Source organism: Mycobacterium sp. E2327, assembly GCF_001672675.1.
Taxonomy (GTDB): Bacteria; Actinomycetota; Actinomycetes; order Mycobacteriales; family Mycobacteriaceae; genus Mycobacterium.
This window is the reverse complement of the sequence record NZ_LZKE01000219.1, coordinates 1-46,971: the sequence shown is the minus strand read 5'-3', so window position 1 is coordinate 46,971 and position 46,971 is coordinate 1. Positions and strand designations below refer to the sequence as shown.

The window sequence follows — 46,971 nt, the reverse complement described above, 5'->3', positions numbered from 1 at the left end:
AAGTCCTCCTGGGCCGCCAGCTCGGCGATCCGCTCCTCCAGCCGGTCGTAGCTGGCCTGCAAGCGGGCGGCGCGGCGCTTGTTGCGGGTCGTGCAATCGGCGCGAACCAGCTTGTGCAGCCGCGGCAGCAGCGGCCCCGCGTCGGTGACATAGCGGCGCACCGCCGAGTCGGTCCACTTGCCCTCGCCGTAGCCGTGGAACCGCAGGTGCAGAAACACCAGCTGTGAAACGTCGTCGACCATCTGCTTGGAATACTTCAACGCGCGCAACCGCTTTCGGGCCATCTTGGCGCCCACCACCTCGTGGTGGTGAAAACTCACTCCGCCGTTGGGCTCGTGCCGCCGCGTCGCCGGCTTGCCGATGTCGTGCAGCAGCGCGGCCCAGCGCAGCACCAGGTCCGGTCCCTCGTCTTCTAGCGCGATGGCCTGGCGCAGCACCGTCAGCGAATGCTGGTAGACGTCCTTGTGCTGGTGGTGTTCGTCGATGGCCATCCGCATGCCGCCCACCTCGGGCAGCACCACTTCACCCATCCCGGTCTCGACCAGCAGGTCGATGCCGGCCACCGGGTCGTCGCCGAGCAGCATCTTGTCCAGCTCGGCGGCCACCCGCTCGGCGCTGATCCGCGCCAGCTGCGGCGCCATCTCGTCGATCGCCTCCCGCACCCGCGGCGCGACGGTGAAACCGAGTTGCGAGACGAACCGCGCGGCGCGCAGCATCCGCAGCGGGTCGTCGCCGAAGGACACCGAGGGCGCGGCCGGGGTGTCCAGCACGCGCTGGCGCAGCGCCGCCAAACCACCTAGGGGATCAAGGAATTCACCCGGGCCGGTCGGCAGCACCCGCACGGCCATCGCGTTCACCGTGAAATCGCGGCGCACCAGATCGTCCTCGAGGCGATCGCCGAAGCGCACCTCGGGTTTGCGCGACACCTGGTCGTAGGCGTCGGCGCGGAACGTGGTGATCTCCAGGCGGTAGTCGCCCTTGCCGACGCCGACGGTGCCGAACTGGATGCCCGTCTCCCACACCGCGTCGGCCCAGCGCCGCACTAATTCCTGGACCTGCTCGGGGCGGGCGTCGGTGGTGAAATCCAAGTCGGGACTGAGCCTGCCCAGCAACGCGTCTCGCACCGAACCGCCGACGAGGTACAGCTCGTGACCGCCGGCTTCGAAGAGCGCGCCCAACTCACCCAGCACGGAGGCGTGCTTGTTCAGGGCGACCGCGGCAGCGGTCAGCAGGTTGGCATCCTGGGCGGCGTCAGGCACGTTCGATCAGCGTAGTCGGGTGACGCGGCCGACACTGACCCGCGCCGCCGGACGGTGACTAGCGGCGAGTATCTCGGGAAGACCAGCCCGTCCCAGCTACTATCGCTTGGGTGTCGGACGCCGAACAAGCCAAACCACGTCGACGCCGGGGGCGGCGTCGGCGTCGTGGCGCGGCTGCCGCGGCCGAAACCCCCAAGGATCCCCAGACGAACGGCGACTCGCCGCCCTCTAATTCCCGGCGGTCCCGGCCATCCCGCGGCGTCCCCGATCGACTCAAGACCGTCCACGAAACCTCCGCCGGCGGTCTCGTCATCGACGGAATCGACGGGCCGCGCGACGAGCAGGTCGCGGCGCTGATCGGCCGCGTCGATCGGCGCGGACGGATGCTGTGGTCGCTGCCCAAAGGACATATAGAGATGGGCGAGACCGCGGAACAGACCGCCATCCGCGAGGTCGCCGAGGAAACGGGTATTCGCGGCAGCGTGCTCGCCGCGCTGGGACGCATCGACTACTGGTTCGTCACCGACGGCCGCCGGGTGCACAAGACCGTGCACCATTATTTGATGCGCTTCTCCGGCGGAGAGCTCTCCGACGAGGACCTTGAAGTCGCCGAGGTGGCATGGGTGCCGATCGGCGAGCTGCCGTCCCGGTTGGCCTATGCCGACGAGCGCCGCCTGGCCCAGGTCGCCGACGAGCTGATCGACAAGCTGCAGAGCGACGGCCCGTCCGCGCTTCCGCCGCTGCCGCCGAGCTCGCCGCGGCGACGCCCGCAAACGCATTCACGGACCCGGCATTCCGACAAGCCCGTGGCGGGCCGGAAGAACGGTCACGGGCCAGGGCCGTGACGGCTCCGCGACTCTGCTGGGCCGGCTTCGTTCGCCTCGCCGCAGTGGTTGGCATCGTGGCCGGTTTTGCGGTGCTCGCCGGGCCCACCCCGCGCGCGGCCGCGGGCGAACCCGGGGAGACGCCCTTCGTCCGGGTCCGCATCGACCAGGTGACCCCGGACGTGGTCACCACGACCAGCCCACCCGTCGTCACCGTCAGCGGAATGGTGACCAATATCGGTGACCGCCCGGTCCGCGACGTCATGGTTCGGCTGGAGCACGCGCCGGCGGTCAACGACTCCGCGGCGTTGCGCACCTCGCTGGACGGCAGCACCGACCAGTACCAGCCGGCCGCCGATTTCCTCACGGTGGCCCCCGAGCTGCAGCGCGGCCAGGAAGTGAGCTTCACCCTGGCGGCCCCCCTGCGCGCATTGACCAAGCCGTCTTTGGGGATGGAGAAGCCCGGGATCTACCCCGTCCTGGTCAACGTCAACGGGACACCCGACTACGGCGCCCCGGCCCGCCTCGACAACGCCCGGTTCCTGCTGCCCGTGGTCGGCGTGCCGCCCGATCACGCCGACGACGTTAATTCCGCCGTCGCGCCCGACACCTCCAAACCCGTGTGGATCACCATGCTCTGGCCGCTGGCCGATCGGCCGCGGCTGTCCCCTGGCGTGCCCGGCGGCACGATTCCCGTCCGGTTGGTCGACGACGACTTGGCCACCTCCCTGGCCACCGGCGGGCGGCTGGACATCCTGCTCGCCGCCGCGGAGGTCGCCACCAGCCACGATGTCGACCCGGACGGCGCCGTCAGCCATGCGCTGTGCCTGGCCGTCGACCCGGACCTGCTGGTCACCGTCAACGCGATGACGGCGGGCTACGTGGTGTCCAATTCGCCTGACGGGCCCGCCCAGCTGCCGGGCACTCCGACCCACCCGGGAACCGGCCAGGCCGCCGCGACCGAGTGGCTGAACCGGCTGCGCGCCCTATCCCACCGCACCTGCGTGGCGCCGCTGCCCTACGCCCAGGCCGACCTCGACGCCCTGCAACGCGTCAACGACCCCGGGCTGAGCGCAGCCGCCACCAACAGCGTCGGCGGCATCGTCGACCGCATCCTCGACGTCCAGTCCACCCGCGGGGCCACGCTGCTGCCCGACGGCCCGTTGACCGGCCGAACCGTCAGCCTGCTCAGCGCCGATGACAGCACGGTCGCGATCGCGGCCGGCGAGTTGTCCGCTCAGGACTCGACAACCGACAACCCGGCCGGCGTCGACACCGCGCCCCGGCGGTTGTCGCCGCAGGTGGTGGTCGCGCCGTTCGACCCGGCCGTCGGCGCCGCGCTCGCCGGCGCGGGCAACAACCCGGTCGCCCCCACCTACCTGGACTCCTCGCTGACCGTCCGCCTTTCGCACGACTCCAACACCGCCCGGCGCCAGGACGCGTTGGGTTCGATCTTCTGGCACGCGCTGCAGCGCGATGCGGTGCCGCGCACCCAGCTGCTGGTGCCGCCGGCGACGTGGAACGTGCAGGCCGACGACGCGCAGGTCATCTTGACGGCGCTGGCCACCAGCATCCGGTCCGGCCTGGCGGTGCCGAGGCCGCTGCCCGCCGTCATCGCCGAGGCCGCGGCCCGTACCGAGCCGCCCGAGCAGGCAGCCAACGACGGCTCGGCGCGTGGCCGGTTCACCGACGACGTCACCGCCAACATCGCCGCCCAGGTCGGCCGGCTGTGGGGCCTCACCTCCGCGCTGACCACCGACGAGCGCACCGGTCTGACCGGCGTCCAGTACACCGCGCCGCTGCGCGAGGACATGCTGCGCGCGTTGAGCCAATCCGAACCGCCCGACACCCGAAACGGGCTCGCCCAACAGCGCCTGGTGGTGGTCGGCAAGACGATCAGCGACTTGTTCGGTGCGGTCACGATCGTCAACCCGGGCGGCTCCTACACCCTGGCCACCGAGCACAGCCCGCTGCCGCTGGCGCTGCACAACGGCCTCGCGGTCCCCATCCGGGTGCGGCTGCAGGTCGATGCCCCGCCGGGCATGACGGTCACCGACGTCGGCCAGATCGAATTGCCGCCGGGCTACCTGCCGCTCCGGGTGCCGATCGAGGTGAACTTCACCCAGCGCGTCGCGGTCGATGTCACGCTGCGGACCCCCGACGGTATGCGGCTCGGCGAACCGGTGCGGTTGTCGGTGCATTCCAACGCGTACGGCAAGGTGCTGTTCGCGATCACGCTCAGCGCGGCGGCGGTCCTGGTGCTGCTAGCCGGTCGCCGGCTGTGGCACCGGTTCCGCGGCCAGCCCGACCGCGCCGACCTGGACCGCCCCGACCCGCCGCATCCCAGATCCGCCGACCTGCACGACGAGATCGACGATCGGGTCAAACAAAAACCGCGCGTATGAACCCCGCCTCCCGGCGGATGCACCCACAGCCGCCACCACAACGCCTGCCGGCGGGGCCGCGCCACGCCCGCCCGGGCCCACCGACCGGTCCCCTGCCGCCGGTGCCCGAGCTCGCCCGGCGCCGACCCGAGCTGTCCGACGCCGCGCTGGTTTCGCGGTCGTGGGCGATGGCGTTCGCGACGCTGATCAGCCGCCTCACCGGCTTCGCGCGCATCGTCGTGCTGGCCGCCATCCTGGGTGCGGCGCTGTCGAGCGCCTTCTCGGTGGCCAATCAGCTGCCGAACCTGGTCGCGGCGCTCGTGCTGGAGGCGACGTTCACCGCGATCTTCGTGCCGGTGCTGGCCCGCGCCGAGCAAGGCGACGCCGACGGCGGCGCGGCGTTCGTGCGGCGCCTGGTCACGTTGACGACGGCGCTGCTGCTGGTCGCCACCGCGCTGTCGGTGGTGGCCGCGCCGCTGTTGGTGCGCCTGATGCTGGGCCGCACCCCGCAGGTCAACGAGCCACTGACCACCGCCTTCGCCTACCTGCTGCTGCCGCAGGTGCTCGCCTACGGGCTGACGTCGGTGTTCATGGCAATTCTCAACACCCGCAACGTATTTGGGCCGACGGCATGGGCCCCGGTCGTCAACAACGTGGTCGCGCTGGCCACCCTCGGCGTGTACCTGGCGGTGCCCGGCGAGCTGTCGGTCGACCCCGTTCGGATGGGCAACGCCAAGCTGCTGGTGCTCGGCATCGGCACCACGCTCGGGGTGTTCGCGCAGACGGCCGTGCTGCTGGTGGCGTTGAAACGCCAGCGCGTGAGCCTGCGCCCGCTGTGGGGAATCGACGAGCGCCTCAAGCGCTTCGGTGCGATGGCCGGGGCGATGGTGCTCTACGTGGTGATCAGCCAGCTCGGCCTGGTGGTCGGCAACCAGATCGCCAGCACCGCGGCGGCGTCGGGTCCGGCGATCTACAACTACACCTGGCTGGTGCTGCAGCTGCCCTACGGGATGATCGGCGTGACCGTGCTGACAGTGGTGATGCCGCGGTTGAGCCGCAACGCCGCCGCCGATGACACCCAGGCGGTGCTGGCCGACCTGTCGCTGGCGACCCGGCTGACGCTCGTCACGCTGATCCCGATCGTGGCGTTTATGACCGTCGGCGGCCCGGCGATCGGCAGCGCGCTGTTCGCCTACGGCCATTTCGGGGAGGTCGACGCCGGCTACCTGGGCGCCGCGATCGCGTTGTCGGCGTTCACGTTGATCCCCTACGGCCTGGTCCTGCTGCAGCTGCGCGTCTTCTACGCGCGCGAACAACCCTGGACACCGATCGTGCTCATCCTGGTCATCACCGCCGTCAAGATCGTCGGCTCGGTGCTGGCCCCGCACCTGACCCACGACCCGAAGCTGGTGGCCGGCTTCCTCGGCCTGGCCAACGGCATCGGGTTCCTGGCCGGCGCGATCGTCGGCTACTACCTGCTGCGGCGGGCGCTGCTGCCCAAGGGTGGCCACCTGATCGACGTCGGGGCGGTGCGGACAATCCTGGTGACGATCGTCGCGTCGATGCTGGCCGGCCTCGTCGCGCATGTGGCCGATCGGCTGCTCGGGCTCGCCCGGCTGACGGCCCACGGTGGCGCGGGCTCGCTGCTGCGGCTGTTGATCCTGGCGATCATCATGTTGCCGATCATGGCCGCGGTCATGGTCCGCGCGCGGGTGCCCGAAGCGCAGGCGGCGATTGACGCGCTCAGGCGCCGCTTTTCGCGCCGCGGCCCGCGCGTCGCGGTAGCTTCGCGCAAATCGGCCGGGCAACAGGGATCGTCTCGGCCGGGCCACGTCACGTACCCTGAGCAGAGGAATTCGTCCCCGCCGGGGGGAAGTGCGGTCCAGGAGCCGATCCGGCGCAGGCCTCCGGAGCGGGTAGCCAGCGCCCGAGTAGCGAAAGGACCGGAGGTGACCGACCGCCCATTGGAGAGCGCATCCAGCGCTGGATCCGATTTGGGGTCAGGCGCCGAGACTCCGCGCCCCGTCGCCGACGACTTCCAGCCCGACATTCCGCCCGGGCCGGCCCATGAACGTCCGGCGCCGCGCCCGACCGACCGCCTCAACGGCGACCTTTCGGTCGACACCGCCGGCGGGGCCGGGGACGACGTGCACCTCGTCCCCGGCGCCCGCATCGCCGGCGGCCGGTATCGGCTGCTGGTCTTCCACGGCGGCGCACCCCCGCTGCAGTTCTGGCAGGCGCTGGACACCAAGCTGGACCGGCAGGTGGCGCTGACCTTCGTCGATCCCGACGGAGCCCTGCCCCGCGAGGTGCTGCAGGACATCTTGTCCCGAACCCTGCGGCTGAGCCGGATCGACAAGCCCGGTATCGCCCGCGTGCTCGACGTGGTCCACACCGGCTCCGGCGGGCTGGTCGTCTCGGAGTGGATCCGCGGCGGTTCGCTGCAGGAGGTGGCCGACACCGCACCGTCGCCCATCGGCGCCGTCCGCGCGATGCAATCGCTGGCCGCCGCCGCCGACGCCGCCCACCGCGCCGGGGTCGCCCTGTCGATCGACCACCCCAGCCGGGTGCGCGTCAGCATCGAGGGCGACGTGGTGCTGGCCTATCCCGCGACCATGCCCGACGGCAACCCGCAACAGGACATCCGCGGAATCGGCGCCGCCCTGTATGCGCTGTTGGTCAATCGGTGGCCGCTGCCGGAATCCGGGGTGCGCAGCGGGCTGGCGCCGGCCGAGCGTGATTCATCGGGAAATCCCGTCGAACCCATGGTGATCGACCGCGAGATCCCGTTCCAGGTGTCCGCGGTCGCGGTGCGGGCGGTTCAAGAAGACGGCGGAATCCGCAGCGCCTCAACCCTTTTGAACTTGCTGCAGCAGGCGACGGCGGTGGCCGATCGCACCGAGGTGCTCGGCCCGATCGACGATTCGCCCGCGCTGCCTCCCACCACCCGGTTGTCCCCCGGCCGCGAGTACGCGACCTTCGCACGCCGGCGCCGCAACGTGTTGATCGGCGTCGGGGCCGCCGTCGCCGTCATCGTGGTGGCCTTGCTGGTGCTGGCCTCGGTGGTGAGCAAGATCTTCGGCAACGTCGGCGGCGGCCTGAACAAGGACGAGCTCGGGCTCAACGGCCCGTCGTCGTCGGCGTCGTCGTCTGCTCCCAATTCCGCGGCCGCCGGCAGCGTCGTCAAACCCACTAAGGCGACGGTCTACTCCCCCGACGGAGACGCCGACAACCCCGGCCAGGCCGGGCAGGCGATCGACGGCGACCCCTCGACCGCCTGGTCCACCGAGGTCTACACCGACGCCGTCCCGTTCCCCTCCTTCAAGCAGGGCGAAGGGCTGATGTTGCAGCTGCCCAACCCCACCGTGATCGGTCAGGTCACCATCGACACCCCGAGCAGCGGCACCAAGGTTGAGATTCGCTCGGCCTCGACCGCGGCGCCGTCCAAGCTCGAAGACACCACCGTGCTGGCGCCGGCGTTCGCGCTCAAGCCCGGTCACAACGTCATCCCCGTCCGGGGCGGCTCGGCGACGTCGAACGTGTTGGTGTGGATCTCCACGCTGGGAAGCACCAACGGCAAGAGCCAGGCCAGCTTCTCGGAAGTCACGGTCCAGGCGGCCTCCTGACGCAGATCGCGGGCGCCCACAGCCCCCGCGTTGGTGAAGTGCCGCGCGACCACCGATTAGTTAGTGTCCGGCCGTGGGTCTCGGGGGGAACAGCGGGGGCGAACGAAGCGACGCCGAACTGCTCGCGGCCCACGTAGCCGGCGACCGCTACGCGTTCGCCGAGTTGTTCCATCGTCATCAACGCCAGCTGCATCGGCTGGCCCGGCTGACCACCCGCACCCGCGAGGACGCCGAGGACGCGCTGCAGGACGCGATGCTCTCGGCGCATCGCGGGGCGGGATCGTTCCGGCACGACGCCGCCGTCGGCAGTTGGCTGCACCGCATCGTGGTCAACGCGTGCCTGGACCGGCTGCGCCGCACCAAGGCCCATCCGACGGCCCCCCTCGAGGACGTGCACCCCGTCGCCGATCGCACCGCGCAGGTCGAGACGGCGATCGTGGTGCAACGGGCCCTGATGCGACTTCCCGTCGAGCAGCGGGCGGCGGTGGTGGCCGTCGACATGCAGGGCTATTCCGTCGCCGACACCGCCGCGCTGCTGGGCGTCGCCGAGGGCACCGTCAAGAGCCGGTGTTCCCGCGCCCGGGTCCGCCTCGCCCAGCTGCTGGGTTACCTCGACACCGGTCCCGACGCGGGCCCACCGATGGCCGTCGAGCGGCGCATGACGGACACTGGGGCGGATGGGTGAACCCGACGACGAAGCCGCCGAGCCGCCCCTGACCGTCGAGCTGCTGGCCGACCTTCAGGCCGGTCTGCTCGACGACGATTCCGCGGCCCGCGTGCGTAAACGCGTCCGCGAAGACCCGGCGGCGCAGGGCATGCTGCGCGCGCTGAACCAGGTGCGCTGCGACGTCGCGACCTTGGGGGCCGACCCGGCGTCCGCGCCCGAGGTCCCCCCCGAGGTCACCGCGCGGATCTCGGCGGCGCTGCGGTCGGCCGATCAAACCGGTGTCGCGCACGCGGCCCGGCCGCATCTGGGGCCCGCCCGGGTGGTCGCCGGCCTGCTCGGCGTGGGCGCCGTGCTGGCTGCGGTCGGCGTGGGCACGGTGGCGCTGATCAGCGCCCCGGAGCCCGCCCCGAGCACGCCGGCCACCGCCGAGCACATCACGGTGTCGACGCCGCCGCCGACGATTCCGCTGTCACAGCCCGAGATCCTCGGACTGCTCCACAGCAGCCCGGACTACGGCGCGCTCGGCGACCCCGCGCTGCGCGCGTCCTGCCTCAGCGGCCTCGGCTATCCGGCGTCCACGCAGGTGCTGGGCGCGCGACCGGTCGACGTCAACGCCCGCCCCGGCGTGCTGCTGGTGTTGCCCGGCGACACGCCCGAAAATCTGGCGGTCTTCGCGGTGGCGCCGAATTGCAGCGCCGCCGATACCGGGTTGCTGGCCAACACGCAGGTCCCGCGGGCGTAGTCGCTGCCATCACGCCTTGCAACCGCGGCGCAGCCGGGCGAAGTGGGTCGTTGCCGTCACACTTAATGTGGTGCCCGACACCCGGGAACACCTACGCCTACGCTGGCGTTCGTATGCGTAGCTTCCGCACCTGAAAGGCCCGAATGACTGCCGATAACACCGCTCACGACACCATTCACGACGTCATCGTCATCGGCTCCGGCCCGGCCGGGTACACCGCGGCCCTTTACACCGCCCGCGCGCAGCTGGCCCCCCTGGTTTTCGAAGGCACCTCTTTCGGTGGTGCATTGATGACGACGACCGAGGTGGAGAACTACCCGGGCTTTCGTGACGGGATCACCGGCCCGGAGTTGATGGACGAGATGCGCGAGCAGGCGCTGCGGTTCGGCGCGGACCTGCGGATGGAAGACGTCGAATCGGTATCCCTGGACGGGCCCGTGAAGTCCGTCGTCACCGCCGACGGGGAGACCCACCGCGCACGCGCCGTCATCCTGGCCATGGGCGCGGCGGCTCGCTACCTGCAGGTGCCCGGCGAGCAGGAGTTGCTGGGGCGCGGCGTGAGTTCATGTGCCACCTGCGACGGGTTCTTCTTCCGCGACCAGCACATCGCCGTCATCGGCGGCGGCGACTCGGCGATGGAGGAGGCCATCTTCCTGACCCGCTTCGCCAGCAGCGTGACGCTGGTGCACCGGCGCGACGAGTTCCGGGCGTCCAAGATCATGCTCGATCGCGCCCGCAACCACGACAAGATCAAGTTCATCACCAACGCCGCCGTGCTCGCCGTCGAGGGCGACACCACGGTGACCGGATTGCGGTTGCGCGACAACATAACTGGCGAAGAATCGACCCTCGCGGTCACCGGCGTTTTCGTGGCAATCGGCCACGAGCCGCGTTCGGGGCTGGTGCGCGATCTGCTCGACCTCGATCCCGACGGCTACGTACTCGTGCAAGGCCGCACCACCAGCACCTCAGCGGAGGGCGTGTTCGCGGCCGGCGACCTGGTGGACCGCACCTACCGGCAGGCGATCACCGCCGCGGGCAGCGGCTGCGCCGCGGCCATCGACGCCGAGCGTTGGCTGGCCGAACAGGAAGACGAGTCTGCAACCGGAAACGCTGAGGGTACCGACACATTGATTGGAGCACCGCGATGACCGACGCCGAAAAGGCAGGCGCCACAATAGAAGTCTCTGACGCGTCTTTCTCCTCGGAGGTGCTGTCGAGCAATAAGCCTGTGTTGGTTGACTTTTGGGCCACGTGGTGCGGTCCGTGCAAGATGGTCGCCCCAGTTCTGGAGGAAATCGCGAGCGAGCGCGCCGAACAGATCACCATCGCCAAGCTCGACGTGGACGCGAACCCGGAAACGGCCCGGGATTTTCAGGTGGTTTCGATTCCCACCATGATCCTGTTCAAGGACGGCCAACCGGTGAAGCGGATCGTCGGGGCCAAGGGCAAGGCGGCGTTGCTGCGCGAGCTTTCCGACGCGGTTCCCAACCTCGCCTGACGCCGGCCAGTTCGTCACACCACGCCCCGGCGCTTAGCCTGGGGTTTTCCGAAAATTGAGAAGCATCTGCGACAATAGCGCTTAGCCGTTGCCCGTCTTCAGCTTGTCAATTTGTCCCGGAGGGCCTTTGGTATGTCGAGTCAGCGCCGTGAATACGGCGACGCGCTGCGCTGTGGTGACCGCAGCGCTGCCGTGACCGAAATCCGGGCGACGCTGGCCTCGCTGGGGCTGCTGGACAATCCCGACGAAGACATGACCACCGGGCAACACGTGGCCCTCGAGGTCTTCGATGCCCACCTCGATCAGGCGGTGCGCGCCTTCCAGCAGAACCGCGGATTGCTGGTAGACGGCATCGTCGGCGAAGCGACCTACCGTGCGCTGAAGGAGGCCTCGTATCGCCTGGGCGCGCGCACGCTGTATCACCAGTTTGGCGCGCCGCTTTACGGCGACGACGTCGCGACCCTGCAGGCGCGGCTACAGGACCTCGGTTTCTACACCGGCCTGGTCGACGGGCACTTCGGCCTGCAGACCCACAACGCTCTGATGTCATACCAGCGCGAATACGGGCTCGCCGCCGACGGCATCTGCGGCCCGGAAACCTTGCGCTCGTTGTACTTTCTCAGTTCCCGCGTCAGCGGCGGGTCCCCGCATGCCATTCGCGAGGAAGAGCTGGTCCGCCGCTCCGGGCCCAAACTGTCGGGCAAGCGCATCATCATCGATCCGGGCCGCGGCGGCACGGACCACGGCGCCATCATGCAGGGCCCGGCCGGCCCGGTCAGCGAAGCAGATGTGCTGTGGGACTTGGCAAGTCGGCTCGAGGGCCGGATGACCGCCATCGGCATGGAGACGTTCCTGTCGCGGCCGACCAATCGCAGCCCGTCGGACGCCGAACGCGCCGCTACCGCCAACAACGTCGGCGCCGACCTCATGATCAGCCTGCGCTGCGAATCCCAGACCAGCCCGTCGGCCAACGGCGTGGCCTCCTTTCACTTCGGCAACTCGCACGGTTCGGTCTCCACGATCGGACGCAACCTTGCCGACTTCATTCAGCGAGAAGTGGTGGCCCGCACCGGTTTACGGGATTGCCGCACGCATGGCCGGACATGGGATCTGCTGCGGCTCACCCGGATGCCCACGGTTCAGGTCGACGTCGGCTACATCACCAACCCGCGCGACCGCGCGATGCTGATCTCCACGCAGACCCGCGACGCCATCGCCGAGGGCATCCTGGCCGCGGTCAAGCGGCTCTACCTGCTCGGCAAGAACGACCGTCCCACCGGCACGTTCACCTTCGCCGAGCTGCTGGCTCACGAATTGTCGGTGGAACGGGCCTCCCGGCTGGGCGGTTCCTAGCCGCTCTCGTTGGCCCGCAGCGTATTTCCGGCGGCGGAAGAACCCGCACCCACCGGTTCTTCCAGTTGGGCATTGGCCAGCAGGCGCTCCAGCGCCGCCTCGACCTCGGCCTTCCAGCCGAGTCCTTTGTCCAATTCCAGCCGCAGCCGCGGGAAGTACCTGTGCGGCGCCACCACAACGAATCCCACGTCCTTCAAGAATTCGGCGTCGATCATGCAGTGGTCGACCGAACAGTCGCCGAGCGCCTCCAGCACCGGGCGGACATCGGGGTCCACCAACCGCGGATCCTGTAGCTCGGACGCCTCCGACGTACGACCGAAGGCTTCCAGCGCCCGGACACCACGTCGGACGAGCTCGTCGACGACCCGGGCGATGAGCCCATGCGGCAGATCGTCGGCGGCTTGCCCCGGCTCGATGTTCATCGACGTCAGCAACACCGCATCGGCGGACACCGGGGCGGTGGGAAACCGTTGCGCCCGCGGCACCGCGCGCGGCGGGGCGTAGAGGACATACCCCAGGCAAGGCGGCTCGGCGTGGCTGCGTTCGTCGTCGGGGATCGCGGTCGCGACCAGCCCGCACGAACCCCACTCCAGCATCACCATCGACAGCCAGGCCTCTTTTTCGAATTCGGGGTCGGCGAGGTGGTCCTGGTTACCGAGGGTCGCCGGGTCGACCTCCCAGAACACGCAGCGGCGCGCATGCTTGGGAAGCTGCTCGAAAGCCTCGAGCCGAAGCGGCGTGATTCGAGCGGACACTAGCCTCCTGGCTTCCGTACGGTATTGCAGCCAACCAATTCTCGGCCATCAGCAACCCCTCCAGGATAGGAGAGTTCGACCTCATCGGACCAGTGTTTGCCCTGCCACTTCGGCCGGCCCGGCAGAATGGTCCGGACAGCCGGTCGGCGGCCGGGCAAATCGCGAAACATCTTGGGGCACATCGAAACTCCGCTGAACTAGGGCGCACGAGGCCGGCGATTTCGGGCCCGGGAGGGCCTTGTGTCACAGTGACGTAATTACACCGTGTGGACGGTCAGGCCTTGGGCGGGGTCATCACGTCGACGATCCGCTGGAGGTCCTCCACCGAGCCGAACTCGACGACAATCCGGCCCTTGCGTTTGCCCAGGCTGACCGTGACCCGGGTGTCGAACGTGTTGGACAGCCGGTCAGCAACGTCCTGAAGGCCGGGCATCTGGATCGGCTTGCGACGCGGCGCCGCCGGGGCGGCCCCATCGCCCCGGTTGGCCAGGGTGACCGCTTCCTCGGTGGCGCGCACCGACAGGCCCTCGGCCACGATCCGGCTAGCCAGCTCCTCCTGCGCCTCCGGGCCGGCCTCCAGGGCCAGCAGCGCACGGGCATGGCCGGCGGACAGGACCCCCGCGGCGACCCGGCGCTGCACCGCGATCGGCAGCTTCAGCAACCGGATCATGTTCGTGATCAGCGGCCGCGACCGGCCGATCCGCGACGCCAGTTCGTCGTGCGTGACGTCGAACTCGTCGAGCAACTGCTGGTAGGCCGCCGCCTCCTCCAAGGGGTTCAGCTGCACCCGGTGAATGTTCTCGAGCAGGGCGTCGCGCAGCAGGTTGTCGTCGCCGGTCTCGCGCACGATCGCCGGGATGGTCGCCAGGCCCGCCTCCTGTGCGGCGCGCCAACGCCGCTCCCCCATCACGATCTGGTACCGCGCGCCGCTCGGCGCCCCGGTCACCGCGCGGACCACGATCGGCTGCAGGAGCCCGAACTCGCGAATGGAATGCACCAGCTCCGAGAGCGCCTCTTCGTCGAACACCTGCCGAGGCTGCCGCGGGTTGCGCTCGATGTCGCCGGGTGCGATCTCGCGGTAGACCGCGCCTACCGAGGCGGCATCCTGCGCCGGCCCGCCGATCAATACATCGGCCGCCGCGTCGCCCATCCGGGGACCCAGCGTCGCCGGACCCGAGTCGCCCTCCGCCGGGCCGGTGGGGATCAGCGAAGCCAGGCCCCGGCCGAGGCCACCCTTCTTGCGTAACGGCTGCGTCATGGTCGTCCCTTCACGGATAGTGGTCAGTCGCGCTCGGCGAGTTCGCGGCTCGCGTCGAGGTAGCTCATCGCCCCGCGCGAACCGGGGTCGTAGTCGATGATGGTCATGCTGTAGCCGGGCGCCTCGGAAACCTTGACGCTGCGCGGAATCACGGTGCGCAACACCTTGTTTCCGAAGAACCGGCGGACCTCGTCGGCCACCTGGTCGGCCAGCTTGGTCCGTCCGTCGTACATCGTGAGGACCACGGTGGTCACCTCGAGCCGTGGGTTGAGGTGGGCCTTGACCATCTCGATGTTGCGCATCAGCTGGGACACGCCCTCCAGCGCGTAGTACTCGCACTGAATCGGAATCATCACCTCGGGCGCGGCCACGAGCGCATTGATCGTCAGCAGTCCGAGCGAGGGCGGGCAGTCGATGAACACGTAGTCGAAGTCGAACTGGTCGAGCTCGGCCAGCGCCGTGCGGAGCCGGTTCTCACGCGCCACCATGCTGACCAACTCGATCTCGGCGCCGGCCAGATCGATCGTCGCCGGCACGCAGAACAGCCGCGGGCTGTGCGGGCTGGGCCGCAACGCGTCGTGCAACGACACCTCGCCGAGGAGGACCTCGTACGACGAGGGGGTGCCGGCTTGCCGGTCGTGGATGCCCAGCGCGGTGCTCGCGTTGCCCTGGGGATCGAGATCGATGACGAGGGTCTTGAGCCCCTGCACGGCCAGCGCGGCGGCGAGGTTGACGGCGGTGGTCGTCTTGCCGACGCCGCCCTTCTGGTTGGCGACGGTGAACACCCGTCGGTGGGTCGGGCGGCGCAGCGGCGCGTAGGTCGTGTGGAGGACCCGCATCGCGCGCTCGGCGGCGGCGCCGATCGGAGTGTCGTAGTCGGGCGATGTTTCACGTGAAACATCAGCGGGCCCGGCGTCGGCCGCCGATGGTTGCGCCTGCGCGACGGGCGGTGACGGCGCGGGCTCGCCGGACCAATCGTGTGGAGAACTCACCGTGCCCCCCTGTCTGCCGACCGGGCCGGCTTCCGCCGCGCCGACTTTCCGCGTCGCGCTAAAACCACGGTTACGGGCGGACACAAGTAGTTCACGCCACATGCCACCACCCTGACATCAACGGCTCCCGAACCGGCCATCACACGCCGGTGCGCTTCCACTTCCTCGGGAGCACGCTCCCCCTTGATCGCGACCATCCGCCCGTCCTGCCGTAGCAACGGCATGCTCCACTTCGCCAGCTTGTCCAGCGCCGCCACAGCGCGCGACACGGCGACGTCCCGGGCGCCGAACTGATCGCGCACCCAGGGGTCGTCCGCGCGGCCGCGCACCACCTCGACCGCCAACCCTAGTTCGGCAACGGCCTCGGTGAGAAACTCGGTGCGGCGCAACATCGGCTCGAGGAGCGCGATCTCGAGGTCGGGCCGCGCGATCGCCAGCGGGATCCCCGGCAACCCGGCCCCGCTGCCGATGTCGATCACCCGCTCACCCGGATCGAGAAGCTCCCCCACGGCCGCACTATTTAATAGATGGCGCTCCCAGAGCCGGCCGACCTCGCGGGGACCTAAAAGCCCGCGCTCCACGCCGGCGCCGGCGAGCAGATCGGCGTAGCGCTTCGCCATATCTATCCGGTCGCCGAACATTGCGGTCGCGGCGTCGCTCAGGGACCCGGGGCCTTCGGCGCCCGCACCGGTGGCATGTTTCACGTGAAACGTCTCGTGGTCTTGTTTCACGTGAAACATCCTCGATCCTCTGTCGCCCGTTAGGACCCGCGAATTACACGGCTGTGACTCGGTGGGTCAGTCGAGCAGGACGACGACACGGCGCGACGGCTCCTGGCCTTCGCTCTCGCTGTGCACCCCGGGCACCGCCGCCACGGCGTCGTGGACAATCTTGCGCTCGAACGGCGTCATCGGGGAAAGCTCCTCGCGTTCGCCCGTGTTCAGCACGCGCCGCGCCACCTTGTCGCCCAGCGCCGCCAGCTCCTCGCGGCGCCGACGCCGCCAGCTTGCGATGTCGAGCATCAGCCGACTGCGCACCCCCGTCTTCTGGTGCACGGCCAGCCGGGTGAGTTCTTGGAGGGCGTCCAGCACTTCACCGCCGCGGCCGACCAACTTGTTCAAGTCGTCACTGCCGTCGATGCTGACGACCGCGCGGTCGCCCTCGACGTCCAGGTCGATGTCGCCGTCGAAGTCCAACAGGTCCAACAGCTCTTCGAGATAGTCGCCGGCGATCTCCCCCTCGGCGACCAACCGCTCCTCCTGGTCGTCAACTTGGTCGTCGCCACGCTCGGGCGCCGCCGTCTCATCGTCGGACGGCTCCTGCGCTTCGAGTTCCGTGTCCACGTCGCGCTCGGTGGTGTCGGCGTCTGTCATGTTCTTCCCTCTCCCTCATCACGGGTCCCTCTCCAGTCGGGTCGCTCGCCCGGGGGACCCCCTAAAAGCCGTGGCGCCTCGTCAGCGCTTCCGTTTCTTCGGCCGCGCCCCGGGTCGGGGGGTGCGGTTGGTCGGGCCGTCGGTCCGGCCCGCCGCGTTCGGCTTGTCCGGTTGCGCCGTTGCCGTCTTCGCCCCGGGGACACCGTTATCCGATCGATCCGAATCCGAGTCCGAACCGTCGCTCCCGTCGGCTCCCGTCGAGGAACCGTTGCCGCTCGCCGACGTCGCCTTCGGATTGCGCTTGGGCTTGGCCCCCGGCGCCGGCGCGTTCGCGGCTCGCCGCTGAACGGCCTCCTGCCGCTTGGCCTCTTCCTCTTTCTCGATCATGCCGAACACGTAGTGTTGCTGTCCGAACGTCCAGATGTTGTTGGAGAACCAATACAGGATGATCGCCAGCGGCAGGAACGGGCCACCGACGACGACGCCGAGCGGAAACACGTACAACGCAAGCTTGTTCATCATCGCGGTCTGCGGGTTGGCCGCCGCCTCCGCGCTCTGCCGCGCCACCGACGCCCGGCTGTTGAAGTAGGTCGCGACGCCGGCCAGGATCATCACCGGCGCACCGACGGCGATCACCGCGGGCCGGCTGAAGTGAGTGAAGGCGTCCAACCCGGCATGCTGGGTCATGAACGCACCGATCGGGGCGCCGAACAGGTTGGCGTCGAGGAAGTGCCCGACGTCGGCCGGGGTGAAGACGTAGTTGCCGGTCGCCCGGTTCTGGGCCACCGACATGTGCGGCTGGCCGAAGCCGCCGGTCGTCCGGTTGAAGGAACGCAGTACGTGATACAGCCCCAGGAATACCGGGATCTGGGCGAGCATTGGCAGGCAGCCCAGGATCGGATTGAAGCCGTGCTCGCGTTGCAGCTTCTGCATCTCGAGCGCCATGCGCTGGCGGTCCTTGCCGTACTTCTTCTGCAGCGCCTTGATCTGCGGCTGCAGCTCCTGCATCTGGCGGGTGGTGCGGATCTGGCGCACGAAGGGCTTGTACAGGATCGCCCGCAAGGTGAAGACCAGGAACATCACCGACAGGGCCCAGGCGAAGAAGTTCGATGGTCCCAGCGCGGCCGCGAACAGCTTGTACCAGGCCCACATGATCCACGACACCGGGTAGTAGAAGATGTCAAGGCTGAAGAAATCAAACGACAAAAGACTCACTCTCCCGTTGCTGCGGCGCGGGGCGCCCCGCTTGTCTGGGGCCGGCGCCTTCGAAGCTCGCCCGGCATCCGTGTCGATCCGGGATCGGATCCCATCCTCCCGGATGCCACGGTCCACATCTGGCCAGCCTGGCCACGGACAACCAACTCCCCCGAATTACGCCGTACTCGGTGAGGGCGTCCACCGCGTATTGGCTACACGTCGGTACGAAGCGGCAAGTCGCCGGGCGCAGCGGTGACACCATGTGCCGGTAGAGCTGGATCACGAAAATCAGCCCGCGCGCGGTGGCCCGGCCGGCGCCACCGATCACGGCACGCATCCCCGCCGCGCGCGTCACCGGTCGGTTCCCGCCGACTCGAACGCGCGTCGCAGGCAGCGCCGCAGCTGTTGCTCGAGGCGCGCCGACGACGCCAACCGACTGCTCGGCAGCGCGCGGATCACCACGTGATCGGATTGGTTGAGGTCGCCCAGCATCGCCCGGGCCACGTGCCGCAACCGACGCGCGACGCCATGGCGCGACGGCCGGAAGGTTCGAATTACGAGGAGAACGCCGTGGCCAAGGGCAAGCGGACCTTCCAGCCGAATAACCGGCGCCGAGCCCGCGTGCACGGCTTTCGGTTGCGGATGCGCACCCGCGCCGGGCGAGCGATCGTCTCCGGCCGGCGGCGTAAAGGCCGCCGCGCGCTGACTGCCTGATCGCAACGCCAGGTCTTTGGCGGTGCTTTCCGCACGCAACCGCATGAGGCGGTCAACGGAGTTTGACGCCGCGGTGAAGTACGGGATGCGCTCGGCGCAGCCCGACGTTGTCGTGCACGCGGGCTCGGCGCCGGTTATTCGGCTGGAAGGTCCGCTTGCCCTTGGCCACGGCGTTCTCCTCGTAATTCGAACCTTCCGGCCGCTCGCGCCATTCGTCCGCGGGTCGATCGGAGGTGGGTCTTACTACTGGCCGGCGCGGTCCCCTACCTTGATTTGGGTCGCAGCCGTATCGCCGACTTTCGGGCGACTGTTCGAGGGTACTGACGCGTCTTCGCTGGGTCAAACTTGGTCTGCCGCAACGCACCAAACTCACACATCCGCGAAAACCGAAGTTCTCGAAGCCGTCCCTGCGGCACCATAGGAGAACGAGCGACAAGCAGGCCCCAAGACACTCTAGAGAAGCCGATTGGAATGCAGCAGAACTGTTGGCAGCCGAACGGAAAACTGTTAACTTCTCCCAATGCCGTTTCAGAGTGGAACGGCGCTCGACGACGAAGCGAGGATGGCGGATCAAGTAGCTGTCTAGGCGACCGGCGGCGGTTGCCATCAGCACGAAGATCGCGGGCCGTCGCCGGTAGGCTGCGGCTCGTCTACGATTATCCTGTCCACACCTGTGGATAACCATGTGGACAGCTGCTTCGTCGTTAAGCGTTGTTACCCCTCAACCCGGGATCTGCGAGAGCCAGGGAGATTACGTCGTTGACCGATGACCCCGGTTCAGGATTCACCACAGTTTGGAACGCGGTCGTCTCCGAGCTCAACGGCGAGTCCGCCTCGGACGCGATGGGCCCCAACCGCACGACGCTTGTCACCCCCCTGACCCCCCAGCAAAGGGCGTGGCTGAATCTCGTCCGGCCGCTGACGATCGTCGAGGGCTTTGCCCTGTTGTCGGTGCCGAGCAGTTTCGTGCAAAACGAGATCGAGCGTCACCTCCGCGCCCCGATCACCGACGCTCTCAGCCGCCGACTCGGGCAGCAGATCCAACTGGGTGTGCGCATCGCCCCACCCCCCGAGGATTCCGACGCCGGCGCGTTCGGCAACGCCGAGACCTTCAGCCAAGTCTCGGAAACCCACACCCTCGACCAGGCGGACGACGCCGACCTGGACACGTCGATCGACGCCGACGAGACCGACGAGAACGGTGAGGTGCCGGGCGGCGCCGAACACAGCTGGCCGAACTACTTCACCGAACGCCCACACGCGGCCGACCCGGCCGTCGCCGGCGGAACCAGCCTGAACCGGCGCTACACCTTCGACACGTTCGTCATCGGCGCGTCCAACCGCTTCGCCCACGCCGCTGCCCTGGCCATCGCCGAAGCCCCGGCCCGCGCTTACAACCCGCTCTTCATTTGGGGTGAGTCCGGCCTGGGCAAGACGCACCTGTTGCACGCCGCCGGCAACTACGCCCAACGGCTGTTCCCCGGCATGCGGGTGAAGTACGTCTCGACCGAGGAATTCACCAACGACTTCATCAACTCCCTGCGCGACGACCGCAAGGTCGCGTTCAAGCGCAGCTACCGCGACGTCGACGTCCTGCTGGTCGATGACATCCAATTCATCGAGGGCAAGGAAGGTATCCAGGAAGAGTTCTTCCACACCTTCAACACGCTGCACAACGCGAACAAGCAGATCGTCATCTCGTCCGATCGGCCACCAAAACAACTCGCCACGCTCGAGGACCGGCTCCGGACCCGCTTTGAGTGGGGACTGATCACCGACGTGCAGCCCCCCGAGCTCGAAACCCGGATCGCCATTCTGCGCAAGAAGGCACAGATGGAACGCCTCGCGGTGCCCGACGACGTGCTCGAACTGATCGCCAGCAGCATCGAACGCAACATCCGCGAGCTCGAAGGGGCTCTCATCCGGGTGACGGCGTTCGCCTCGCTGAACAAGACTCCCATCGACAAGGCGCTGGCCGAGATCGTGCTTCGCGATCTCATCGCCGACGCGAGCACGATGCAGATCAGCGCGGCCACCATCATGGCCGCCACCGCCGAGTACTTCGACACCACCGTCGAGGAACTGCGCGGCCCGGGCAAGACGCGGGCGCTGGCGCAATCACGACAGATCGCGATGTACCTGTGCCGCGAGCTGACCGACCTGTCCCTGCCCAAGATCGGTCAGGCATTCGGCCGCGATCACACCACGGTCATGTACGCGCAGCGAAAGATCTTGTCCGAAATGGCCGAGCGCCGTGAGGTCTTCGATCACGTCAAAGAGCTCACCACCCGCATCCGGCAGCGGTCCAAGCGCTGACCGAGGCGCTTTCGCCGAACTTTTTTTCAAAAAACTTCTCACTCCCCTGTCACAGCTGTCACTCCAGGACGATGTGCGCAGCCCTGTGCACAAGTCGGTCAAAGATCGGTGCGGGATTGGGGTTTCCGTGCACATCCGTCTTCCATCCCCACCGGCCCAACAACCGACGCCCCGTTGTCAACCGCACCATCCACAACCCCGCCGCTCCCCTAGCTGCGCTAAAGCCAAGCTGTCCCCAGAATGCACAGGCCTTAATACTGTTACTGAGATCTATCCGTTGTTTCTTCTTTGAAGAACGGCGTTGGGGACACCCGTCGAGCGCGCCGCGCCGGGACCCACGTTCACCCCGCTTGTCGGCCGCTGGCATTAGCTTTCAAGATGGCGGCAGAAGATCTACGGTTGTGGTTCGACTGCTAGCGACGGGCGGCTAGCCACCGTGGTTTTTGAAGGTTTTGGACACTCGGCAGGTAAAGGGACGCTATGGACGCGGCGACGACAACAGCTGGCCTCACCGACTTGAAGTTCCGTCTGGTGCGAGAGTCATTCGCCGATGCGGTGTCGTGGGTTGCGAAGAACCTGCCGACCCGGCCCGCGGTGCCGGTGTTGTCCGGGGTCCTGTTGTCCGGCTCGGACGACGGCCTGACGATCTCCGGGTTCGACTACGAGGTGTCCGCCGAAGCCCAGGTTGCCGCCGAAATCGCTTCTCCGGGAAGCGTTTTGGTATCCGGAAGACTGTTGTCAGACATCACCCGGGCGTTGCCGAACAAACCGGTCGACTTCTATGTGGACGGCAATCGGGTCGCGCTGACCTGCGGAAGCGCACGATTCTCCCTGCCGACGATGCCGGTTGAGGATTACCCGACGCTGCCCGCGCTGCCCGAAGGCACCGGCACCTTGCCGGCGGACTTGTTCGCAGAGGCGATCGGCCAGGTCGCCATCGCCGCCGGCCGGGATGACACTTTGCCGATGCTGACCGGGATTCGGGTCGAGATTTCCGGCGACACGGTGGTTTTGGCCGCGACCGACAGGTTCCGTCTGGCGGTTCGCGAGCTGACCTGGACGGCGCTTTCGCCTGACATCGAGGCCGCGGTGCTGGTACCGGCCAAGACGTTGTCGGAGGCGGCCAAGGCCGGCGCCGACGGGTCCGAGGTTCAGCTGTCGCTGGGCGCGGGCGCCGGGGTCGGAAAGGACGGGCTGCTCGGCATCAGCGGGAACGGCAAGCAAAGCACCACCCGGCTTCTGGATGCCGAGTTCCCGAAGTTTCGTCAGCTGCTGCCCGCCGAGCACACCGCGGTCGCCACCATCGACGTGGCGGAGCTGACCGAGGCCATCAAGCTGGTCGCGTTGGTGGCCGACCGTGGTGCCCAGGTGCGGATGGAATTCTCCGACGGGACGTTGCGGCTGTCTGCCGGCGCTGACGACGTGGGGCGGGCCGAAGAAGATCTCCAGGTTGATTTCGTCGGCGAGCCGCTGACGATCGCATTCAATCCGACGTATTTGACCGATGGCCTCGCATCGGTGCATTCGGAACGGGTGTCGTTCGGCTTCACGACGCCCGGCAAGCCCGCCCTGCTGCGCCCCGCGTCGGACGGCGACACCTCCCCCACCGGCACCGGGCCCTTCCCCGCGTTGCCGACGGACTATGTGTACCTGCTGATGCCAGTCCGGTTGCCTGGCTAGGTGTACGTCCGGCATTTAGGTCTGCGTGATTTCAGGTCCTGGGCCCACGCCGACCTCGAATTGCAGCCGGGCCGGACGGTGTTCGTGGGTCCCAACGGCTTTGGAAAGACGAATCTTGTTGAGGCCCTGTGGTATTCGACCACATTGGGATCGCACCGGGTCGGAACCGACGCGCCGTTGATCCGGGCGGGCGCGGACCGCGCGGTAATTTCGACGATCGTCGTCAACGACGGCCGGGAATGCGCGATCGATCTGGAGATCGCCGCGGGCCGCGCCAACAAGGCGCGGCTGAATCGCTCGCCGGTTCGCAGCACGCGTGAGGTGGTCGGTGTATTGCGGGCGGTGCTCTTCGCCCCCGAAGACCTGGCCTTGGTGCGCGGGGATCCGTCGGACCGGCGGCGCTACCTCGATGATTTGGCCACCGTCCGCCGCCCAGGGGTCGCCGGTGTGCGCGCCGATTACGACAAGGTCTTGCGGCAACGGACCGCGCTGTTGAAGTCCCTGTCTGGCGCGCGGTTTCGGGGCGACCGCGGCGCCCTGGACACGCTGGATGTGTGGGACAGCCGGCTGGCCGAGCACGGCGCCCAATTGATGGCCGCCCGCATCGATTTGGTCAACGAACTGGCGCCGGAGGTAGAGAAGGCCTACCAGCTGCTGGCGCCGGGATCACGCCCCGCCTCGATCGCCTACCGCGCCAGCCTCGATGCTTCCGACATCAGCGACCGTCAGTTCCTGGAGGCCGCCTTGTTGGCGGCCCTTTCGGCGCGGCGCGACGCGGAGTTGGAGCGAGGGATGTGTCTGGTCGGCCCGCACCGCGACGACCTGGAGCTGCGACTCGGCGACCAACCCGCCAAAGGCTTTGCCAGCCATGGCGAATCGTGGTCGTTCGCGGTCGCGCTGCGGTTGGCGGCGTATGAGTTGCTGAGGTCGGACGGCGGCGAACCGGTGTTGTTGCTCGACGACGTGTTCGCCGAACTCGACGCTACCCGCCGTCGCGCGTTGGCGACGGTGGCCGAGTCAGCCGAGCAGGTTTTGGTGACCGCGGCGGTGCTGGAAGACATCCCGGCCGACTGGGATGCTAGGCGGGTGCACATCGATCTGCGCGACGACGACGCGGGCCGGGTATCGGCGGTGCGGTCATGACCGACGCCGACGACACAAAGGACGACGTCGAGCGACTGGGTGGCTTGACCGGGATCGACCTGGTGCGCCGGACGCTCGAGGAGGCCCGGGCGGCGGCCCGCGCGCAGGGTAAGGACGCCGGCCGTGGGCGCGCGGTCCCATCGGCTCCGCGCCGCGTCGCGGGTCAGCGCCGGAGCTGGTCGGGGCCGGGGCCCGACGTTCGCGACCCACAACCCCTGGGACGGCTGGCGCGCGACCTCGCGAAGAAACGCGGCTGGACGGCGCACGTCGCCGAAGGCACGGTGCTGGGCCACTGGTCGTCGGTGGTGGGACACCAGATCGCCGATCATGCCACCCCGACCGCGCTCAACGAGGGTGTGCTCAGTGTCACCGCCGAATCGACGGCGTGGGCCACCCAGCTGCGGATGATGCAGGCACAACTGTTGGCCAAGATTGCGGCGGCGGTTGGCAACGGCGTGGTGACCTCGCTCAAGATCACCGGACCCACCGCGCCGTCGTGGCGCAAGGGGCCCCGCCACATCGCCGGTCGCGGGCCGCGGGACACGTACGGCTGAGGTGTTCGGGGGCCAAAACAGTCCCCAGTTGAGCCGGTATCAACAGGCGCCTCAGAGCCGCTAGGACGAAAGAGACCCCTATCAGGCACGTCGGGACGCGGTGAGAATAAAGAAATCGTGTGCACGGCGCAGTTAGCTGGGTAGAAACGCGCCCAGAAAATCGGTGCTAAGCCCCGGTCACGGTAGACTGACGGAGTGCGACTGCTGCGGTGACCGGACCGCCCGCATGAAACCCCAAGGAGAGCATTCCGACCGTGGCTGCCCAGAAGAAGAAGCCTCAAGCCGGATACGGCGCTGAACAGATCACCGTCCTCGAAGGGCTGGAGGCTGTCCGCAAACGTCCGGGCATGTATATCGGCTCCACCGGCGAGCGTGGTTTGCACCACCTCATTTGGGAGGTGGTCGACAACTCGGTGGACGAGGCGATGGCCGGTTACGCGAACCAGGTCGACGTGCGGTTGCTGGAGGACGGCGGCGTCGAGGTCGCCGACAACGGGCGCGGCATCCCGGTGGCGATGCACGCCACCGGCGCGCCGACCGTCGACGTGGTGATGACCCAACTCCACGCCGGCGGCAAGTTCGGCGGTGAGAACAGCGGCTACAACGTCAGCGGCGGCTTGCACGGCGTCGGCGTGTCCGTCGTGAACGCGCTATCAACCCGCCTCGAGGTCGACATCTCCCGCGATGGCTACGAGTGGTCGCAGTTCTACGACCACGCCGTGCCCGGAACCCTGAAGCAGGGCGAGGCCACCAAGAAGACCGGAACCACCATCCGGTTCTGGGCGGACCCGGACATCTTTGAGACCACCCAGTACGACTTCGAGACGGTGGCGCGGCGGCTTCAAGAGATGGCGTTCCTGAACAAGGGTCTGACGATCAATCTCACCGACGAGCGGGTGGAGCAGGACGAGGTCGTTGACGAGGTGGTCAGCGATACGGCCGACGCACCGAAGTCCGCCGAAGAGAAGGCGGCCGAATCGACCGCGCCGCACAAGGTGAAGCACCGCACCTTCCATTACCCCGGCGGTCTGGTCGACTTCGTCAAGCACATCAACCGCACGAAAAGCCCGATCCAGCAGAGCATCATCGATTTCGACGGCAAGGGCCCCGGCCACGAGGTCGAAATCGCGATGCAGTGGAACGGCGGCTATTCGGAGTCGGTTCACACGTTCGCCAACACGATCAACACCCACGAGGGCGGCACCCACGAGGAGGGATTCCGCAGCGCGTTGACGTCGGTGGTGAACAAATACGCCAAAGACAAAAAACTGCTGAAGGACAAGGACCCGAACCTCACCGGTGACGACATCCGGGAAGGCCTGGCGGCGGTTATTTCGGTCAAGGTCGGCGAGCCGCAATTCGAGGGCCAGACCAAGACCAAGCTGGGCAACACCGAGGTCAAGTCGTTCGTCCAGAAGGTCTGCAACGAGCAGCTCACGCACTGGTTCGAAGCCAACCCGGCCGACGCCAAAGTGGTTGTGAACAAGGCGGTTTCGTCGGCGCAGGCCAGGATCGCCGCCCGCAAGGCGCGCGAGTTGGTGCGCCGCAAGAGCGCTACCGATCTGGGTGGGCTGCCGGGCAAGCTCGCCGACTGCCGCTCCACCGACCCCCGGAAGTCCGAACTGTATGTGGTGGAGGGCGATTCGGCCGGTGGCTCGGCCAAGAGCGGCCGCGACTCGATGTTCCAGGCCATCCTTCCGCTGCGCGGCAAGATCATCAATGTCGAAAAGGCGCGCATCGACCGGGTGCTGAAGAACACCGAAGTTCAGGCGATCATCACCGCGCTGGGCACCGGCATCCACGACGAGTTCGACCTCAGCAAGTTGCGCTATCACAAGATCGTGTTGATGGCCGACGCCGACGTTGATGGCCAGCACATCTCGACACTGCTGTTGACGTTGTTGTTCCGTTTCATGCGCCCGCTCATCGAGAACGGCCATGTGTTTTTGGCACAGCCGCCGCTGTACAAGTTGAAGTGGCAGCGCAGCGATCCCGAATTCGCCTACTCCGACCGCGAGCGCGACGGCCTACTCGAGGCCGGGCTGAAGGCCGGCAAGAAGATCAACAAGGAAGACGGCATCCAGCGCTACAAGGGCCTGGGTGAGATGGACGCCAAGGAGTTGTGGGAAACCACGATGGACCCGTCCGTGCGGGTACTGCGCCAAGTAACCCTGGACGACGCGGCGGCCGCCGACGAGCTGTTCTCCATCCTGATGGGTGAGGACGTCGACGCGCGCCGAAGCTTTATCACCCGCAACGCCAAGGACGTTCGCTTCCTGGACGTCTGATCGATCAGGCACGCGTATCCCGACGCAAACGAGGAATAGATGACTGACACCACGCTGCCCCCGGGCGACGAGGCCGGCGACCGCATCGAACCGGTTGACATCCAGCAGGAGATGCAGCGCAGCTACATCGACTACGCGATGAGCGTGATCGTGGGCCGCGCTCTGCCGGAGGTGCGTGACGGCCTCAAGCCCGTGCACCGCCGGGTGCTCTACGCGATGTACGACTCCGGCTTCCGCCCGGACCGCAGCCACGCCAAGTCGGCGCGGTCGGTGGCCGAGACGATGGGTAATTACCACCCGCACGGCGACGCGTCGATCTACGACACGTTGGTGCGCATGGCCCAGCCGTGGTCGCTGCGATACCCGCTCGTCGACGGCCAGGGCAACTTCGGTTCGCCGGGCAACGACCCGCCGGCGGCCATGCGCTACACCGAAGCGCGCCTAACCCCGCTGGCGATGGAGATGCTGCGCGAAATCGACGAGGAGACAGTCGATTTCATCCCCAACTACGACGGCCGCGTGCAGGAACCGACGGTCCTGCCGAGCCGGTTCCCAAACCTGCTCGCCAACGGTTCGGGCGGCATCGCGGTCGGCATGGCGACCAACATCCCGCCGCACAACCTGCGCGAGCTCGCCGAGGCCGTGTTCTGGTGCCTGGAAAACCACGAGGCTGACGAGGAAGCCACCCTGGCCGCCTGCATGGAGCGGGTCAAAGGTCCGGACTTCCCCACCGCCGGTTTGATCGTGGGCAGCCAGGGCATCGCCGACGCCTATAAGACCGGACGCGGTTCGATCCGGATGCGTGGTGTGGTGGAGGTCGAAGAGGCCAGGGGCAGAACGTCTTTGGTGATTACCGAGTTGCCGTATCAGGTCAACCACGACAACTTCATCACCTCCATCGCCGAGCAGGTCCGCGACGGCAGGCTGGCCGGCATCTCCAACGTCGAGGACCAGGGCAGCGACCGGGTCGGGGTGCGCATCGTCGTGGAGATCAAGCGCGACGCGGTGGCCAAGGTGGTGCTCAACAACCTTTACAAGCACACCCAGCTGCAGACCAGCTTCGGCGCCAACATGCTGGCCATCGTCGACGGCGTGCCGCGCACCCTGCGGCTCGACCAGATGATCCGCCATTACGTCGCGCACCAACTTGACGTCATCGTCCGGCGCACCACCTACCGGCTGCGCAAGGCGAACGAGCGGGCCCACATCCTGCGTGGATTGGTTAAGGCGCTCGACGCGCTCGACGAGGTGATCGCGTTGATCCGGGCGTCGGAGACCGTCGACATCGCGAGGGCCGGCCTGATCGAGCTCCTCGACATCGACGAGATCCAGGCCCAAGCGATCCTGGACATGCAGTTGCGGCGCCTGGCCGCCCTGGAGCGGCAGCGCATCATCGATGACCTGGCCAAGATCGAGGCCGAGATCGCTGACCTCGAAGACATCCTGGCCAAGCCCGAGCGGCAGCGCGCGATCGTGCGCGACGAACTCTCTGAGATCGTCGACAAGCACGGCGATGACCGTCGTACCCGGATCGTGGCGGCCGACGGCGAGGTCAGCGACGAGGACCTGATCGCCCGCGAGGACGTCGTCGTCACCATCACCGAAACCGGTTATGCCAAGCGCACCAAGACCGACCTCTACCGCAGCCAGAAACGCGGCGGCAAGGGCGTTCAGGGCGCCGGGCTCAAGCAGGACGACATCGTCGCGCACTTCTTCGTGTCCTCGACGCACGACTGGATCCTGTTCTTCACCACGCAGGGCCGGGTGTATCGGGCCAAGGCCTACGAACTCCCCGAGGCCTCCCGCACGGCGCGTGGTCAGCACGTGGCCAACCTGCTGGCCTTCCAGCCGGAGGAGCGCATCGCCCAGGTCATCCAGATCCGCAGCTACGAGGACGCGCCGTACCTGGTGCTGGCCACTCGCAACGGCCTGGTGAAGAAGACGAAGCTGACCGACTTCGACTCCAACCGTTCGGGCGGGATCGTGGCGATCAACCTGCGCGACAGTGACGAGCTGGTCGGCGCCGTGCTGTGTTCGTCCGACGACGACCTGCTGCTGGTGTCGGCCAACGGGCAGTCCATCCGCTTCTCGGCGACCGACGAGGCGTTGCGCCCGATGGGCCGGGCCACCTCGGGCGTGCAGGGCATGCGGTTCAACGCCGACGATTACCTGTTGTCGCTCAACGTGGTCCGCGAAGGCACGTACCTCCTGGTCGCCACGTCCGGCGGTTACGCCAAGCGCACCGCGATCGAGGAGTACCCGGTGCAGGGCCGCGGCGGCAAGGGCGTGCTGACCGTGATGTACGACCGTCGGCGCGGCCGGCTGGTCGGCGCGTTGATCGTCGACGAGGACAGCGAGCTCTACGCCATCACCTCCGGGGGCGGCGTGATCCGGACGGCCGCGCGCCAGGTCCGCAAGGCGGGACGCCAGACCAAGGGCGTCCGGTTGATGAACCTGGGCGAGGACAACACGCTGCTGGCCATCGCGCGCAACGCCGAGGAAGCCGCGGAGGAGGTCGTCGGAAACGCCGAAGAGGCCGACGACGCGCAGAGCTAGGCAGGTAACGATGCGGGCAAGCGGGGGTCCGCACAAATGCCGGGGCAACTAGACTCGGCCCGACCGGACATATTGTGACTGCCACCGCAGGCGGCCAGCGCAGCAGATCTAAGGAGTCGGGGTGACCTCACCGAACGAGCCGGGCGCCCCCAAACAGGGCGACGGCCTTAATGGGGACGGCGCGGCCGAGCGCGCCGGTGTGCACCGCGCGGCGCCTGCGCAGACCGGCCGGGCACCCGAAGCTGGCGATCCGCCGTCCCGGCAACACGGCCCCGCCCGGGCGGCCGCCCCGACGCATCGGGAGCCCGAACCGCATGGCGAGCCGCGACCGGCCACCGCTCCCACCAGTGCCGATGCCCGGCTCAACCGCTTCGTCTCGGGCACGGCCGCGCCCGGGGCCGGCGCGTCCGCTCGTGCGAAGAACCCCTACGAATACGACCCCGCGCCGCCCCGCGGCGACGGTCCGCCCGCCGAGGCCTACGCCAGCGAGCTGCCCGACCTGTCCGGGCCGCTGCCCCGGTCCCCGCAACGCAAGCCTCCGCCGGAGCGCAGCGCGGAGGCGCCCAGCCCATCGGTTACGGCCAGGTCCACCAATGCCGATACCAACGAAGGCCGCGAAAACCGCGTCCAGGTGTCGCGGCGGACCCGCGGTCCCGTTCGGGCCAGCATGCAGATCCGGCGGATCGATCCCTGGAGCACGCTGAAGGTGTCGCTGCTGCTGTCGGTGGCGCTGTTCTTCGTGTGGATGATCGCGGTGGCCTTCCTGTACCTCGTGCTCGGCGGCATGGGCGTCTGGGCCAAGCTGAACAGCAACGTCGGCGACCTGTTGAACAACACCAGCGGCAGCAGCGGCGAATTGGTGTCCAGCGGCACGATCTTCGGCGGGGCCGTCCTCATCGGCTTGGTCAACATCGTCCTGCTGACCGCGATGGCGACCATCGCCGCGTTCGTCTACAACCTGGCCACCGATCTGATCGGCGGCATCGAAGTCACATTGGCGGACCGCGACTAGTGGGTCGACACCCATCGGACTGGTGGGTCGACACCCATCGGACTGGTGGCGATCACGCGGTTTTGGGGGTCCGGCGACGATTGCGGTAATCTCGTCGCTCGGCCGTACGCGAGTGCGGGCCTGTAGCTCAGGCGGTTAGAGCGCTTCGCTGATAACGAAGAGGTCGGAGGTTCGAGTCCTCCCAGGCCCACAACCATGTGCCCGTCCAGACGTTGCGTGAGGCTTGCATTGCCACTGGCACTGGCCGCGGTGGCGGCGGCGGTGGTGCGGTCACGACGCGGAGTCGAGGTCTGGCACGTGGCGGTGGCCGATCCACCCGATCGTCCACCGAGCCACGATGAGGGGCCTTAGCTCAGTTGGTAGAGCACCGCCTTTGCAAGGCGGGTGTCAGGGGTTCGATTCCCCTAGGCTCCACCGCGGTGAGGCGTCGGCGCTTCCCGAAACCCAGTGCGACGGCTTTATCCCACCTTGATCCACGGCGTGCAGCCGTGGGTAATGAATCTTCCGATCGCGGGTGCCACGATCTGCGCGGTAAGCGAAGCCCCGTCGTCGGAGCCGATGAATTTTCCGGCGCTGGTCCAGGCGCTGAACGAGCAGGCCGCTGAGTAGCCGCCGGGTTCGGCGCGGGCGACATATACGCCGTGGGGAAGTTCGCCCGGCACTGCGTAGGAGCCCGGTCCGTAAGTCGCGTCCGCGCGCGCCGGCGGGTAGCCGACACAGGCGACGATCAACGCCGACGCCACACCCGCTCGGACGGGCGTTGCACACCGCATCTTGGTCACGACGCCTCCAGCCTGCGCGTGATCCGGTCACCCCTTGGTAGACCCGGGACACGACCCTAGAGCACCGGTTCGCTCCACTCCCGGTATAAAGCCGCCGCGATCCAATCTCGGTCGAACGCCCGACCTGACGCGCCCGGCATCAGGCGATTAGGTGTTTTGGTTCGGTCGGACTTACTCTTGCGCGCGGCCCATCTTCAACTCAGGAAAGTAGCCATGCCCGGTCAGACTCTGCACCGTCCCAGCACGCTGCGCAGGAGCCGCACGCAACGCGTCACTCGCCGCGTGACGCGCCCCACCGTCGGCCAGTGCTTCGACATCGAGATCACTCGCGACGCCGACGGATGGCTGATTCGAATTCCCGAGATCGGCGGTGCCACTCGCGCCAGCAGCCGGGCCGCCGTGGAGTTGGCGGCGCGGCAATCGATCGCGAACCGCACCGGCATCCCGCTCGGATATGTCGCAATCTACGTTGCACGCGAGATCGGTTAGAGCCGAACACCTTTCGATCAAGTCGCCCCGGTCACCCGGCCGCCGGCGGCTTTGCCATCACTGACGGCTTGAAACCGTAGGTCGGAAGCATTCTCCCGTAACGGTTTCCGCCGAGTTGCCCCAACGGGGCCATGGGCAGAGCATTCATTCCGTCGGCCTCGACCGGGACGACCGCGGAGTTGAGGGCGGCCGCCCCCGGATTGGTCACGGCGCTTACCGGGGCCCAGCTCGGCGGTACCGACAGGGCGCCCATCGGGAGCGCTCTGCCCAGACCCGCCGCGACGCCCCCGGCGTTCGTGCCGGCGTTGGCCGCCGACTGCGCAGCGCCTTCGGCCGCCTTGACCGCGGGGCCGAGGCCCTTAGCGAAGGTGGTCATGGCCGTGATCCCGTTGCTCACCTGCCCGAAGGACTGCGTCGATTGAATCATCGACTGCGCGGTTGAGACGTAAGGCACTAAGTACTTGCCGTACAGCATGACGACGTCGTCCAAGATGGTGTTCGCCGAAATGTATTTGTCGAGCTGTGTGCCGTTGAACGACGAAACCAGTTCCGCCCACGGGTTCGGAATGGAATCCAAACGCGTCAGCACATCCTGCACGACGGTCTGGACGGGATTGTCGGCGGCGGCCGCGGACACCGCCGCAGATTGGCGTGCCAGGCCGGAGGAATCGGCCACCTCCGGTGGCTCCGCAAAATCGGTCAACTGTGCCGCCGCCGCCGCCGACGAGCTGGCGTAGGCATACATTGCCGTTGCGTCCTGAGCCCACATTTCGAAATACTCGGCCTCGTTGGCCGCGATCGCCGGGGCATTTTGCCCTAAGAAATTTGTCGCGAGCAAGGCCGCCAACTCGGCACGGTTGGCCGCGATCACCGGGGGCGGCACCGTCAGGGCGAACGCGGTCTCGTGGGCGGAGGCGGCGGCCGCCGCCTGGCTGGACGCCAGCTCCGAACTCGTGGCGCTGCTTTGTAACCACGCCACGAACGGTGTCGCGGCCGCAACCAACGACGCCGACGCGGGACCCAGCCACGGACCGCTGGTCAGCGCGGAAATCACCGACTGGAATCCGGCTGCGGCCGAATGCAATTCGACGGCGAGATCACCCCAGCCGGCCGAGGCGGCGACCAACGAACCTGCCCCCGGACCGGTGTACATGCGTGCGGAGTTGACCTCGGGCGGCAACAACCCATAGTCCATGGCCGCTCAGCTCGCAGCCGCCGCGTTCGCGGCTTCCGTTGCAGCATAGGAAGCCGCGCCTGCGGCCAGCGTGGCGACCAGCATCTGCTGAATCGCCGCCGCTTGAGCACTCAATGCTTGAAAACGCTGCGCGTGCGAGGCGAAGCAGGCCGCGGTCAGCGCGGATACCTCGTCGGCGGCCGCGGGAACGACACCGACGGTCTGAGCGGCCGCGGCCGCATTGCCGGCGTTCAGTGCGGCGCCGATCGACTGAAGATTGGCGGCGGCCGACGCCAGCTTCTCCGGATAAGCAGTTACGAAAGACATGCGGTTTCCTCCCGTGTTTTGTCGTTGCTACGGGACGCTATTCAAAGCCGGCCGGGTATCGATCCCACCCGAATGACAACCAATCGCGCCTGACCTCGGAATTCTGGCAAAGCTCACGCTGATTCAAATTCCGGTACCGGAAAAGTATGAATTCCGGCGCGATTTCTCTGAATTAGCATTGAACCGGAGCGTATTGGACCGCAGCATATGAATCCGACGTGAGCTGCCGTCCAAAGAAGCCTTTCCATCGTCATGAATATATGAATTCGCTCGACTCCGCGGCTCGTCGGCTTGATAACGGGATGGGCCGCAGCATTGGGGCATTGCGCGGTGTCAACCGCCCTAGATGGGGCACGCGGCGCCGCCCGGGAACGACATTTCGGGGGCGCGTGTGCATTGCGTGTGAGTTTCAATTGACGCAGCCGCGGATTTTCTCCGGCGGCCCTCCGCCGGGCGACCACAACCCGTGGGTGCCCCGCCCCGTCGCTATTTTTTGTTCCGAATCATCTATAAAGCGCGCGGCGCATGTATACGCTTTTGGGTATTCCGCGAGGCTCGACGATCTAGCTGAGTGGCCGACCGCCGGGTCGTAGCGTCGATCGGAGGTGCGGAATGTCGTTTGCTGTCGCAATTCCAGACCTGATCGCCGCGGCCGCGACCGACGTGGTGAGTATCGGCTCGCAGATCAGCGAGGCCAATGCGGCCGCGTGGGCCCCCACCGCGAACGTGCTCTCGGCCGGTGCCGACGAGGTGTCTGCGGCGATCGCGTCGGTGTTCGGCGAGTACGGGCAGGCGTATCAGGCCCTCAGCACCCGAGCGGCGGCGCTCCATCAGCAGTTCGCGCAGGCTTTGAGCGGGGGTGCGGCCGCCTACGCCGGCACCGAGGCGGCCAACGTGTCGGCACTACAGACGGCCGTGCAGGACCTGCTGAACGTGATCAACACGCCAACCGAACTTCTGCTGCAACGCCCGCTGATCGGCGACGGCACCAACGGAGCACCCGGATCAGGGCAAACCGGCGGTGCCGGAGGCATCCTCTGGGGCAATGGCGGCGACGGCGGGTCCGGCGCGGGGGGCAAAAACGGTGGCAACGGCGGCCCCGCGGGCCTCTTCGGCCACGGCGGCAATGGCGGCACCGGCGGGAGCGTCAACGTCGCGAGCGGCACCGGCGGCACCGGCGGCACGGGCGGCACCGGTGGCCTGCTTTACGGCAATGGCGGCGCGGGTGGGACCGGCGGCGCAAACAACTTCGTGGCCGGCCGGGCCGGGAACGGCGGGGTCGGCGGTAACGCCATCGGGTTGCTCGGCGGAGCTGGTGGCGCCGGCGGAGCCGGCGGCTTTGCAAACGACGGGACGGGTCCCGGAGGCGCAGGCGGCAGTGGCGGCAGCGGTGGCCTGCTCTTCGGGACAGGGGGTGCCGGCGGCGACGCCGGATTTGGCAACGGCGGCAACGTCGGCGGTTCCGGTGGCGAAGGCGGATTGCTGTTCGGCGATGGCGGCGACGGCGGCGCCGGCTCACTGGGACAGGGTGGCGGCACCGGCGGAAGCGCAGGGCTGATTGGAAACGGCGGCGCCGGAGGGACCGGCGGCGGCATTTTCAGCTCCGTGAACCCCGGAGGTCCCGGCGGCGCAGGGGGCAGCGGCGGGCTCCTGGCGGGTAACGGCGGTCACGGCGGCACCGGCGGGCAGGCGGTGTTCGGTACCCCGAGAACCGGGGGCGCGGGGGGCAACGCGGTGGGGCTGTTCGGCAACGGCGGCGACGCGGCGAGGCGGCGCGGCCGGCACGGGCTCGGGCGGTCTCGGGGGTGCCGGCGGAAACGGCGGAATTCTGTTGGGAGCGGCGGGGACCAACGGGCCGACCGGGGCGCACCTATAGGGCGGTTCGCCTAGAGGTCCGCACCTTCGGCCAAGTAGCTGACGCGGTACCAACGCCCCGGCCCCGTTGCCTGCGTGTCGTAGTCCTCTGTGGCAACCACCGACTCCAAGCGGACGTCGGTCAGATGCGGATTCTGTACGCGCACATGGTCTTCGAGCGCCGCCTCGAGCGCGTCGCCGGTGAGAGCGGTGTCCGCGAGCACCCTGCCCTCGTACCTCGTCCAAGTCACGGGTTACATCCTTACCGCGTCGCCTGGGGTGAACCCAGGAAGCGTTGAATGAGGGCGCGTTCGGCATCCGGGTCTTTGAGCGGCCAGCACCACAGCGCCAGGAAAACGCGGATCAGCCACTGCGCAGCCAGGGGATCGTCGTTGTCGGGGCCGACCATTTCGGCGGCCAACCCCGTGACGATGGGTGAGCTGATGACCCATTCACTGACGGGATTCACATGCATGGACTGCATGAGCTGGGCCAGCGGATCGGCCCGCAGTCGTTGTAGGGCGATGATCGCGGCGGTCGCAACACGGTCGGGCCCCCTGAGGTCCTTGATGGCTTCGCGCGTGGCGTCGACGATGCGAGCCGCTTGGATGGTGACGACGGCGTCGCGGATGGCCGCCTTACCGCCGGCATGGCGGTAGATCGTCGCGGGCGAGCAGTGCACCCGGGCCGCTAAGGCTTCGATCGTGAAACCCTCGTATCCTTCGCGAGAGATGAGATCGGCCGCCGCGGCGAGAATCCGTTCGGTGGCTTCGCTGCGGCGATCGCGCCCCACCAGCCAGTCGTCGCGCGCCATCCACCCATGCTCTAACAGATCGCGGCGGGCAGAAATACTTCTCTCACGATGAGAATTCTGCAGCAGAATTTCTCAGGCTAATGCGCTGTTGGCGCCCGGTGACCCCCAGGGGCCTCGACCGGCGCGAGGCGCGATCGCTCCTCAACATCGTCTAGTCCCGTTGACGTGGCAGGTCGGTGCACCGAGGCTGAACGCATGCCCGTCCTGGACAAACCGAGTGAGCTCCTGGGCCCGGAGGCGCTGCAAGATCCGTACTCGCTGTATGACCGAATGCGCTCCGAAGCGCCGGTGCAGCGCATCGGCGAGTCCGTCTTTTACGCCGTATGCGGTTGGGACGCGGTGCACGAGGCCGTCGAGCGCGTCGACGACTTTTCGTCAAACCTGACCGCCACCATGGTTTTTCAGGAGGACGGCACGGTCACCCCGTTCGACATGGGGCCGGCGGGAGGCGCCGCCCACGCGCTGGCCACCGCCGACGATCCAGTGCACGCGGTGCACCGCAAAATTTTGCTTCCGCACCTGTCGGCCAAGCGGGTGCGGATCATCGAGGAGTTCGCCGCCGCCACCGCCGACCGGTTGTGGGAGCAGAATCTGGACAGCGGTCAGATCGAATGGATGAGCGCCATCGCCAACCGGTTGCCGATGATGGTGGTCGCCCAGCTCCTCGGCCTGCCCGATGACGACGTCGACAAACTCATTCGGCTCGGCTACGCCACCACCACGCTGCTCGACGGGATCGTCACCCCCGACCAACTTCAACAGGCGTTCGCGGCGGCCCTGGAGCTATCGGGATACGTCACGGAGCATTTCGAAAAGGCAAGCGAGAATGCCGAATCCGGCCTGATCGCCGACCTGGCGGCGCGCTGCGCTTCGGGTGAACTGGAGCAACTCCCCGCAATGGGCATCATGATGACGCTGTTCAGCGCCGCCGGAGAATCGACGGCGTCGCTCCTGGGCAGCGCTGCGTGGATTCTCGCCGACCGCCCCGCAATTCAACGACAGCTCCGTGAAAACCCCGAATTGCTAACCGCTTTCATCGAGGAGACGCTGCGCCTCGAATCTCCGTTCCGTGGCCATTACCGACACGTGTGGCGCGACACCACGCTGGCCGGTGTTGAGGTGCCGGCCGATTCCCATCTGCTGCTGATGTGGGGAGCGGCCAACCGCGACCCGGCGCACTTCGACGCACCGAACGAATTCCGCCTCGATCGCACCGCCGCCAAGGGCCACCTGGCGTTCGGCAAGGGCGTGCACTTTTGCGTGGGCGCCGCGCTGGCCCGCCTTGAAGCCCAAATCGTATTGCGCAAATTACTGGAGCGCACCGCCTGGATCGACGCGGTTGACGTCGGCGACTGGCTTCCCAGCATCCTGGTCCGGCGCCGCAAAAGTCTGCGGTTGGCCGTCAGCTGAGGATTACGGTCGGGGCTGCACGTCGACGCTCGGCGGCCGGGGCGACGGCTCCTCCCCGCCGCGCATCGAACGGCGGACGACGCTGAACGCGACGGCGCCGCCGGCCAGGACCAGGACCGCCGCTCCTGCGATCACCCAGGGGCGGGGCCGGCGGCGTTGGGCCCGGCGCGCCTCCTGCAGCGCCTGGGGCAGCCCGGCGACCACCTCTTGCGCGGCGGCCAGCTCTTGGGTGAGTGTCTCTTGGGCAGCGGCGATTTCGCGGGCGAGCCGGCCCTCGCGGTACCGGCGACGAAGTCCCGAAGCGGTCGACTGCGCGCCGTGCACGCTCAGCCCGACGACGCCCCGGGTGACATCGACCGGCCCCACCGCCGAGTAAGTGAGCCCGCGGGCCAGTCGCTCCCGTGGGGTCAGCCGGGTTTCCGTCTTCGCGCTCATCTGCCGCCCTTCTGTTCGCTCGTGCGATGCCTCATCAGCGTGCCATTGATGGGCCACGCCCGGCCCTACTGTGCGCATCCCGGGTTCGGTACCGGGTGCGGGCAAGGTCGCGCGTAATGGCAGACTCTAGCCCCGTGACTAACAGCCCCATTCAGACCGCCACCGCAACGCTGCACACCAACCGCGGAGACATCAAGGTCGCCCTGTTCGGAAACCACGCGCCCAAGACCGTCGCCAACTTCGTCGGCCTGGCGCAGGGCACCAAGGAGTACTCCACCCAGAACGCCTCGGGTGGCCCGTCGGGCCCGTTTTACGACGGCGCGGTCTTTCACCGGGTGATTAGGGGCTTCATGATCCAGGGCGGTGACCCGACCGGTACGGGTCGCGGCGGTCCGGGCTACAAGTTCGCCGACGAGTTCCACCCCGAGCTGCAGTTCGACAAGCCCTACCTGCTGGCGATGGCGAACGCCGGCCCGGGCACCAACGGTTCGCAGTTCTTCATCACCGTCGCCCAGACGCCGCACCTGAACCGGCGCCACACGATCTTCGGCGAAGTGACCGACCCCGATTCGCAAAAGGTGGTCGACGCGATCGCGACGACGTCCACCGACGGCAACGACCGTCCCACCGAGCCGGTGGTCATCGAGTCGATCACGATCTCCTAAGGCGGCGCCCCCTCAGCGCCGGTTGCCGCCCGCGTAGCCGGCGTCCGTGAGGGCGTCGAGCACCTTCAACGGGTCCGTCCCGAGGTCCCAGCGGTTCAAGATCAGCAGCCCACCGTTGACCGTTTCGACCTCGAGCAACCGCACGGTGCGCGCGTGACGGCGGAATTCGGTGATCCGGATGATCTTGATGTCGGCGTGCCTCAATAACTGCGTCCGGAACCACCCCCGCAACGCGAGGCCGCCCGGGGTAATTGCCAGCTTCGGACGCGCGCGCCACGTCATGCCCGCAAACAAGATCAACCCCGCCGCGGCAATCCCGGTCAGCAGGCGGCCGGGCGCGTCTGTGACTACGGTCACACTGGCGATAGCCATCAAGACCCCGACAACCCCGCAACCTGCGATTCCCGTCGCGGGCGGCGCCCATTCTGTTTGCTGCATGGGCTACCTAACCCCTCCCACCACTGCCAACGCGCTTATCCACAAGCGCTATCAACAGTGGGGATAAATCACACGCGTGTGATTGGTTGGTCGCGACGTTGCTGAGCCAGTTACAGGAACACCCCAAGATGAATTCATTACCTCTGCGGGGTTGGTCAGTGCCAGCGCATCGTGAGCAACAAGCCGGTGATCATGAAAGCGAACGCGATCGCGTAATTCCACGGACCGAGTTGCGCCATCCAGTTCAAGGCGGCCGGCGCCTGGCTGCCGACGGCGGCCAATTGGAACACCATCAGCCAGACGAGCCCGATCAACATGAGGCCGACGAACAGGCAAACGAACCACACGCTGGACGGTCCGACCTTCACTTTCACCGGAGTGCGGCTGACCGCGCTGACGGTGAAATCGTTCTTCTTACGGACCTTCGATTTGGGCATTTGAATACCTCGGCATACCTGAACAACGGGACGGGGTGCGACGATAACGATGGCAGCTGCACGCATAGCTCGGATACGAGACTAACTCACCTGGCACGGCGACCAGGAAATGGAGACTCGATGACTGACACGCGCCGCTCACCATGGCGCTTCGGGGTCCCTCTGGTGTGCCTGCTGGCCGGGTTGCTGCTCGCCGCCACGCACGGGGTATCCGGCGGCGCCGAAATCCGCCGCAGCGATGCGCCGCGCCTGGTCGATCTGGTCCGCGAGGCCCAGTCGTCGGTCGATCGCCTCCGCGCCCAACGCGACGAGCTGGCCCACAAGATCGACTCCGCGCACGGCCGGTCCACCGACACCGCGCTCAAGGCGATGCTGCGACGCTCCGCCGAACTGGCCGGCGAAGCGGGCATGGACCCGGTGCACGGCCCGGGTCTGGTGGTGACGCTGCAGGACGCACAGCGCGACGCCAACGGCCGCTTCCCCCGCGACGCCTCGCCCGACGACCTGGTCGTGCACCAGCAGGACATCCAGGCCGTCCTGAACGCGTTGTGGAGCGCCGGCGCCGAGGCGATCCAGATGCAAGACCAGCGGATCATCGCGACCTCGGTGCCCCGCTGCGTCGGCAACACGCTGCTGCTCAACGGGCGTACCTACAGCCCGCCCTACACGATCACCGCGATCGGCAACGCGGCGGCCATGCAAGCCGCCCTGGCGGCCGCTCCCCTGGTCATCCTCTACAAGCAGTACGTGGTCCGGTTCGGCCTCGGCTACCGCGAAGAGGTCAAGCCCGACGTGCAGATCGCCGGCCATTCCGAACCGGTCCGGATGCACGTCGCGCAGCCGGCGGGCCCGGTGGGGTACTGAGCGGCGGCCCCCCACGGGGCCGGACGGTAACCTGACACGATGCGGATCCTGGTTGTCGACAACTACGACAGCTTCGTGTTCAACCTGGTGCAGTACCTGGGCCAGCTCGGCGTCGAGGCCGACGTCTGGCGCAACGACGACGCCCGCCTCTCGGACCCGACCACCGTTGCGACGCAGTTCGACGGCGTCCTGCTCAGCCCCGGACCGGGCACCCCGGAACGCGCGGGCGCGTCGATCAGCCTGGTTGACGCGTGCGCCGCGCAGCGCACCCCGCTGCTGGGGGTCTGCCTCGGACATCAGGCGATCGGCGTGGCGTTCGGCGCCACGGTGGACCGCGCGCCAGAGTTGTTGCACGGCAAGACGAGCAGCGTGTTTCACACCAATGTCGGTGTGCTGCACGGGCTTCCGGATCCGTTCACGGCGACCCGTTACCACTCGCTGACGATCCTGCCCGAGTCGCTGCCCGCCGTCCTGGAGGTGACGGCCCGCACCCGCAGCGGCGTGATCATGGGCGTGCGCCACACCGAGTTGCCGATCCACGGTGTCCAGTTCCATCCGGAATCGATCCTCACCGAGGGCGGGCACCGGATGCTGGCGAACTGGCTCGGATACTGCGGCTGGACGCACGACGACATGTTGGTGCGCCGCCTGGAGAACGAAGTGCGCGCCGCGGTCCGGCCCTATTTCCCGGACGCCGAAACCAGCGGCGCGGGAGCTACTGGCCGAACTTCAGCGTGATGATCCCGTCCCGGTTGCAACCGGTGCCGGCCGGCGGGTTCTGATAGACGACCCGGTGGGATTGGGCGCCGCCGGCGTCGACATCGGGCCCTTTGTCCAGCCCCCCGGTCCAGCCGAGGGCACGCAGCCGCGGCTCGGCGTCCGTCCAGAACATGCCGGTCAGGTCGGGCATCGTGAATTGGTTACCCTTGGACACCTGCAGCTCGATGATCGAGTCCACCGGAACCATCTGGCCCTTAGGCGGATTCGTGCCGATCACCTCCCCGGCGGGCCGGGTGCTGTCCACCTGCGTCTGGGTGACCTTCGTGAAGCCGTAGACCGTCAGGTTCTTCTGCGCGACGTCGACGGTCTGACCGGCGACGTCGGGGACCTGCTTGGTCTCCGGTCCGGAGCCGACGATGACCGTGATCACGTTCGTGATCGCCGACGTCTGGTTGGCCGGCGGGTTGGTCCCGATCACCTTGCCCAGCAGTTCCGGAGTCGACGGGGAGTTCGCCTGCTTGAACTTGCTGAATCCGGCGGTCTTCAGCTTGGTGACCGCGTCGCTGTAACTCAGCGACGAGACGTCGGGGACCTCGCGCTGCTCGGGGCCGGTCGAGACGTTGATGGTGATCTCGTCACCGGCGCTCACCGACGCGTTGGCGGCGGGATCGGTGCTGATGACGTGGTCGGGCGGAACCGTCGAGTCGGGCTTTTGCAGGGTGCGAGTCTTGAAGCCCCGGTTTTGCAGCGCGGCAATGGCATCCGCGGACACCTGCCCGCGCATGTCGGGCACCTGGACGTCGCGGGTGCTGCCGCCGAACGTGTTGAAGGCGATGACCACGACGATCGTCAGCACCGCCAGCACGGCGACCGCTACTACCCAGCGGCCGATGGAACCGCCGCGGTCGCGGTCGGTGTCGTCCAGCGCCTGGCGCGGCAGCGGGTCGGTGCGCGGCCCGTGACCGGGTCCGGTGGACGAAAGGAACGAACTGCGCTCGGCGTCGGTGAGCACCTTGGGCGCCTCCGGCGGCTCACCGTTGTGCACCCGCACCAGGTCGGCGCGCATCTCCGCCGCGGTCTGGTAACGGTTCTCCGGGTTCTTGGCCAGCGCCTTGAGCACCACGGCGTCCAGGTCGGCGGAGATGCCCTCGTGACGTTTCGACGGCGGCACCGGATCCTCGCGGACATGCTGGTAGGCGACCGCGACGGGCGAGTCACCCGTGAAAGGCGGCTCGCCGGTGAGGATTTCGTAGAGGACGCAGCCCAGCGAATAGACGTCCGATCGGGCGTCGACCGAGTCACCGCGCGCCTGTTCGGGTGACAGGTACTGGGCCGTCCCGATCACGGCCGCGGTCTGGGTGACGCTGTTGCCGCTGTCGGCGATGGCGCGCGCGATGCCGAAGTCCATCACCTTGACCGCGTTGGTGCTGCTGATCATGATGTTCGCCGGCTTGACGTCGCGGTGGATGATGCCGTTCTGATGGCTGAAGTTCAGGGCCTGGCAGGCGTCGGCGATGATTTCGATGGCCCGCCGGGGCGGCAGCGGCCCGTCGGTGTGCACGATGTCGCGCAGGGTGACGCCGTCGACGTACTCCATGACGATGTAGGGCAGCGGGCCGGTGGGGGTTTCCGCCTCACCGGTGTCGTACACCGCCACGATGGACGGGTGGTTCAGCGCCGCGGCGTTTTGCGCCTCGCGCCGGAAGCGCAGATAAAAACTCGGATCGCGGGCCAGGTCGGCGCGCAGCACCTTCACCGCGACGTCGCGGTGCAAACGGACGTCGCGGGCCAGATGAACTTCGGACATGCCCCCGAAACCGAGGATCTCGCCGAGCTCATAGCGGTCGGACAGGTGCTGCGGGGTGGTCATCGCGGTGTCTCATAACGGGCCGGCGATGTGCTGGGTCGAGAGGGGGTGACCCAGTCAGGTCCATGCGGCCTGCTCTGAAGTCCAGAATTACCTGAGCTCTCCGGATCCGTCCAATCCAGGCGCAGACGCGGCGCGGACCCGCTGGGCGTCTTGCTCGCCGGCGGCGCCGTGGCCGGCGGTGTCCCGGTGTCGGTGACCGTCGGCGGCGCCGGTTGCCCGTTCTCCGCGCGGGAGTTGATGACGATGATCACCGCGATCAGGATGGCCAGCGCCCCCAGCACACCCGCAGCCCACAGCAGCGCTCGCTGCCCCGACGAGAATGTGCGCCGCGCGGGCGGCCGCGAACGACCGGTGGACGGGCCGGAGCGACGGGGCGCGACGGCGCGGCTGGGCCCGACGGCGGTGGCCCTGGCGTGCGGGCTCGACGGAATCGCCGCCGGTGAGGCCCGACCGGGGGGCGGCGACTGGCTCGGCCGCGGCGGCCGGCGACCGGCCCGGACCGCGGCCACCGCGTCGGCGAACGGTCCCCCGCTGCGGTAGCGCATCTGGGGGTTCTTCACGAGGGTGATCTCGATCAGTTCGCGCACGTTGGGCGGCAGCTCGGCGGGCAGCGGCGGCGGGGGTTCCTTGATGTGCTTCATCGCCACCGTCAACGCCCCGTCGCCGGCGAACGGACGCTTGCCCGAAACCACCTCGTAGCCAACGACTCCCAGCGAGTAGACGTCACTGGCGGGGGTGGCGTCGTGACCCAGCGCCTGCTCGGGTGCGATGTATTGGGCGGTGCCCATCACCATCCCGGTCTGGGTCACCGGCGCGGCGTCGACCGCCTTGGCGATGCCGAAGTCGGTGATCTTCACCTGGCCGGTCGGGGTGATCAAGATGTTGCCCGGTTTGACGTCGCGGTGCACCAGGCCGGCGGCGTGCGCGACCTGAAGGGCCCGACCGGTCTGCTCGAGCATGTCGAGCGCGTGCCGCAGCGACAGCCGTCCGGTGCGTTTCAGCACCGAGTTCAGCGGCTCGCCGTTGACCAGCTCCATCACCAGGTAGGCGGTGCGGCCCTCCCCGTCCAACTGGCTCTCGCCGTAGTCATGGACCTGGGCGATTCCGGGATGATTCAGCATTGCCGTGGTGCGCGCCTCGGCGCGGAACCGTTCGATGAACTCGGGGTCCTGGGAGAACTCCTGCTTGAGTACCTTGACCGCGACGCGCCGGCCCAGCCGGCTGTCGACCGCCTCCCACACCTGGCCCATGCCACCAGTGGCGATGAGGCGCTGCAGGCGGTACCGGCCAGACAGCGTCACACCAACTCGCGGGCTCATGGTCCTCCCTGTAGCGCGGCCTCGATCACCGCCCGGCCGATCGGTGCGGCAAGCGCGCCCCCGGTCGCGGACAGGCGGTCGCCGCCGTTCTCCACCAGCACCGCCACGGCTACCTTCGGTGTCTGCGCGGGCGCGAACGCGATGTACCACGCGTGCGGCGGAGTGTTACGTGGGTCGGTGCCATGCTCAGCGGTACCCGTCTTGGATGCAATCTGCACGCCGGGAATCGCCCCTTTCTGCTGCGCGACTTTCTCGGCGCCGACCATCAGCTCTGTTAGCTTAGCGGCGACCTGCGGTGACACCGCGCGGCGCTGTTGATAGGGCGCGGTGGTGCTGATGTTGGACAGGTCCGGCCCCTTGAGGCTATCGATCAGGTAGGGCTGCATCGTCACCCCGCGGTTTGCGATGGTAGCGGCGATCTCGGCGTTCTCCAGCGGTGTGAGGGCCACGTCCTTCTGACCGATGCTGGACATCCCCAGCGCCGCGGCGTCCGGCATGATCCCGATGGTGGACTCCGCGACCTGCAGCGGTATGACGCTGGGGGTGCTGTCCAGCCCGAACGAGTGCGCCATGCTGCGCAGCGCGTCGGCGCCGGTCAGGAGGCCCAGCTGGACGAACGCGGTGTTGCAGGACAGGGCGAACGCCTGGCTGAGCGACACCGTCGGCGCATTGCCGCACGGCGTGCCGCCGTAATTCTCCAGGGTGGCCGTGCTGCCGGGCAGCGGAATGGAGGACGCCGCGGTCAACTGCTCGGTGTCGGTCGCGCCGGCCTGCAGCGCCGCCGCGGTGGTGATGACCTTGAACGTCGAGCCCGGTGGATAGGTCTCGGAGATGGCGCGATTGGTCATCGGATTCTCGGGATCGTCCCGAAGCCGTTGCCAGGCCTGCGACTGCACCTGGGCATCGTGCGACGCGAGCAGGTTGGGATCGTAGGACGGCGACGACACCATGGCGAGGATCTTGCCGGTGGACGGCTCCAGCGCGACGACGGCGCCCTTGCACGCCGGCCCACCGCAGCCCTGTTGCATGGCATCCCAGGCCGCCTGCTGGACCCGCGGAACGATGGTGGTGTCGACGTTGCCGCCCCGGGGATCGCGACCGGTGAAGAAGTCGGCCAGCCGGCGCCCGAACAGCCGCTCGTCCGACCCGTTCAGCACCGGGTCCTCGGTGCGTTCCAGTCCCGTGCTGGAGTAGCGCAGCGAGTAAAAGCCGGTGACGGGTGCGTACACGGCTGGATCGGGATAGACCCGCAGGAAACGGAAGCGGCTGTCGGTGGCCACGGAGTACGCGAGCAGCTGACCGCCCGCGACGATCTGGCCGCGTTGCCGCGAGTACTCGTCGAGCAGGACGCGCTGGTTGCGCGGGTCGGCGCGCAGCCCGTCAGCGGCGAAGACCTGCGTCATCGTGGCGTTGAGCAACAGCAGCACGACCAGCGCCATCACGGTCACCGAGATGCGGCGGAGGGAGGCGTTCATACCCGCTCGATCACCTCGGTGCCGGCCGCCGCGATCGGCGAGGTGTTGCGGGCGCGGGTGCGCAGGGGTCGTCGGGCGCTGTGCGAGATGCGCGCCAGGATGGCCAGCAGGATGTAGTTGGCCAGCAGCGACGAGCCGCCGTACGACATCCACGGCGTGGTCAACCCGGTCAGCGGAATCAGCCGGGTCACGCCGCCGACGACGATGAACAGCTGGATGGCCAGCGTCGAGGCCAGACCCGCGGCGAGCAGCTTGCCGAAGCTTTCGCGCGTCGCGATCGCCGTGCGCAGCCCGCGGACGATGACGATCGTGTACAGCATGAGAAGCGCCGCGAAGCCCACCAGCCCGAGCTCTTCACCGAACGCGGCGATGATGAAGTCCGTCGACGCCGCCGGCACCGTATCGGGTTGACCGTTTCCCAGCCCGGTGCCGAATATGCCGCCGGTGGCAAAGCTGAACATCGCCTGCACGAGCTGATAGCCGCTGCCGTCGGGATCCGAGAACGGGTCCCACCACATCTGCACCCGAACGCGGACGTGCTCGAAAAGGAAGTACGCCACAACGCTTGCCGCGGCGAACAGCACCAGTCCGATGACGACCCAACTGAAGCGCTGGGTGGCGAGGTAGACAACCACCAGGAACGACGCGTAGAGCAACAGCGAAGTGCCGAGGTCTTTTTCGAAGACCATCACGCCAATGGAGATCACCCAGGCGGCCAACAGCGGCGCGAGGTCTCGGGGCCGGGGCAGGGTCATCCCCATGAAATGCTTGCCGACGCTGGTGAACAGACCCCGCTTGGCGATCAGCACCGCGGAGAAGAAAATCAGCAGCAGGATCTTGGAGAACTCGGCCGGCTGAATCGAGAAGCCCGGCAAGCGAATCCAGATCTTGGCGCCATTCTGTTCGGACAGCGATGCCGGCAGCACCGCGGGGATCGCCAAGAAGACCAGACCCATGACGCCGCATATGTAGCCGTAGCGCGCGAGCTGTCGATGGTCTTTCAAGAAGGTGACCACTAACGCGAAGGCGGCCACTCCGACCACGGTCCACATCAGTTGCTGGGTGGCGCTGGGGTGACGACGGCCGCTCAACTCGTTGTTGACGAGGTCGAGCCGGTGGATCATCACCAAGCCAAGTCCGTTGAGAAGGGCCACAATTGGCAGCAGCAGCGGGTCGGTGTAGGGAGCGAAGCGCCGGATGGCCAGGTGCGCGCTACCGAACATGACCAGAAAGATGAGCCCGTAGGTCACCAGGTTCCAGTGCAGGTCCCTTTCCTGGTTGGCCTGGACGATGAGCAACGCGGCGACGGTTATCAACCCGGCGAAGAACAACAACAGCAGCTCGGCGTTGCGCCGAGTGGGCAGCGGAGGAGTCACCGCGACCGGCGGCTGAAGTTGTGTGGTCATGCCACCGCCCGGCAGTCGATGCCCGGCTTAGGTGGAGGTGGCGGGAGCGCAGTCACCGTGGGGGACGTGGTGGGCGACGTGGTCGCGGGCGCGGTGGTGGCGGGAACGCTGGTCGGGGCGGCGCTGGTGGGCGGAGTGCCGCTGGAAGTGGTCGGGGGCGCTGTGGGATTCGGCTCGGTGGTGCTGCCCGTGGTCGTCGGGGCCTGCGGCGCCGGCGGGGAGGTGGCGCGCGCCTCGCGCATTCAGCGGACCTCCACCTCGTGACCCGTCAGCGCCCGCATGATCAGCGATCGCTGAG

42 protein-coding genes, 2 tRNA genes and 3 pseudogenes are annotated in these 46,971 nt (G+C 67.9%); 26 read left to right on the top strand and 21 right to left on the bottom strand.

The features are described 5' to 3' along the window. On the bottom strand, nt 1-1,259 hold a 1,259-nt coding region (locus tag A5712_RS25200; RefSeq protein ID WP_068111591.1), incomplete at its 3' end, for a CCA tRNA nucleotidyltransferase. 110 nt (nt 1,260-1,369) lie between these two features. On the opposite strand from A5712_RS25200, the gene A5712_RS25195 reads away from it, so the two are divergent. From A5712_RS25195 to A5712_RS25160, 8 genes are all read left to right on the top strand, one after another. Next, entirely contained in the window at nt 1,370-2,104 is a 735-nt protein-coding gene (locus tag A5712_RS25195) for an NUDIX hydrolase (protein WP_068111587.1), read from the top strand. Further along, nucleotides 2,101-4,488, top strand: coding sequence for a hypothetical protein (locus A5712_RS25190; protein ID WP_068111584.1), 2,388 nt, complete (start codon nt 2,101-2,103; stop codon nt 4,486-4,488). The genes A5712_RS25195 and A5712_RS25190 overlap by 4 nt, the downstream gene beginning before the upstream one ends. Beyond that, nucleotides 4,485-8,093 (top strand): murein biosynthesis integral membrane protein MurJ, encoded by a 3,609-nt coding sequence (gene murJ / locus A5712_RS25185; protein WP_082973655.1) that lies wholly within the window; start codon nt 4,485-4,487, stop codon nt 8,091-8,093. Before A5712_RS25190 ends, murJ begins: the two co-directional genes overlap by 4 nt. Nucleotides 8,094-8,166: 73 nt before the next feature. Then, nucleotides 8,167-8,778 carry an RNA polymerase sigma factor SigM gene (gene sigM, locus A5712_RS25180; protein WP_068111580.1) on the top strand — a complete coding sequence of 204 codons (612 nt, stop codon included), beginning with the start codon at nt 8,167-8,169 and terminating at the stop codon, nt 8,776-8,778. Continuing rightward, nucleotides 8,771-9,502 carry a hypothetical protein gene (locus tag A5712_RS25175; RefSeq protein ID WP_068111577.1) on the top strand — a complete coding sequence of 244 codons (732 nt, stop codon included), beginning with the start codon at nt 8,771-8,773 and terminating at the stop codon, nt 9,500-9,502. The genes sigM and A5712_RS25175 overlap by 8 nt, the downstream gene beginning before the upstream one ends. Before the next feature lie 143 nt (nt 9,503-9,645). Next, on the top strand, nt 9,646-10,653 hold the full coding sequence (gene trxB / locus A5712_RS25170) for a thioredoxin-disulfide reductase (protein WP_068111574.1): 1,008 nt from the start codon (nt 9,646-9,648) through the stop codon (nt 10,651-10,653). Next, nucleotides 10,650-11,003 carry a thioredoxin gene (gene trxA / locus A5712_RS25165; RefSeq protein ID WP_068111571.1) on the top strand — a complete coding sequence of 118 codons (354 nt, stop codon included), beginning with the start codon at nt 10,650-10,652 and terminating at the stop codon, nt 11,001-11,003. The genes trxB and trxA overlap by 4 nt, the downstream gene beginning before the upstream one ends. Before the next feature lie 132 nt (nt 11,004-11,135). Continuing rightward, a complete protein-coding gene (locus tag A5712_RS25160; RefSeq protein WP_068111570.1) occupies nt 11,136-12,356 on the top strand; it encodes an N-acetylmuramoyl-L-alanine amidase in 1,221 nt (406 codons plus the stop codon). On the opposite strand, the gene A5712_RS25155 is transcribed toward A5712_RS25160, so the two are convergent. From A5712_RS25155 to A5712_RS25125, 8 genes and pseudogenes are all read right to left on the bottom strand, one after another. Continuing rightward, nucleotides 12,353-13,111, bottom strand: a complete 759-nt coding sequence (locus A5712_RS25155; RefSeq protein ID WP_068111567.1) for an acetyltransferase — start codon at nt 13,109-13,111, stop codon at nt 12,353-12,355. The two genes, A5712_RS25160 and A5712_RS25155, sit on opposite strands and share 4 nt — an antisense overlap. A 274-nt stretch (nt 13,112-13,385) precedes the next feature. Further along, complete coding sequence (locus A5712_RS25150) at nt 13,386-14,369, bottom strand: ParB/RepB/Spo0J family partition protein (protein ID WP_068111564.1); 984 nt, start codon at nt 14,367-14,369, stop codon at nt 13,386-13,388. A gap of 23 nt (nt 14,370-14,392) precedes the next feature. Next, nucleotides 14,393-15,361 (bottom strand): ParA family protein, encoded by a 969-nt coding sequence (locus A5712_RS25145; protein WP_082973654.1) that lies wholly within the window; start codon nt 15,359-15,361, stop codon nt 14,393-14,395. Next, on the bottom strand, nt 15,358-16,101 hold the full coding sequence (rsmG, locus tag A5712_RS25140) for a 16S rRNA (guanine(527)-N(7))-methyltransferase RsmG (RefSeq protein WP_068111561.1): 744 nt from the start codon (nt 16,099-16,101) through the stop codon (nt 15,358-15,360). Before rsmG ends, A5712_RS25145 begins: the two co-directional genes overlap by 4 nt. A 57-nt stretch (nt 16,102-16,158) precedes the next feature. Further along, the gene (locus A5712_RS25135) at nt 16,159-16,734 is read right to left on the bottom strand and encodes a R3H domain-containing nucleic acid-binding protein (RefSeq protein ID WP_068111558.1); all 576 of its coding nucleotides are present in this window, start codon (nt 16,732-16,734) and stop codon (nt 16,159-16,161) included. 81 nt (nt 16,735-16,815) lie between these two features. Next, nucleotides 16,816-17,949, bottom strand: a complete 1,134-nt coding sequence (yidC, locus tag A5712_RS25130) for a membrane protein insertase YidC (protein ID WP_156766764.1) — start codon at nt 17,947-17,949, stop codon at nt 16,816-16,818. After that, complete coding sequence (gene yidD / locus A5712_RS30500; RefSeq protein WP_082964501.1) at nt 17,930-18,268, bottom strand: membrane protein insertion efficiency factor YidD; 339 nt, start codon at nt 18,266-18,268, stop codon at nt 17,930-17,932. The genes yidC and yidD overlap by 20 nt, the downstream gene beginning before the upstream one ends. Before the next feature lie 14 nt (nt 18,269-18,282). Next, nucleotides 18,283-18,504, bottom strand: a pseudogene (locus A5712_RS25125) (ribonuclease P protein component); the annotation flags it as partial. Here A5712_RS25125 and rpmH point away from each other — a divergent pair. From rpmH to A5712_RS25075, 11 genes and pseudogenes are all read left to right on the top strand, one after another. Next, nucleotides 18,502-18,645: a 50S ribosomal protein L34 gene (gene rpmH / locus A5712_RS25120; RefSeq protein WP_068111553.1), complete on the top strand. Its 144-nt coding sequence runs from the start codon at nt 18,502-18,504 to the stop codon at nt 18,643-18,645. The pseudogene A5712_RS25125 and the gene rpmH sit on opposite strands and share 3 nt — an antisense overlap. A 22-nt stretch (nt 18,646-18,667) precedes the next feature. After that, nucleotides 18,668-18,779 (top strand): annotated as a pseudogene (locus A5712_RS30495) (ribonuclease P protein component); the annotation flags it as partial. Nucleotides 18,780-19,404: 625 nt separating this feature from the next. Further along, nucleotides 19,405-20,961 (top strand): chromosomal replication initiator protein DnaA, encoded by a 1,557-nt coding sequence (dnaA, locus tag A5712_RS25115; protein WP_068111535.1) that lies wholly within the window; start codon nt 19,405-19,407, stop codon nt 20,959-20,961. A gap of 480 nt (nt 20,962-21,441) precedes the next feature. Further along, nucleotides 21,442-22,641 (top strand): DNA polymerase III subunit beta, encoded by a 1,200-nt coding sequence (gene dnaN / locus A5712_RS25110; protein WP_068111533.1) that lies wholly within the window; start codon nt 21,442-21,444, stop codon nt 22,639-22,641. Further along, nucleotides 22,642-23,784 (top strand): DNA replication/repair protein RecF, encoded by a 1,143-nt coding sequence (gene recF, locus A5712_RS25105; protein WP_068111530.1) that lies wholly within the window; start codon nt 22,642-22,644, stop codon nt 23,782-23,784. Next, nucleotides 23,781-24,338 (top strand): DUF721 family protein, encoded by a 558-nt coding sequence (locus A5712_RS25100; RefSeq protein WP_068111527.1) that lies wholly within the window; start codon nt 23,781-23,783, stop codon nt 24,336-24,338. The genes recF and A5712_RS25100 overlap by 4 nt, the downstream gene beginning before the upstream one ends. A gap of 254 nt (nt 24,339-24,592) precedes the next feature. Continuing rightward, nucleotides 24,593-26,626, top strand: a complete 2,034-nt coding sequence (gyrB, locus tag A5712_RS25095) for a DNA topoisomerase (ATP-hydrolyzing) subunit B (RefSeq protein ID WP_068111523.1) — start codon at nt 24,593-24,595, stop codon at nt 26,624-26,626. A gap of 39 nt (nt 26,627-26,665) precedes the next feature. Further along, a complete protein-coding gene (gene gyrA, locus A5712_RS25090; RefSeq protein WP_068111519.1) occupies nt 26,666-29,182 on the top strand; it encodes a DNA gyrase subunit A in 2,517 nt (838 codons plus the stop codon). A 121-nt stretch (nt 29,183-29,303) separates the two neighbouring features. Continuing rightward, entirely contained in the window at nt 29,304-30,194 is an 891-nt protein-coding gene (locus A5712_RS25085; RefSeq protein ID WP_068111518.1) for a DUF3566 domain-containing protein, read from the top strand. Nucleotides 30,195-30,310: 116 nt separating this feature from the next. Continuing rightward, nucleotides 30,311-30,384 (top strand) — tRNA-Ile (locus A5712_RS25080). 151 nt (nt 30,385-30,535) lie between these two features. Then, nucleotides 30,536-30,608: transfer RNA gene (locus tag A5712_RS25075), tRNA-Ala, on the top strand. A gap of 44 nt (nt 30,609-30,652) precedes the next feature. Here the strand turns inward: A5712_RS25075 and A5712_RS25070 are convergent. Further along, nucleotides 30,653-30,976: a hypothetical protein gene (locus tag A5712_RS25070; protein WP_197519495.1), complete on the bottom strand. Its 324-nt coding sequence runs from the start codon at nt 30,974-30,976 to the stop codon at nt 30,653-30,655. A gap of 282 nt (nt 30,977-31,258) precedes the next feature. On the opposite strand from A5712_RS25070, the gene A5712_RS25065 reads away from it, so the two are divergent. Continuing rightward, nucleotides 31,259-31,465 carry a long chain fatty acid-CoA synthetase Faa4p gene (locus A5712_RS25065; protein WP_068111512.1) on the top strand — a complete coding sequence of 69 codons (207 nt, stop codon included), beginning with the start codon at nt 31,259-31,261 and terminating at the stop codon, nt 31,463-31,465. A gap of 31 nt (nt 31,466-31,496) precedes the next feature. Here the strand turns inward: A5712_RS25065 and A5712_RS25060 are convergent, their stop codons facing one another. Both A5712_RS25060 and A5712_RS25055 read right to left on the bottom strand, forming a co-directional pair. Next, a complete protein-coding gene (locus tag A5712_RS25060; protein ID WP_068111509.1) occupies nt 31,497-32,660 on the bottom strand; it encodes a PPE family protein in 1,164 nt (387 codons plus the stop codon). Nucleotides 32,661-32,666: 6 nt separating this feature from the next. Beyond that, nucleotides 32,667-32,966, bottom strand: coding sequence for a PE family protein (locus A5712_RS25055; protein ID WP_068111506.1), 300 nt, complete (start codon nt 32,964-32,966; stop codon nt 32,667-32,669). A 612-nt stretch (nt 32,967-33,578) separates the two neighbouring features. Here A5712_RS25055 and A5712_RS25050 point away from each other — a divergent pair. Continuing rightward, a pseudogene (locus A5712_RS25050) lies at nt 33,579-34,842 on the top strand (PE family protein). Between the two features lie 10 nt (nt 34,843-34,852). Here A5712_RS25050 and A5712_RS25045 read toward each other — a convergent pair. Both A5712_RS25045 and A5712_RS25040 read right to left on the bottom strand, forming a co-directional pair. Further along, entirely contained in the window at nt 34,853-35,071 is a 219-nt protein-coding gene (locus tag A5712_RS25045) for a hypothetical protein (RefSeq protein WP_068111500.1), read from the bottom strand. An 11-nt stretch (nt 35,072-35,082) separates the two neighbouring features. Beyond that, nucleotides 35,083-35,634, bottom strand: a complete 552-nt coding sequence (locus A5712_RS25040; RefSeq protein WP_068111496.1) for a TetR/AcrR family transcriptional regulator — start codon at nt 35,632-35,634, stop codon at nt 35,083-35,085. A 195-nt stretch (nt 35,635-35,829) separates the two neighbouring features. Here A5712_RS25040 and A5712_RS25035 point away from each other — a divergent pair, with 195 nt between their 5' ends. Next, nucleotides 35,830-37,044, top strand: a complete 1,215-nt coding sequence (locus tag A5712_RS25035) for a cytochrome P450 (protein ID WP_068111492.1) — start codon at nt 35,830-35,832, stop codon at nt 37,042-37,044. A gap of 3 nt (nt 37,045-37,047) precedes the next feature. On the opposite strand, the gene cwsA is transcribed toward A5712_RS25035, so the two are convergent. Next, nucleotides 37,048-37,479 (bottom strand): cell wall synthesis protein CwsA, encoded by a 432-nt coding sequence (gene cwsA / locus A5712_RS25030; RefSeq protein WP_068111489.1) that lies wholly within the window; start codon nt 37,477-37,479, stop codon nt 37,048-37,050. A 116-nt stretch (nt 37,480-37,595) separates the two neighbouring features. Between cwsA and A5712_RS25025 the strand changes: the two genes are divergently transcribed. After that, nucleotides 37,596-38,144: a peptidylprolyl isomerase gene (locus A5712_RS25025; RefSeq protein WP_068111486.1), complete on the top strand. Its 549-nt coding sequence runs from the start codon at nt 37,596-37,598 to the stop codon at nt 38,142-38,144. A 12-nt stretch (nt 38,145-38,156) separates the two neighbouring features. Here A5712_RS25025 and A5712_RS25020 read toward each other — a convergent pair whose 3' ends face one another. Next, the gene (locus A5712_RS25020; RefSeq protein ID WP_068111484.1) at nt 38,157-38,582 is read right to left on the bottom strand and encodes a PH domain-containing protein; all 426 of its coding nucleotides are present in this window, start codon (nt 38,580-38,582) and stop codon (nt 38,157-38,159) included. Between the two features lie 155 nt (nt 38,583-38,737). Next, the gene (crgA, locus tag A5712_RS25015) at nt 38,738-39,019 is read right to left on the bottom strand and encodes a cell division protein CrgA (RefSeq protein WP_066917062.1); all 282 of its coding nucleotides are present in this window, start codon (nt 39,017-39,019) and stop codon (nt 38,738-38,740) included. Nucleotides 39,020-39,139: 120 nt separating this feature from the next. On the opposite strand from crgA, the gene A5712_RS25010 reads away from it, so the two are divergent. Both A5712_RS25010 and A5712_RS25005 read left to right on the top strand, forming a co-directional pair. Then, nucleotides 39,140-39,883: a DUF881 domain-containing protein gene (locus tag A5712_RS25010; RefSeq protein WP_068111483.1), complete on the top strand. Its 744-nt coding sequence runs from the start codon at nt 39,140-39,142 to the stop codon at nt 39,881-39,883. A 39-nt stretch (nt 39,884-39,922) separates the two neighbouring features. Next, entirely contained in the window at nt 39,923-40,621 is a 699-nt protein-coding gene (locus A5712_RS25005; protein ID WP_068111480.1) for an aminodeoxychorismate/anthranilate synthase component II, read from the top strand. Here the strand turns inward: A5712_RS25005 and pknB are convergent. From pknB to A5712_RS24985, 4 genes are read right to left on the bottom strand one after another with little or no spacing between them, the layout of a single operon-like run. Beyond that, complete coding sequence (pknB, locus tag A5712_RS25000; protein ID WP_068111476.1) at nt 40,599-42,473, bottom strand: Stk1 family PASTA domain-containing Ser/Thr kinase; 1,875 nt, start codon at nt 42,471-42,473, stop codon at nt 40,599-40,601. The two genes, A5712_RS25005 and pknB, sit on opposite strands and share 23 nt — an antisense overlap. After that, nucleotides 42,470-43,792: a serine/threonine-protein kinase gene (locus A5712_RS24995; RefSeq protein WP_068111473.1), complete on the bottom strand. Its 1,323-nt coding sequence runs from the start codon at nt 43,790-43,792 to the stop codon at nt 42,470-42,472. Before A5712_RS24995 ends, pknB begins: the two co-directional genes overlap by 4 nt. Next, entirely contained in the window at nt 43,789-45,267 is a 1,479-nt protein-coding gene (gene pbpA / locus A5712_RS24990) for a D,D-transpeptidase PbpA (protein WP_068111470.1), read from the bottom strand. Before pbpA ends, A5712_RS24995 begins: the two co-directional genes overlap by 4 nt. Beyond that, nucleotides 45,264-46,673 (bottom strand): FtsW/RodA/SpoVE family cell cycle protein, encoded by a 1,410-nt coding sequence (locus A5712_RS24985; protein WP_068111468.1) that lies wholly within the window; start codon nt 46,671-46,673, stop codon nt 45,264-45,266. Before A5712_RS24985 ends, pbpA begins: the two co-directional genes overlap by 4 nt. 57 nt (nt 46,674-46,730) lie before the next feature. Here A5712_RS24985 and A5712_RS32545 point away from each other — a divergent pair, with 57 nt between their 5' ends. Further along, nucleotides 46,731-46,937 (top strand): hypothetical protein, encoded by a 207-nt coding sequence (locus A5712_RS32545; RefSeq protein WP_068111465.1) that lies wholly within the window; start codon nt 46,731-46,733, stop codon nt 46,935-46,937. Nucleotides 46,938-46,971 lie beyond the last annotated feature (34 nt).

What these genes read in the sequence shown, in the direction of transcription:
- murJ (WP_082973655.1), top strand. Translation starts at nt 4,485, where the DNA reads ATGAACCCCGCCTCCCGGCGGATGCACCCACAGCCGCCACCACAACGC.
- A5712_RS25175 (WP_068111577.1), top strand. Translation starts at nt 8,771, where the DNA reads ATGGGTGAACCCGACGACGAAGCCGCCGAGCCGCCCCTGACCGTCGAG.
- trxB (WP_068111574.1), top strand. Translation starts at nt 9,646, where the DNA reads ATGACTGCCGATAACACCGCTCACGACACCATTCACGACGTCATCGTC.
- trxA (WP_068111571.1), top strand. Translation starts at nt 10,650, where the DNA reads ATGACCGACGCCGAAAAGGCAGGCGCCACAATAGAAGTCTCTGACGCG.
- A5712_RS25160 (WP_068111570.1), top strand. Translation starts at nt 11,136, where the DNA reads ATGTCGAGTCAGCGCCGTGAATACGGCGACGCGCTGCGCTGTGGTGAC.
- A5712_RS25150 (WP_068111564.1), bottom strand. Translation starts at nt 14,369, where the DNA reads ATGACGCAGCCGTTACGCAAGAAGGGTGGCCTCGGCCGGGGCCTGGCT.
- rsmG (WP_068111561.1), bottom strand. Translation starts at nt 16,101, where the DNA reads ATGTTTCACGTGAAACAAGACCACGAGACGTTTCACGTGAAACATGCC.
- A5712_RS25135 (WP_068111558.1), bottom strand. Translation starts at nt 16,734, where the DNA reads ATGACAGACGCCGACACCACCGAGCGCGACGTGGACACGGAACTCGAA.
- yidD (WP_082964501.1), bottom strand. Translation starts at nt 18,268, where the DNA reads ATGCGTGCCGTGATCGGTGGCGCCGGCCGGGCCACCGCGCGCGGGCTG.
- dnaN (WP_068111533.1), top strand. Translation starts at nt 21,442, where the DNA reads ATGGACGCGGCGACGACAACAGCTGGCCTCACCGACTTGAAGTTCCGT.
- A5712_RS25100 (WP_068111527.1), top strand. Translation starts at nt 23,781, where the DNA reads ATGACCGACGCCGACGACACAAAGGACGACGTCGAGCGACTGGGTGGC.
- gyrA (WP_068111519.1), top strand. Translation starts at nt 26,666, where the DNA reads ATGACTGACACCACGCTGCCCCCGGGCGACGAGGCCGGCGACCGCATC.
- A5712_RS25060 (WP_068111509.1), bottom strand. Translation starts at nt 32,660, where the DNA reads ATGGACTATGGGTTGTTGCCGCCCGAGGTCAACTCCGCACGCATGTAC.
- A5712_RS25055 (WP_068111506.1), bottom strand. Translation starts at nt 32,966, where the DNA reads ATGTCTTTCGTAACTGCTTATCCGGAGAAGCTGGCGTCGGCCGCCGCC.
- A5712_RS25040 (WP_068111496.1), bottom strand. Translation starts at nt 35,634, where the DNA reads ATGGCGCGCGACGACTGGCTGGTGGGGCGCGATCGCCGCAGCGAAGCC.
- A5712_RS25035 (WP_068111492.1), top strand. Translation starts at nt 35,830, where the DNA reads ATGCCCGTCCTGGACAAACCGAGTGAGCTCCTGGGCCCGGAGGCGCTG.
- cwsA (WP_068111489.1), bottom strand. Translation starts at nt 37,479, where the DNA reads ATGAGCGCGAAGACGGAAACCCGGCTGACCCCACGGGAGCGACTGGCC.
- A5712_RS25025 (WP_068111486.1), top strand. Translation starts at nt 37,596, where the DNA reads ATGGCAGACTCTAGCCCCGTGACTAACAGCCCCATTCAGACCGCCACC.
- A5712_RS25020 (WP_068111484.1), bottom strand. Translation starts at nt 38,582, where the DNA reads ATGCAGCAAACAGAATGGGCGCCGCCCGCGACGGGAATCGCAGGTTGC.
- crgA (WP_066917062.1), bottom strand. Translation starts at nt 39,019, where the DNA reads ATGCCCAAATCGAAGGTCCGTAAGAAGAACGATTTCACCGTCAGCGCG.
- A5712_RS25010 (WP_068111483.1), top strand. Translation starts at nt 39,140, where the DNA reads ATGACTGACACGCGCCGCTCACCATGGCGCTTCGGGGTCCCTCTGGTG.
- A5712_RS25005 (WP_068111480.1), top strand. Translation starts at nt 39,923, where the DNA reads ATGCGGATCCTGGTTGTCGACAACTACGACAGCTTCGTGTTCAACCTG.
- pknB (WP_068111476.1), bottom strand. Translation starts at nt 42,473, where the DNA reads ATGACCACCCCGCAGCACCTGTCCGACCGCTATGAGCTCGGCGAGATC.
- A5712_RS24995 (WP_068111473.1), bottom strand. Translation starts at nt 43,792, where the DNA reads ATGAGCCCGCGAGTTGGTGTGACGCTGTCTGGCCGGTACCGCCTGCAG.
- pbpA (WP_068111470.1), bottom strand. Translation starts at nt 45,267, where the DNA reads ATGAACGCCTCCCTCCGCCGCATCTCGGTGACCGTGATGGCGCTGGTC.
- A5712_RS24985 (WP_068111468.1), bottom strand. Translation starts at nt 46,673, where the DNA reads ATGACCACACAACTTCAGCCGCCGGTCGCGGTGACTCCTCCGCTGCCC.